This is a genomic window from Kitasatospora sp. NPDC043950 (assembly GCF_056435345.1).
In genome coordinates, this window is sequence record NZ_JBWKER010000020.1 from 1 (window position 1) to 57671 (window position 57671).

45 protein-coding genes and 1 riboswitch (1 of these 46 running past the window's edge) are annotated in these 57671 nt (G+C 74.9%); of the genes, 28 read left to right on the plus strand and 17 right to left on the minus strand.

What is annotated here, in order from left to right; all coding sequences use genetic code 11:
* Positions 1-146: 146 nt before the first annotated feature.
* The 3 genes from AC07BF_RS15525 to AC07BF_RS15535 all read right to left on the minus strand — a co-directional run bounded on the left by AC07BF_RS15525 (position 147) and on the right by AC07BF_RS15535 (position 3135).
* Positions 147-1220 carry a serine hydrolase domain-containing protein gene (locus AC07BF_RS15525; protein ID WP_363579674.1) on the minus strand — a complete coding sequence of 358 codons (1074 nt, stop codon included), beginning with the start codon at positions 1218-1220 and terminating at the stop codon, positions 147-149.
* Between the two features lie 440 nt (positions 1221-1660).
* A complete protein-coding gene (locus tag AC07BF_RS15530) occupies positions 1661-2605 on the minus strand; it encodes a hypothetical protein (protein ID WP_363579600.1) in 945 nt (314 codons plus the stop codon).
* Positions 2602-3135, minus strand: a complete 534-nt coding sequence (locus tag AC07BF_RS15535; protein WP_478333458.1) for a SigE family RNA polymerase sigma factor — start codon at positions 3133-3135, stop codon at positions 2602-2604. The genes AC07BF_RS15530 and AC07BF_RS15535 overlap by 4 nt, the downstream gene beginning before the upstream one ends.
* Positions 3136-3239: 104 nt before the next feature.
* Between AC07BF_RS15535 and AC07BF_RS15540 the strand changes: the two genes are divergently transcribed.
* On the plus strand, positions 3240-4001 hold the full coding sequence (locus tag AC07BF_RS15540) for an alpha/beta fold hydrolase (RefSeq protein WP_363579598.1): 762 nt from the start codon (positions 3240-3242) through the stop codon (positions 3999-4001).
* A gap of 20 nt (positions 4002-4021) precedes the next feature.
* On the opposite strand, the gene AC07BF_RS15545 is transcribed toward AC07BF_RS15540, so the two are convergent.
* Both AC07BF_RS15545 and AC07BF_RS15550 read right to left on the minus strand, forming a co-directional pair.
* Complete coding sequence (locus tag AC07BF_RS15545) at positions 4022-4666, minus strand: MarR family winged helix-turn-helix transcriptional regulator (RefSeq protein ID WP_478333459.1); 645 nt, start codon at positions 4664-4666, stop codon at positions 4022-4024.
* A complete protein-coding gene (locus AC07BF_RS15550) occupies positions 4663-6411 on the minus strand; it encodes an MFS transporter (protein WP_400804652.1) in 1749 nt (582 codons plus the stop codon). Before AC07BF_RS15550 ends, AC07BF_RS15545 begins: the two co-directional genes overlap by 4 nt.
* Before the next feature lie 706 nt (positions 6412-7117).
* On the opposite strand from AC07BF_RS15550, the gene AC07BF_RS15555 reads away from it, so the two are divergent.
* The 10 genes from AC07BF_RS15555 (at position 7118) to AC07BF_RS15600 (ending at position 15881) form a co-directional block, all read left to right on the plus strand.
* Positions 7118-8089: an urea transporter gene (locus AC07BF_RS15555; protein WP_478333460.1), complete on the plus strand. Its 972-nt coding sequence runs from the start codon at positions 7118-7120 to the stop codon at positions 8087-8089.
* 90 nt (positions 8090-8179) lie between these two features.
* Entirely contained in the window at positions 8180-8485 is a 306-nt protein-coding gene (locus AC07BF_RS15560) for an urease subunit gamma (protein WP_063349823.1), read from the plus strand.
* A gap of 3 nt (positions 8486-8488) precedes the next feature.
* Complete coding sequence (locus tag AC07BF_RS15565; RefSeq protein ID WP_478333461.1) at positions 8489-9355, plus strand: sirohydrochlorin chelatase; 867 nt, start codon at positions 8489-8491, stop codon at positions 9353-9355.
* A 24-nt stretch (positions 9356-9379) separates the two neighbouring features.
* Positions 9380-9778, plus strand: a complete 399-nt coding sequence (locus tag AC07BF_RS15570) for an urease subunit beta (protein ID WP_350887002.1) — start codon at positions 9380-9382, stop codon at positions 9776-9778.
* The gene (ureC, locus tag AC07BF_RS15575; protein ID WP_363627609.1) at positions 9778-11502 is read left to right on the plus strand and encodes an urease subunit alpha; all 1725 of its coding nucleotides are present in this window, start codon (positions 9778-9780) and stop codon (positions 11500-11502) included. Before AC07BF_RS15570 ends, ureC begins: the two co-directional genes overlap by 1 nt.
* A complete protein-coding gene (locus AC07BF_RS15580) occupies positions 11499-12269 on the plus strand; it encodes an urease accessory protein UreF (protein WP_478333462.1) in 771 nt (256 codons plus the stop codon). Before ureC ends, AC07BF_RS15580 begins: the two co-directional genes overlap by 4 nt.
* A 97-nt stretch (positions 12270-12366) precedes the next feature.
* Positions 12367-12987: an urease accessory protein UreG gene (ureG, locus tag AC07BF_RS15585; RefSeq protein ID WP_063349828.1), complete on the plus strand. Its 621-nt coding sequence runs from the start codon at positions 12367-12369 to the stop codon at positions 12985-12987.
* Entirely contained in the window at positions 12984-13958 is a 975-nt protein-coding gene (locus AC07BF_RS15590; RefSeq protein WP_363616436.1) for an urease accessory protein UreD, read from the plus strand. Before ureG ends, AC07BF_RS15590 begins: the two co-directional genes overlap by 4 nt.
* A 318-nt stretch (positions 13959-14276) precedes the next feature.
* The gene (locus AC07BF_RS15595; RefSeq protein ID WP_363579592.1) at positions 14277-14813 is read left to right on the plus strand and encodes a DUF3159 domain-containing protein; all 537 of its coding nucleotides are present in this window, start codon (positions 14277-14279) and stop codon (positions 14811-14813) included.
* Between the two features lie 162 nt (positions 14814-14975).
* Positions 14976-15881 (plus strand): class I SAM-dependent methyltransferase, encoded by a 906-nt coding sequence (locus AC07BF_RS15600; protein ID WP_363627608.1) that lies wholly within the window; start codon positions 14976-14978, stop codon positions 15879-15881.
* Between the two features lie 24 nt (positions 15882-15905).
* Here the strand turns inward: AC07BF_RS15600 and AC07BF_RS15605 are convergent, their stop codons facing one another.
* The 5 genes from AC07BF_RS15605 to AC07BF_RS15625 form a co-directional block, all read right to left on the minus strand.
* Positions 15906-17063 carry an NAD(P)-dependent alcohol dehydrogenase gene (locus tag AC07BF_RS15605; RefSeq protein WP_363627607.1) on the minus strand — a complete coding sequence of 386 codons (1158 nt, stop codon included), beginning with the start codon at positions 17061-17063 and terminating at the stop codon, positions 15906-15908.
* Between the two features lie 21 nt (positions 17064-17084).
* A complete protein-coding gene (locus tag AC07BF_RS15610; RefSeq protein WP_478333463.1) occupies positions 17085-18500 on the minus strand; it encodes an aldehyde dehydrogenase family protein in 1416 nt (471 codons plus the stop codon).
* The gene (locus tag AC07BF_RS15615) at positions 18497-19252 is read right to left on the minus strand and encodes a (5-formylfuran-3-yl)methyl phosphate synthase (protein ID WP_478333495.1); all 756 of its coding nucleotides are present in this window, start codon (positions 19250-19252) and stop codon (positions 18497-18499) included. Before AC07BF_RS15615 ends, AC07BF_RS15610 begins: the two co-directional genes overlap by 4 nt.
* Before the next feature lie 248 nt (positions 19253-19500).
* Positions 19501-19965: a protein-tyrosine phosphatase family protein gene (locus AC07BF_RS15620; protein ID WP_363579588.1), complete on the minus strand. Its 465-nt coding sequence runs from the start codon at positions 19963-19965 to the stop codon at positions 19501-19503.
* Between the two features lie 13 nt (positions 19966-19978).
* Complete coding sequence (locus AC07BF_RS15625) at positions 19979-21409, minus strand: helix-turn-helix transcriptional regulator (RefSeq protein WP_363579587.1); 1431 nt, start codon at positions 21407-21409, stop codon at positions 19979-19981.
* Positions 21410-21556: 147 nt separating this feature from the next.
* Here AC07BF_RS15625 and AC07BF_RS15630 point away from each other — a divergent pair, with 147 nt between their 5' ends.
* Positions 21557-22486, plus strand: a complete 930-nt coding sequence (locus AC07BF_RS15630; protein ID WP_400984179.1) for an NADP-dependent oxidoreductase — start codon at positions 21557-21559, stop codon at positions 22484-22486.
* A gap of 104 nt (positions 22487-22590) precedes the next feature.
* Positions 22591-23379, plus strand: coding sequence for an SDR family NAD(P)-dependent oxidoreductase (locus AC07BF_RS15635; protein WP_363579585.1), 789 nt, complete (start codon positions 22591-22593; stop codon positions 23377-23379).
* A 71-nt stretch (positions 23380-23450) separates the two neighbouring features.
* On the opposite strand, the gene AC07BF_RS15640 is transcribed toward AC07BF_RS15635, so the two are convergent.
* The 3 genes from AC07BF_RS15640 to AC07BF_RS15650 all read right to left on the minus strand — a co-directional run bounded on the left by AC07BF_RS15640 (position 23451) and on the right by AC07BF_RS15650 (position 26413).
* Positions 23451-24632 carry a PP2C family protein-serine/threonine phosphatase gene (locus AC07BF_RS15640; RefSeq protein ID WP_478333464.1) on the minus strand — a complete coding sequence of 394 codons (1182 nt, stop codon included), beginning with the start codon at positions 24630-24632 and terminating at the stop codon, positions 23451-23453.
* 94 nt (positions 24633-24726) lie between these two features.
* Positions 24727-25149, minus strand: a complete 423-nt coding sequence (locus tag AC07BF_RS15645) for a MarR family winged helix-turn-helix transcriptional regulator (protein ID WP_063349838.1) — start codon at positions 25147-25149, stop codon at positions 24727-24729.
* A 31-nt stretch (positions 25150-25180) separates the two neighbouring features.
* The gene (locus AC07BF_RS15650; protein ID WP_400804679.1) at positions 25181-26413 is read right to left on the minus strand and encodes a M48 family metalloprotease; all 1233 of its coding nucleotides are present in this window, start codon (positions 26411-26413) and stop codon (positions 25181-25183) included.
* 282 nt (positions 26414-26695) lie between these two features.
* Between AC07BF_RS15650 and AC07BF_RS15655 the strand changes: the two genes are divergently transcribed.
* The 7 genes from AC07BF_RS15655 to AC07BF_RS15685 all read left to right on the plus strand — a co-directional run bounded on the left by AC07BF_RS15655 (position 26696) and on the right by AC07BF_RS15685 (position 33746).
* A complete protein-coding gene (locus AC07BF_RS15655) occupies positions 26696-27898 on the plus strand; it encodes a CapA family protein (RefSeq protein ID WP_478333465.1) in 1203 nt (400 codons plus the stop codon).
* A gap of 286 nt (positions 27899-28184) precedes the next feature.
* A complete protein-coding gene (locus AC07BF_RS15660) occupies positions 28185-28970 on the plus strand; it encodes a 2,3-dihydro-2,3-dihydroxybenzoate dehydrogenase (RefSeq protein ID WP_363579581.1) in 786 nt (261 codons plus the stop codon).
* Between the two features lie 266 nt (positions 28971-29236).
* Entirely contained in the window at positions 29237-30388 is a 1152-nt protein-coding gene (dhbC, locus tag AC07BF_RS15665) for an isochorismate synthase DhbC (protein ID WP_478333496.1), read from the plus strand.
* 5 nt (positions 30389-30393) lie between these two features.
* The gene (locus tag AC07BF_RS15670; RefSeq protein WP_478333466.1) at positions 30394-32100 is read left to right on the plus strand and encodes a (2,3-dihydroxybenzoyl)adenylate synthase; all 1707 of its coding nucleotides are present in this window, start codon (positions 30394-30396) and stop codon (positions 32098-32100) included.
* 13 nt (positions 32101-32113) lie between these two features.
* Positions 32114-32755, plus strand: coding sequence for an isochorismatase family protein (locus tag AC07BF_RS15675; protein ID WP_363616460.1), 642 nt, complete (start codon positions 32114-32116; stop codon positions 32753-32755).
* Positions 32756-32760: 5 nt separating this feature from the next.
* Positions 32761-32985, plus strand: coding sequence for a phosphopantetheine-binding protein (locus AC07BF_RS15680; RefSeq protein WP_063349844.1), 225 nt, complete (start codon positions 32761-32763; stop codon positions 32983-32985).
* Positions 32985-33746, plus strand: coding sequence for an AMP-binding protein (locus tag AC07BF_RS15685; protein ID WP_478333467.1), 762 nt, complete (start codon positions 32985-32987; stop codon positions 33744-33746). The genes AC07BF_RS15680 and AC07BF_RS15685 overlap by 1 nt, the downstream gene beginning before the upstream one ends.
* Before the next feature lie 138 nt (positions 33747-33884).
* Here AC07BF_RS15685 and AC07BF_RS15690 read toward each other — a convergent pair whose 3' ends face one another.
* Complete coding sequence (locus AC07BF_RS15690; RefSeq protein WP_478333468.1) at positions 33885-35009, minus strand: amidohydrolase; 1125 nt, start codon at positions 35007-35009, stop codon at positions 33885-33887.
* A 124-nt stretch (positions 35010-35133) separates the two neighbouring features.
* Here AC07BF_RS15690 and AC07BF_RS15695 point away from each other — a divergent pair, with 124 nt between their 5' ends.
* The 3 genes from AC07BF_RS15695 to AC07BF_RS15705 are packed head-to-tail and all read left to right on the plus strand — an operon-like array spanning position 35134 to position 44046.
* The gene (locus AC07BF_RS15695) at positions 35134-42471 is read left to right on the plus strand and encodes an amino acid adenylation domain-containing protein (protein ID WP_478333469.1); all 7338 of its coding nucleotides are present in this window, start codon (positions 35134-35136) and stop codon (positions 42469-42471) included.
* A complete protein-coding gene (locus AC07BF_RS15700) occupies positions 42464-42649 on the plus strand; it encodes an MbtH family protein (protein WP_063349847.1) in 186 nt (61 codons plus the stop codon). Before AC07BF_RS15695 ends, AC07BF_RS15700 begins: the two co-directional genes overlap by 8 nt.
* Positions 42646-44046, plus strand: coding sequence for a DHA2 family efflux MFS transporter permease subunit (locus tag AC07BF_RS15705; protein ID WP_478333470.1), 1401 nt, complete (start codon positions 42646-42648; stop codon positions 44044-44046). The genes AC07BF_RS15700 and AC07BF_RS15705 overlap by 4 nt, the downstream gene beginning before the upstream one ends.
* A 65-nt stretch (positions 44047-44111) precedes the next feature.
* Here AC07BF_RS15705 and AC07BF_RS15710 read toward each other — a convergent pair whose 3' ends face one another.
* The 3 genes from AC07BF_RS15710 to fhuB form a co-directional block, all read right to left on the minus strand.
* Entirely contained in the window at positions 44112-44966 is an 855-nt protein-coding gene (locus tag AC07BF_RS15710) for an MBL fold metallo-hydrolase (RefSeq protein WP_363579575.1), read from the minus strand.
* A gap of 12 nt (positions 44967-44978) precedes the next feature.
* Positions 44979-45039: riboswitch (guanidine-III (ykkC-III) riboswitch) on the minus strand.
* A 64-nt stretch (positions 45040-45103) separates the two neighbouring features.
* Positions 45104-46219 (minus strand): enterochelin esterase, encoded by a 1116-nt coding sequence (gene fes / locus AC07BF_RS15715; protein ID WP_478333471.1) that lies wholly within the window; start codon positions 46217-46219, stop codon positions 45104-45106.
* 21 nt (positions 46220-46240) lie between these two features.
* Entirely contained in the window at positions 46241-48406 is a 2166-nt protein-coding gene (gene fhuB, locus AC07BF_RS15720; RefSeq protein ID WP_478333472.1) for a Fe(3+)-hydroxamate ABC transporter permease FhuB, read from the minus strand.
* Positions 48407-48511: 105 nt separating this feature from the next.
* Between fhuB and AC07BF_RS15725 the strand changes: the two genes are divergently transcribed.
* From AC07BF_RS15725 to AC07BF_RS15745, 5 genes are all read left to right on the plus strand, one after another.
* Entirely contained in the window at positions 48512-49537 is a 1026-nt protein-coding gene (locus AC07BF_RS15725; RefSeq protein ID WP_363579571.1) for an iron-siderophore ABC transporter substrate-binding protein, read from the plus strand.
* A 188-nt stretch (positions 49538-49725) separates the two neighbouring features.
* The gene (locus AC07BF_RS15730) at positions 49726-50511 is read left to right on the plus strand and encodes an ABC transporter ATP-binding protein (protein ID WP_363579569.1); all 786 of its coding nucleotides are present in this window, start codon (positions 49726-49728) and stop codon (positions 50509-50511) included.
* A 191-nt stretch (positions 50512-50702) separates the two neighbouring features.
* Positions 50703-51560, plus strand: coding sequence for a DUF4132 domain-containing protein (locus tag AC07BF_RS15735; RefSeq protein ID WP_478333473.1), 858 nt, complete (start codon positions 50703-50705; stop codon positions 51558-51560).
* Positions 51557-56755, plus strand: a complete 5199-nt coding sequence (locus tag AC07BF_RS15740) for a hypothetical protein (protein WP_478333474.1) — start codon at positions 51557-51559, stop codon at positions 56753-56755. The genes AC07BF_RS15735 and AC07BF_RS15740 overlap by 4 nt, the downstream gene beginning before the upstream one ends.
* Positions 56752-57671: the 5' portion of an ATP-binding protein gene (locus AC07BF_RS15745; RefSeq protein ID WP_400804710.1), read on the plus strand. Its footprint extends 265 nt past the window's final position; only the first 920 of its 1185 coding nucleotides appear in the window; its start codon is at positions 56752-56754; the stop codon falls past the right edge of the window. Before AC07BF_RS15740 ends, AC07BF_RS15745 begins: the two co-directional genes overlap by 4 nt.

Sequence of the window (57671 nt, forward strand, 5' to 3'; positions counted from 1 at the left end):
CCTCCACCCCCGGCGGGGAGCTCTTAGCCAATGGAGGCCCCACACGTCTTGAGGGCTTTTCCTTTTGAACACGGAACCGGGGGGGGGGGGAAGGGGGGGGGGGGAGGTCGCCCCACCCGCCTCCCCACTCCCTCACCGGACTTCGGTCAGCGGCACAGGGCCGTGTCCACGACGTTCTCGACGTGCTCCGAGCCGGCGGCGTCCGGCGGGACGGTGGTCACCGCGATGTTGACGGCGCGGCCGTCGTCCGTCGCCCCGCCCCGGGTCTCGTAGCCGGGGATGTCGCCGCCGTGGCCCCAGTAGACGCCGCCGCAGGACAGCGGCCGGCTGATGAGCCCCAGGCCGTAGGCGGCGCCGCTGTCGCCGATGGGGACGGTGGTACGCATCTGGGCGAGCTGGGCCGGTTGCAGGAGGCGGCCGCCGAGGAGGGCGGTGAAGAACTGGTTGACGTCGGAGTTGGTGGAGATCATCTGGCCCGCCGCCCCGCCCGCGGAGGGGTCCAGCTCGGTGAAGTCGATCAGGTGCCCGTCGGTCGCGTCCTTGAGGTAGCCCTGGGGGTGGGCCTCGCGGATGGTCCGGTCGCCCTGGGCGGGGTAGTAGGTGTGCCGCAGGCCGAGGGGCTTGATGATGCGCTGGTCGATCTGTTCGGCGATGGGGCGGCCGGTGACCTTCTGGACGACCAGGCCGGCGAGCACGTAGTTGGTGCTGCTGTACTTGAAGCTCGCCCCCGGGGCGAAGTCGGCCTTGTGCTGGAAGGCGATGTCCAGCAGGTCGCGCGGCTCGAAGTACCGGTGCTGGATGGAGGGTTCGTCGATGTAGCCCTCGTAGTCCGGGAGCCCGCTGGTGTGCTGGAGGAGCTGGCGGACCGTGATGTGGCGACCGTCGATGCCGTCGCCGCGGACCAGGCCGGGGAGGTAGGACTCGACGGGCTCGTCGAGCCCGATCTTCCCCTCGCCGACCAGCTGCAGCACGACCACCGCGGTGAACGTCTTGGTGTTGCTGCCGATCCGCACCTGGCCGTCGACCGGCACCTTCGCGCGGGTGGTGACGTCGCCGACCCCCGCGGTGTAGGTGCGGGTGCGGCCGTCACGGCCCTGGACGCCGGCCAGCGCGGCGGGCAGGCCGTCGTCACGGACCAGCGCGTTCAGCCCCTGCTGGACGGCGTCCGGGCGGGGGGCGGCGGCTGCCGTGGACGGTGCCAGGGCGGTGCCCGCGGTCATGACGCCGACGGCCACCGCCGCCGCCGCCACGACGACCCCGCGCCGACCGGCCTGCGGGCGCCGGGAGGAGAGCCGGGACGAACGCCGGGAAGAAGGCCGGGAGGAAAGCGGCTGCCACATCTGCTCACGCACGAGTCAACTCCGGTGCAATCAAGGGGAGGCCGGGAAGTCCTCCCCGGGTGTGATCGCCAGTCTGCTCGGGCGGCTCGTCGATGACCTCCCCCGACCGGGGGAGCACTTTCTCCCACGTTTCCGCGATGCGCACCGACCGCCCCGCACGCCGACCGCCCCGCACGCCGAGCGCTCCGCACGCCGACCGCCCGCACGCCGACGCGGGGCCGGCTCGACGGGGGTGCGGGCCGGCCCCGCGGGCCTGGTCGGGCGGTCGTGGCCGGCCCGGTCGTGATCAGCCGGTCGTGTTCAGCCGGTCGCGCCGACCGCTACTCGGTCAGCATCTTCTCGCCGGCGTCCGGCAGCTTGGCGCCGTTTTTGTCGAAGAACTGCCACGACGTCACCTTCTTGCCCGGCTGCTCGGGGACCACCAGCCGCTGGTACGGCGAGTCCCCGACGGCCTTCAGCCACGGCTCCATGACCGAGCCGTCCGACCAGGTCACCAGGACCTTGCCGACGTCCGGGCCGAGGGCCATCACGGCGAGCTTGATCGGGAGCGGACCGGGCGTGCCGGCCTTGTCCCGGGCGCCCATCAGGCCGCCGCTGAACGTGTCGGCCATCCGCGGGTCGACGTGGCCAGGCGCCGGGTAGCTGCCCGCGTTGTCGTACGGCTGGCGCACGTCGTCCAGGGTGACGTAGTCGTTCACGACGTCCTCGGTGGGCTGCCAGTACTGCTGGATGAACGCCTCCGTCGGCTTGTCGAGTGAGGAGTCGACGGCGTGGCGCTCCTCCCAGACGGCCACCGCCTGCTCGTACGCCCGCTCCTTCGGGGCGACCGGCCAGAGTGCCGTCCAGAGCTTCCACGTCTTGCCGTCGGGGGTGCTGCCCTGGGCCAGCGTCACCCGGACCGGGGTGAACGGATCCCGCTCGGCCGTCGCCGTGCCGGACGGCTGGGCGGCCGGACCGCCCCCGGTGCCGCCGCCGGGACCGCCGTTGGCCGGGACGAGCGACTGGGTGCCGCTGCTCGCGGGGGAACTGTGCAGACCCGCCATCGTCCCGCCGCCCAGCACCACCACGGAGGCCAGCGCGAGCGCGCCGACCACCGACCGGCGACGGCGCCGGATCCGGCGGCCGCCCGCCATGATGTCCGCCATCGGCGCCGGGCCGACCTTGGCCCCGGCCGCCACCTCCGCCAGGCCGAGCCCGACCCACACGTCGCCGTCGTCGCCCGCCGCGCCCATGCCGACCGTCCCGCCGTTGCCACCCGCGCTCATACCGCACCTCCGATGCTCGTCATGCCCTTGATTTCCTTCAGCGCTGCGGCCCCCCGCAGTCTCGCGATCCCCTTGGCCGCGTGGCTGCGCACGGCTCCGGCCGAGCAGCCCATCGCCTCGGCGGCCTGACTGTCGCTCAGGTCCTCCCAGTACCGCAGCACCACAGCCTCGCGCTGGCGGGCCGGCAGGGCGGCCAGCGCCGTCATCAGCGCGCCGCGCTGGTCGGAGCGGGCGTACCAGTCCTCCGCTCCGGCCTCGTCCGGCACCGCGTACACCAGCAGCTCCGGCGCGCGGCGGCGCCAGCGGCGGGCGTGTTCGTTCACCAGGATCCGCCGCACGTAGCTGTGCGGATCGCCGGCCCGTCGCACCTTCGCCCAGGCCGCGCAGGCCTTCTCCGCCGCGGACTGCACCAGGTCCTCGGCCGCGTACTGCTCCCCGGCCAACAGGTACGCCGTCCGCAGCAGCCGTGGCCAGGCCCCGACGATGAACGCCTGGAACTCCTCGTCCCGGTCGGTCTTCGTGCCTCCCATGAGCACCTCCTCACCCACCTAGAGCCCGGAAGCGGCCCAAAGCGCTTACTCCCGCCGATCACCAAACCGGTTGGCGTCCCCCGGGGCGTCGATACGATCCGCGGATGATCCTCTCCCATGACGTATCTCATGACCTGCCGGGCAACCGCCCCACCGTGGTGCTGCTGCACTCGTCCGTGTGCGACCGGAGGATGTGGGACCCGCAGTGGCAGGGGCTGGTCGACGCGGGCTACCGGGTGATCCGGGGCGACTTCCGGGCCTTCGGCGACACGCCGCCGGCCGACGCCCCGTACAGCGACGCGCAGGACGTGCTGGCGCTCCTCGACCACCTGGGCGTCGAGAGCACCGCGCTGATCGGCGCCTCGTACGGGGGGAAGGTCGCCATGGACGTGGCGGCGCTGCGCCCCGGGGCCGTCACCGCGCTGGCCCTGCTCTGCTCCGGGGCGTCCGGGCACGTCGCCGGTGACGCCCTGATGGCCTTCGCCGCGCGGGAGCGGGAACTCCTCGCGACCGGGGACGTGGAGGGCGCCGTCGAGCTCAACGTCGAGAGCTGGCTGGGCCCGGAGGCGGGCGACGAGGCCCGCGAACTCGTCCGCCGGATGCAGCGGCGCGCCTTCGAGGTGCAGGCGGACGCCGAGGTCGGCCCCACCGACGACGAAGCGGACCTCTCCCGGATCACGGCGCCCTGCCTGGTCGTGACCGGCGGCCACGACCTGGACGACTTCCGGCAGATCGCCGACTCCTTGGCGACCCGGATCCCCGGTGCCCGCCGGCTCGAACTGCCCTGGGCCGGCCACTTCCCCGGTCTGGAGCGGCCCGAGGAGACCTTCGAGCTGCTCACCGGATTCCTCCGCGAGACGGCGTAGGCGCCCCGAGCAGCGCTGCCTCAGCCGGCGGAGCCGCGCCGGCCGGGGCGGGGCGGGTCTGGGCAGGCCGGGTCGGGGGAGGACGGATCGGGACAGGCTTGGCTGGGGCAGGCTGCGTCGGGATCGTCCAGCAGCAGCTCCAACAGCGGTACGGCCGCCTCCAGTCGGCGGCACTGCTGCGGGGTGAGCCGCGTGCTGCGGCGGGCCAGCAGAGCGGAGCGCTCCCGGCGGATCCGGGTGATCGCCGCCAGGCCGGCCGGGGTGAGTTCGAGCAACTGGGAGCGGCCGTCCAGCGGATCGGGGGTCTTGGCGATCAGGCCGTCGGCGGTCAGCGGGGCGATCGTACGGAGCACGGACGGCACGGCCACTCCCTCCCGCGCGGCGAGTTCGCCGAGCCGCAGCGGGCCGTGCACCTCCACCCGGGCCAGGGCGGAGAGTTGGGCGACGGTGAGGTCCTGGCCGCCGGAGGCGCGGGCCATCTGCCGGTTGAGCCGGCCGATCGCCAGCCGCAGCCGGACGAGGGCCTCGGCGGAGAGACCGGCCCCGGCTCCGCTGTGGCTCCCGGCCCCGGTGTCGGCATCGGGGTCGGTCACGGTGTCGGCGTCAGTCACGGCGTCGGTGTCAGTCACGGTGTCGGCGTCGGTCGCGGCATCGCGCCCGGTCATGGCCTGCGGGCCTTTCCGTGCGGTGCGGGCCGGTTCGCGCCGGGCCGTCCGGCGGCCTCGCCCGCGCCCGGCCGGGGGCGGCGGGGGCGCCGCGGCCCGGTCCGCTCGCGCACCAGCGAGGCCGCCGCGGCGACCAGCGACATGGCGATCGCCAGCCAGAACACCACGACCAGGCCGTCGTGGAAGGGGCCCGAGATCAGTTGCGGGAAGAACTCCCGGCCGGTCAGCGTCCGGGCGTTGGCCGCCGGGAGCATGCCGAGCACGTGCGGGCCCAGCAGCTGCTGGATCGGGTTGTAGCCGAGGAACGCGGCGAAGAGCGTGCCGACCGGTGGCAGCGAGGCGATGGTGTGCGCGTCGGCGGCGGGCACGCCCTGCGCGGTCAGCCCGGCGGTGAGGGTGTGCGGCAGCGAGCCGGCCAGGCCGGCCACCATCAGGGAGAAGAAGACGCCGATCGAGAGCACCATGCCGGCGTTCTGGAAGGTGGCCCTCATGCCGGAGGCGGCGCCGCGGGCCTCGGCCGGCACGCTCGACATGATCAGCGAGGTGTTGGGGGCCGCGAACAGGCCGCCGCCCAGGCCGTTGAGGAACACCAGGACGGCGAACCACGGGTAGCCGAAGTCGGTGGGCAGGAGCAGCAGTCCGGCGAAGGACAGGGCCATCACCACCAGCCCGCCGGAGGCGAACAGCCGGGCCCCGGCCCGGTCGGAGAGGTAGCCCGAGACCGGCCCGGCGGCCAGGAAGCCGACGGTCAGCGGGACGAGGTAGATGCCCGCCCACAGCGGGGTGTCGGCGTAGTCGTAGCCGTGCAGCGGCAGCCAGATGCCCTGGAGCCAGATGATCAGCATGAACTGGAGGCCGCCGCGGGCGATCGAGCCCAGCAGGGTGGCCGCGTTGCCGCCGGCGAAGACCGGGTCGCGGAACAGCGCCAGCGGGAACATCGGCTCGGCGACCCTGGACTCGACCAGGCAGAAGGCGATCAGCAGCGCCACACCGCCGAACAGCCCGCCCAGCACCCAGGGGCTGGTCCAGCCCATGGTGTGGCCGCCGTAGGGCTGGATGCCGTAGGTGATCGCGGCGAGCAGGGCGGTCAGGCCGACGGCGAAGGTGATGTTGCCCCACCAGTCGATCCGGGCGGGCCGCCGTACGCCGGTCTCGCGCAGCGACCGGTAGGCCCAGACCGTGCCGAGGATGCCGATCGGCACGTTGACCCAGAAGATCGACCGCCAGTTCCACTCGGCCAGCAGCCCGCCCAGCACCAGGCCGATGAAGGAGCCGGCGATGCCCGCGACGATGTTCACCCCTAGCGCCATGCCGCGCCGGTGGGCGGGGAACGCGTCGGTGATGATCGCGGCCGAGTTGGCCATCAGCATCGAGCCGCCGATCGCCTGCACCACCCGCCAGCCGATCAGCCACAGCGCGCCCGGCCCGCCGTGCAGCGGGTCGAGGGAGAGGGCCACCGAGGTGAGGGTGAAGATCAGGAAGCCGGCGTTGTAGATCCGCACCCGGCCGTGGATGTCGCCCAGCCTGCCGAGGGTGACCACCAGGACGGCGGTGACCAGCATGTAGCCCATCAGCATCCACAACAGGTAGCTGACGTTGCCGGGTTGGAGCGGGTCCAGGCCGATGCCGTTGAAGATCGCGGGGAGGGAGATCAGGACGATCGAGGCGTTGATGGTGGCGATCAGGGTGCCGAGCGTGGTGTTGGAGAGTGCGACCCACTTGTAGCGCGGATGGTCCGCCGCCACAGCCCCGCGGACCGTGCGGACGCGCCTGCCTCTGCCGTTGTTCGGGATCTTCGTCGCCACCGCTGCCCCCAGGTGAGTGGCAGGCCGGGGGGCCGCCAGTCGGAGAGTACTTCGATAGCTTTCGCTAACTAACGATAGTCCGACCATCCTGCTGCCGATAGCCCGCAGGCATCCCGGGGCCGCCACCGGCCATCGACCGTCGGCCACCGACCGTCGGTGGCCGGTGGCCGGTGGCCGGCGGCCCGCTCCCGCGCGGCCGGGGCCCGGAGGCCGGCTCGTACGCACAGGCTCACGTCCGGCGGCCCCTGCTTTCCGACGCGGCGCATACACATTTCCGCCACATTCCCGCAGTGCTGCGCCGCCTTTTCGTGGCGCCGGATGTCCGAATTGCCTGACCGGGGCGGCTTCGTGTCGAATTCCTTGACATGACCACCTTCTCATTTTCGTCTGCCGCAAGTAAAACTTCGCAAAGAATGGCTCTCCGCAGGGGGGTCGCTGACCTGCGCAATCAACATATTGTTGCAGCTCAGAGGCCTGATGATCACCCTTCGCCATACGGGTGTAACCGGTCGTGTCCGCGCCGACCGGCATTCCGCAGGAGTACGGTTCCGGAGGAATCGCCGGGCGTGCTCGCGAGTAAAGTCGAGCAGCCTTGCGGGACTATTCGCCATGCCGTGGAAAGACGTACCGGGAATTGGTGCGAAGTATGGGTCAGAAAAAGGGTGAGCCGGGGGCCTCGGAGGCCGCCCGCCCGATATCCCTCAAGTTAGCCGTCGAAGTCCTGCGCGGCGTCGCGCAGGTGGACTTCATGCCGTCCGCCGTCTGCGGCCTGTTCTTCGTGGCCGCACTCTTCGCGGCCGGCTGGCGCTACGGCGTCTACGGCCTGCTCGGCACCGCCGTCGGCACCGCCGTCGCGTACGGCCTGCGGTTGGCGCGCGACGCCGTCGAGGCCGGGCTGCACGGTTACAACGGCTGCCTGGTGGCGCTGGGGTGCGCGGTGTTCCTCGGCCCCGACCACCCCGCCACTGTCGCGGCGGCCGTCCTCGGCGCCGTCGTCGCCGTGGTGGTCACCGCGGGCCTCGGCGCGGTGCTCGACACCTGGAAACTGCCCGCGCTCACCGCGCCGTTCTGCCTGGTCGCCACCGCGACGACGGCCGCGGCGCCCGGCTTCCGCCACCTGTGGCACGGCACCGGCGCCCCGACCGCCCTGGCCGGGCCGGCCGCCGGCCCGACCGGGCTGACCTGGGACCAGATGTGGCACGGGTTCTTCGCCAACATCGGCCAGATCTTCTTCATGCCCCAGTGGTACGTCGGCCTGCTGTTCCTGGCAGGCATCTTCGCGGCCAGCCGCCCGGCCGGCCTGCTGGCCTGCGCGGGCAGTGCGACCGGGCTGCTCACCGCCTGGACGCTCGGCGCGCCCGCCGACGCCGTCGGCCAGGGGCTGCTCGGGTACAGCGGGGTGCTCGTCGCGATGGCGCTGTGCGGCGTGTTCGTCGCCCCCGGCGGGTGGAGCGCGGCCTACGCCGTCCTCGGCGCGGCCGCCGCCACCGTCCTGACCCCGGCGCTGGCCGCCGCCACCGTGCCGTTCGGCGGCCACGCCTTCACCTGGCCGTTCGTCCTGACCACCATGCTGTTCCTGGCGGCGGTGCCGGCCATTCCCCGGCTGCGCAGGGTCTGACCGGGTTTCGGTAGTCCGAATTCCCGCTCGTGACAGGCGTGTTCATTCGGAGTTCCTGCGGAGTTCCCTCGGAAAGGAAGAGTGATTCCCGTGAATCTCGCCCCGCGTGAGATGGACAAGCTGTACATCTACGTTGTGGCCGATCTGGCCCGCAAACGCCGCGACCGCGGTGTGAAACTGAACTACAGCGAGGCCTGCGCGCTGATCAGCGAGGCGATCATGGAGGGCGCCCGGGACGGGCGCACCGTCGCCGAGTGCATGGAGATCGGCAAGCAGGTCGTCAGCGGCGAGGACGTCATGCCCGGCGTCCGCGAGATGCTGCCGCTGCTCCAGGTCGAGGCCGCGTTCCTGGACGGCACCAAGCTGGTCTCCTGCCACGACCCGGTGGGTGCCTGAGCCATGACCGTACGTCAGGCGGAAGCGGCGACCGGTCCGACGCCGGCGCCGACCTCGGCCCCGCCGCCCGCCGCCACGGTGGTGCTGGCCGGCGGGCACGAGAGCGACGGCGGCCGGGACCTGGCCGCCCTGGTGGAGCGCGAGCCCGCCGTCCACGCCGCGGCCGCCGCCGGCCGGGCGCTCGGCGAGGCCGTCCGCTCGGCGCTGGCCGCCACCGACGGCCCGGTGTGCGTCGTCCCGATGACGCTGGGCCGCGACCCGAAGCTGGTGGCCGACACCGCCCGGGCGCTGCGCTGGCTGGCAGCAGGGGAGGGGCGCGGACGACTCGCCCTGACCGGGGCGTTCGGCGGCAAGGACCACCTCGTCGGCTGGCTGCGGGCCGCGGCCTACGCCGCCCCCGGGCCCGACGGCGCCGTGCTGGTCACCGCCCCGGCGGCCGGCCCGTTCGAGGACGCGGACCTGTTCCGGATCGCCCGGCTGGTCCGCCAGTACGGCCACCACCGCTGGGCCGAGGTGGCCTTCGCGGGCGGCGACCCCGACCTCGCCGAGGGCGCCGAACGCTGCCGGCTGCTCGGCGCCCGCGAAGTGACGGCCGTACCGGCCTCGTTCGGACCGGCGCTGCGCACCGAACTGCCCGGGGTGCGGGACGGCGGGCCGCTGCTGCGGTCGTCCGCGATCGCCGGCGTCGTCGCGGCCCGCACCGCGGCGGCCCTGCACCTGCTCGGCCACGGCGAGGACGGCATCCTGGCCGGCCTCGACGCCGAGCACGGGCACGGCTACGCCCACAGCCACGGCCCCGGCGGGGACCACTCGCACGGCCACGGCCCCGGTGCCGCCGACGGACACACCCACGGCCACACACATCACTGAACCGACAGAGAGGAAGGGCCCGCCATGTCTGGTGGCGCCACGTACCTGTACGGCGACGACCCGGTGGAGATCAACGCCGGTCGCGCCCAGGTCACCATCACGGTCAGCAACACCGGCGACCGGGCGATCCAGGTCGGCTCGCACTACCACTTCTTCGAGGTCAACCGCGCCCTCGACTTCGACCGCAACGCCGCCTACGGCAAGCACCTGGACATCCCGGCCGGCACCGCCGTCCGCTTCGAGCCGGGCGACACCAAGGACGTCACGCTCGCCGAGTTCGGCGGCCACGGCCGCCTGATCGGCTTCAGCAACCTCGTCGACGGCGGCATCAGGTCGGCCGACACCCGCGCCCGGGCGATCGACCGGGCGATCGCCCTCGGGTTCAAGGGCACCAACCTCGACCACAAGGAAGGCGACCGCTGATGGCCACGCTGTCCCGCAAGCAGTACACCGATCTCTTCGGGCCCACGGTCGGTGACCGCTTCCACCTCGCCGACACCAACCTCGTCGTCGAGATCGAGAAGGACTTCAACCAGGGCCACTACGGCGACGAGGCCGTCTACGGCGGCGGCAAGGGCATCCGCGACGGCATGGCCCAGGACCCGGCCGCCACCTCCGCCCAGGGCGCGCTGGACCTGGTGATCACCAACGTCGTCGTGATGGACGCCGTCCTCGGCGTGGTCAAGGGCGACATCGGCGTCAAGGACGGCTTCATCACCGCCGTCGGCAAGGCCGGCAACCCGCACACCCAGAGCGGCGTGCACCCCCAGCTGGTCATCGGCCCCGGCACCGAGGTGATCTCCGGCGAGCACCTGATCGCCACCGCCGGCGGCATCGACACCCACATCCACTTCATCGCCCCGCAGCAGGTTCAGGAGGCGCTGAGCAACGGCATCACCACCCTCATCGGCGGCGGCACCGGCCCCTCCGACGGCACCAACGGCACCACCTGCACCCCCGGCCCGTGGAACATCCACCGGATGTACCAGGCGGTCGAGGACCTCCCGGTCAACGTCGGACTCCTCGGCAAGGGCAACGGCTCGCTGCCCGGCGCCCTGCGCGAGCAGGTCGAGGCCGGCGTCTGCGGCCTCAAGGTGCACGAGGACTGGGGCAGCACCCCCGCCGCCATCGACAGCGCGCTCGGCGTCGCCGACGAGTACGACGTCCAGGTGGCCATCCACACGGACACCCTCAACGAGGGCGGCTTCTTCGAGGACACCCTCTCCGCCATCGACGGCCGCACCATCCACACCTTCCACACCGAGGGCGCGGGCGGCGGCCACGCCCCCGACATCATGCGGATCGCCGGCGAGCCCAACGTCCTGCCGTCCTCCACCAACCCCACGCTGCCCTACACCGTCAACTCGGTCGACGAGCTGCTGGACATGGTGATGGTCTGCCACCACCTCAGCCACGACATCCCCGAGGACGTCTCCTTCGCCGACTCCCGGGTCCGCGCCGAGACGATCGCCGCCGAGACCGTCCTGCACGACGAGGGCGTCATCTCGATCTTCTCCTCGGACTCGCAGGCGATGGGTCGGATCGGGGAGTCCTTCACCCGCGCCTTCCAGACCGCCCACCACTGCAAGGACCAGCGCGGCAAGCTCGACGGCGACAGCGAGCGCAACGACAACTTCCGCGTCCTGCGCTACCTCGCCAAGCTCACCATCAACCCGGCCATCGCCTCCGGCACCGCCGACCACATCGGCTCGCTGGAGAGCGGCAAGCTCGCCGACATCGTGCTCTGGCCGATCAACTCCTTCGGCGCCAAGCCCAAGATGGTCATCAAGGGCGGCGTCATCAACTGGGCGCTGATGGGCGACCCGAACGCCTCGCTGCCCACCCCGCAGCCGGTCTACTACCGCCCGATGTACGGCGCGCTCGGCCGGGCCAAGCAGGCCACCCGGGTCTCCTTCATGTCGCAGGCCGCCATCGACCTCGGCGTCCCGGCCCGACTCGGGCTGGACAGCCGGGTCCTGCCCGTGCGGCGCTGCCGCTCGGTCGGCAAGCAGCACATGGTCCGCAACGACGCGCTGCCGAAGATCGCCGTCGACCCGGAGACCTACAAGGTCACCCTGGACGGCGAGCCGGCCACCATCGAGCCCGCCCGCGAACTCCCGCTCAACCACCTGTTCTACCTCGCGTGAGCGGCTCTCCAGGGCTCGGTACTTCGGGGCTCGGTACTTCGGGGCCCGGTTCTTCGGGGCCTGGCTCTCCCGGGCTCGGGGGAGGCCTGGACACCCTGCTGGTCAGCCTCCAGCTGACCGACTCCGCCTTCCCCAGCGGCTTCTACACCCTCTCGCACGGCCTGGAGGGCTACGCGCAGGCCAAGGCCGTCACCCCGGACACCATGCCCGACCTGCTCACCGACCTGCTGCGCCACTCGGTCGGCCCCGGCGACGCCACCGCGCTCGCCCTCGCCCACGGCGCCGCCCGGGCCGGCGACTGGGGCCTGCTGGTCGACGTGGACCAGCGGCTGCACGCCACCAAACTCAACCGCGAGCTGCGCCTGGCATCCACCCGGACCGGGCGCCAACTCCTCGACATCGCCCGGGAGTCGATCGGCGGCGAACCGCTGGACCGGTACGCCGAACTGGTCGCCGCTAAGCAGGCCCCCGGCTCCCAGCCGGTGGCCGCCGGAGTCGCCTACGCCTCTGCCGCCGTGCCCGTCGACCAGGCCGTCGCCAGCGACCTGTTCGCCTTCTGCACCAGCTTCGTCGGCGCCGCCCTGCGGTTGCGGCTGACCGACCACCGCAAGGCGCAGGTGGTGCTGCGGGCCGCGGCGCCGGTGATCGAGGAGACCGTACGGGCCGCCCTCGCCCGGGAGTTGGAAGACCTGGGCGGGTGCGTGCCGGTCGCGGACGCGATGTCCGGGCGGCACGAACGGGCCGAGGCCCGGCTGTTCGCCAGCTGAACCGCGTCCGGGAGGTGCGGGCGGGCGCCGGAGTGTCGCAGCTCCCGTTCCTCCCGGACGCAGAACCAACGTCACACCGCATCAGAAGGAGACAGCAATGACCGAGAACGTGCTCCGCGTGGGCATCGGCGGGCCGGTCGGCTCCGGCAAGACGGCGCTCATCGAGGCCCTCGTCCCGGTGCTGATCGCCAACGGCCACCGCCCGGCGGTCATCACCAACGACATCTACACCCAGGAGGACGCGCAGCACGTGCGTCGCACCCTGGCCGGCGTCCTCGACCCCGAGCGGGTCGTCGGCGTCGAGACCGGCGCCTGCCCGCACACCGCCGTCCGGGACGACCCGACGATGAACCTCGCGGCCGGCGCCGAGATGCTGGAGCGCTTCCCCGACGTCGACACCCTGCTGTTCGAGTCCGGTGGCGACAACCTCACGCTGACCTTCAGCCCCGTCCTGGTCGACCTCTTCCTCTTCGTCCTGGACACCGCCGAGGGCGAGAAGATGCCCCGCAAGCGCGGCCCGGGCATCACCGAGTCCGACCTGCTGGTCATCAACAAGATCGACATCGCCCAGTACGTCCGTGCGGACCTCGGCATCATGGAGTCCGACGCCCACCGCGTCCGCGAGGGCGGGCCGGTCGTGCTCACCAACTGCCTCACCGGGCACGGGCTGGACGAGATCGCCACCTTCCTGGAGACCTTCCGCAAGGTCCCGGCATGACCGTCACGGTGGCCGCGGGGGAAGCGGCTGCGGGGGAGGCCGCCGTGCCCCGGCTCGATCCGCGGCACTACGAGCCGGCCCGCGTCCCGTACGCCGTCCGCCGGTACGCCGGGACGCCCGACACCCTGGGTGTCGGGCGCCCCGGCAAGGTCGGCCTGCTGGAGCTGGCCTTCGAACGGATCGGCGAACGCACCGAACTCACCGGCCACTACCAGAAGTCGCCGCTGCAGATCATGCGCCCGCTCTACTTCGACCCGGCCCGCCCGGACCTCGCCGTCACCTTCCTGATGTCCACCGGCGGCGGCATCCTCCAGGCCGACCGGCTCCGCACCGACCTGCGCTGCGGCGCCGACACCGCGACCCACCTCACCACCCAGGCGGCCACCAAGGTCTACCGGATGGAGTTCGACTACGCGACGCAGCTGGTCAACCTGGACGCCGGCCCCCGCGCCTACGTCGAGTACCTGCCCGAGCCCGTCATCCCCTTCGTCGATTCCCGGCTCTACCAGCGCACCGTCCTCACCGTCGACCCCACCGCCACCGTGCTGGCCGGCGAGACCGTCCTCGCCGGCCGCCTCGCCCGGGGCGAGCGCAACGCCTACCAGGTGTTCGCCTCCGACCTCGAAGTGCGGCGCCCCGACGGCCAGTTGATCGCCCTCGACACCGTCCGGCTGGAGCCCCCGGAGGCCGGCGTGACCGGCCCGGCGGTCCTGGCCGGCCACGACGTCATGGCCAGCCTCTACGTCGTCACGCCGCTCGCCCCCGCCGCGCAGGTCGCCGACACCCTGCACGAGGCCCTGGCCGGCAGCGGCCTGCTCCACGGCGTCAGCGTCCTCCCGCACGACAGCGGCGCCTGGCTCCGCCTGCTCGGCTCCGACACCCGCGCCTGCGCCGCCGCCCAGCGCACCGCCTGGGACGCCGTCCGCCGGCTCCTCATCGGCGCCCCGGCTCCGGCCCTGCGCAAGACCTGACCCCGCTCCGCACCTCCCCGTACCTCCCCGCACCTCCCCGAAGCGCCCCGGCGCCTCGGGGAGGGGGCGCGAGGGGGCGAGGGGGCGAGGGGGCGAGGGCGGCCCCGGATGCAGCCGGACCGGCCTGGTCGCAGCATGGAACCGGAGGCTCTCATGCACCGACCCACGTTCGGACCTTCCCCACCCGACCCCGCATCCGGCGGCCCGGCATCCGGCGCGGCAGTCGATCCCGCCCCCGTCCCCGTCCCCGCCCCCGGTCCGGGGCCGGGACGCCAGAGCCGGGGCGGTCTGCGATCCGGCTCGGTCTTCCTCTCGTTCGTGCCGTGGATCGTGTTCGACGTCATCGCCGGGCCGAGCACCTGGAAACTGGCGGCCCTGACGGCGCTGGTCGCCGCGCTCGTCCTCGCCGTACCGGACGCGCGCCACCATGCGCTCAAGGTGCTCAGCATCGTCGGCGTGGCCTTCTTCGCCGTGCTCTGCGTGCTGGGCCTGGCGCTCGACCGGCACAGCCTGATCTGGCTGGAGACCTACGCGCAGGTGCTGTCCAGCGGCGTGCTCGCGGTGGTGGCCCTGGGGTCGCTGGCGTTCACACCGTTCACCGAGCAGTACGCCCGGGAGTCCACGCCGCCGGAGGTCTGGGGTACGCCGCGGTTCCAGCGCACCAACCGGTTGCTGACCGCGCTCTGGGGCGCGGTCTTCCTGATCACCGCGCTCCTGGGGCTGGCGGCCCTGCACGTCGGCTCGGCGAAGGACTGGCTGACCTGGGTCATCCCGGTGATCCTGCTGGTGCTGGCGTTCCGGATCACCCGTTGGTACCCCGAGCACGTGCGCGAACAGGCCCGGCGCGGTCGGTGAGCAGCACACCCGGGGGGCGTCCGGGCGCCGCGGCGGCGGGATTCACCCGGTCGGGTGGATCCGGTGGGACCGCTCCCGGACGGGCGAGGGCCGGCTGGATAGTGAGGAGGCAGTCGCATTCCTCGCTGTTCGCGTTCTCAACTCGCTTCAAGGGGAGGACACATGGTCGGTACGGCGCACCGGAGCACCGGTGTGGAGGGGGTGGAGGGCGGTGTCGGTCTGACGGCTCTCCTGGTCGCCGCGGCGCGCGCGATCGAGACCCACCGGCACGACACCCTGGCGCAGGACGTCTACGCGGAGCACTTCGTGCTCGCCGCGCCGGCGTCCGCGGGCTGGCCGGTCCGGATGCACCAGGTGCCGGACGGGGACGCGAACCCGCTGTGGGGGCGGTTCGCGCGCTACTTCGGCCTGCGGACGAGGGTCCTCGACGACTTCCTGCTCCGGTCGGTGCACGCGGGCGCCCGCCAAGTGGTCCTGCTCGGCGCCGGGTTGGACACGCGGGCGTTCCGGCTCGACTGGCCTCCCGGCTGCACGGTCTTCGAGGTCGACCGGGAGGGCGTACTGGCCTTCAAGCACGGGGTGCTCGGAGGGCTGTCGGCCTCCCCGAAGGCGGCGCGCGTACCGGTCGTCGCCGACCTGTGCGCCGACTGGGCCGGAGCGCTGACCGAGGCCGGCTTCGACGCGGCCGTACCGAGCGTCTGGCTGGCGGAGGGGTTGCTCTTCTACCTGCCCAACGGTGTCGAGGCGCAACTCATCGACACGGTCGACCGGTTGAGTGCGGGCGGCAGTGCCATGGCGTACGAGGTCAAGCTGGAGAAGAGCCTGTTGGAGTACCGCGAGAGCCCGCTCTACACCTCGACGAAACACCAGATCGGCATCGACCTGCTCGATCTGTTCGACGGAGAGCCGCGGCCCGACTCCGCGGGCGCCCTGGCCGGCAAGGGCTGGATCACCTCGGTCCACACCCCCTTCGACTTCACCCACCAGCACGGTCGCGGTCCCCTGCCCGAGCCGAACGACGCGCTGGAGGGCAACCGCTGGGTGTTCGCGCACAAGCCCCGGGTGTAGGTGCAGGAGGGCGGAGCGCCTCGCTCAGCGGGCGCTCCGCTCCGGGACCAGGACGGGTTTGACCACCCGGCCCGCGTCGCAGTCGCGTTCGGCCTCGTTGATGGCGGCGAGCGGGTACCGGCGGATCAGCTGGTCGAAGGGGAACCGCCCGGCCTGCCACAGCCGGGTCAGCCGGGGGATCAGCAGCGCCGGCACCGCGTCCCCCTCGCAGATGTGCGAGATCCGCCGGCCCCGGTCCAGTGTCCCCGGATCGAGCGACAGCGCGGTGCGGAGCCGGGCCACCAGCCCGAGGTGGCCGGTCGGGCGCAGGGCCCGGAGCGCCTCGTTGATCAGCGGGCCGGAGGCCGTGGTGTCCAGCGCGTACTGGGCGCCACCGTCGGTCAGCCGCTGGATCCGCTCGGCCAGGCCGGGCCGGGGGACAAGGCCGGGCCGGGAGGCCAGGTCGGGCCCGGAGGCGTGGTCGGCCGGTCCGGCGCGCAGCGGGATCGCGCCGAACCGCTCGGCGAGGTTCAGCCGTTCGGTGTAGCGGTCGACGGCCACGGCCACCGCCCCGGCGGCCGTGGCCGCCATCACCGCGGCGAGGCCAACCGCCCCCGCGCCGAGGACCAGGACGGTGTCGCCGGGGCCGGCGCCGAAGGAGTTGAACACCGCCCCGGCACCGGTCAGGAAGCCGCAGCCGAGGGGCCCGAGCAGGTCGACGGGCAGCGAGCGGTCGACCCGGACGGCGTTGCGCGCCGGAACCATCGCGTACTCGCCGAACGAGGACTGGCCGAACCACCGGGGGGCCAGCTCGCCCCCGGCCGCGTCGGTGAACCGCGCCGCCTCCTCCTCGCGCCCGCCGAAGAGGTTGAGCGCGGCGAAGGAGTCGCAGTAGGCGGGGGCCGCACCCAGGCAGTTCCGGCAGTGTCCGCACGAGTCGAAGCTCAGCACGACGTGGTCGCCGACGCTCAGCCCGGTGCCCGGGCCGCCGGTCTCCACCACGACCCCGGCCCCCTCGTGCCCGAGCACCGCAGGCAACGGCGAGCGGCCCGCCGAACGCCGGACCGCGAGATCGGTGCGGCACATCCCGCAACCCGCGATCCGCACCAGCACCTCGCCGTCGGCCGGCCCCCCGTTCAGGACCACCTCCTCGACGACGAACCCGCCCTCGTACGAGCGCAGTACCGCCGCGTCGAACCTCATCGTCACGCCTCCTCCGGATCGTCAAGCCTCCTCAGGCCGGTGCACGACGAACGGCCTGAGGTTCCCGTAGAGCCCCCACGGCCCGCCCGCGACGCCGACACCGCTGTCCTTGATGCCCGCGAAGGGCTGGGCGAGGGACAGCTCGGCGTGGTGGTTGATCCACGCCGTCCCGCACTCCAGCCGGTCGGCCACCACCTCGGCCCGGTCGAGGTCCGTCCCCCACACCGAGCCGCCCAGCCCGAATCCGGTGTCGTTGGCCGCCTCGACGGCCTCGTCGACGCTCCGGTACGGCAGCACCGGCAGGACCGGGCCGAACTGCTCCTCCGTCACCACCAGACTGTCGGAGGGGACGTCGGCCAGCACCGTCGGGGCGAAGAAGTAGCCCGGCCGGTCCAGCCGGTGGCCACCGGCCGCGGCCCGGGCGCCGTCCGCCAGGGCCCGGGCCGTGTAGCGCTCGACCCTGGCCAGCTGGGGGGCGTTGTTGACCGGCCCCAGCTGGGTGCCCGGGTCGAGTCCGGCGCCGACGACGACGCTCTTCGCCCGCTCCGCGAGGGCCTCGACCACGTGGGAGTGGAGCCGGGCCGGGGCGTAGACGCGCTTGACCGCCATGCAGACCTGCCCGCAGTTGCGGAACGCCGCCCAGAACAGCCGGTCCGCGATCCGGTCCACGTCCACGTCGTCCAGCAGGACGGCGGCGTCGTTGCCGCCCAGCTCCAGGGTGACCCGGGCGAGCGAGACGGCCGCGCCCGCCGCGACGGCCCGTCCGGTGGGGACCGAGCCGGTGAAGGTCACGTGGCGGATCCCCGGGTGGGAGGCGAGCCGGGCGCCGAGGGGTTCGCGGCCGGTGACGATCGTCAGGACGCCCTCGGGGAGGGCGGTGGCGAGGACGGACCCCAGCAGCCGGGTGGCGAGGGGGGTGAACGGGGAGGGCTTGAGCACCATCGTGTTGCCCGCGGCGAGCGCGGGCGCGAACTTCGCCGCCGCGAGCTGGAGCGGGAAGTTCCACGGGACGATCGCGGCGACCGGCCCCAGCGGCCGCCAGCGGATCTCGCTGCGCACCGGACGGCCGTCCGCGATCGGCTGGGGCCCGGGGGCCAGGTCGGCGAAGTAGCGCAGGCGGGCCGCCGTCCGGGCGACCTCGGCGGCCGACTCGGCCAGGGGTTTGCCCTGTTCCCGGGTGATCAGCGGGGCGAGGTCGGCTCCGGCCGCCTCCACGGCGTCGGCTGCCGCGCGCAACGCGGCGGCGCGGGCGGCGGGGTCGGCCCGCCAGCTGCGCCAGGCCTCGTGGGCCCGGCCGACGACGGCGTCCAGCGCGTCCGGCTGCTGGTCGGGGGCCTCGGCGAAGGCCTCGCCCGTCGCCGGGTCGACGACGGCGAAGCGACCGCCGTCGGGCCCGGGCGGGCGGCCGGGCCGGCTCGCCGGCCTGCCGGGGGTCAACTCGCGGCGGTGACGACGGCCGCGTGGTCCCGGGCGTGCCGGTCCATCTCCGCCCGGAAGTCGGCCACCAGCTGCGGCCGGATCCTTCCGGCGGTGCGGTCGCCGCCCTCGCAGACGGCCCCGCGCACTCCCACGATGTCCGTGCCGATACGGGTCAGCGTGCCGAGGTCCGCCGCCTTGATGCTGCCCGCGAGCGCGGCGAGCAGATCGGCTTCGTGGGCCAGCCGGACGAACTCCGCGCAGACCTCGGGCGGAACGTGGTCGAACAGCCTGGTCCCGTCCTTGATCGCGGTGTCGAGCATGGCCGCGTCGGAGCCGGAGCGACGGGCGATGTCGGGCAACGCGAGCGGGTTGACGCAGCCGATCCGGTGGGCGTCGGCGTAGCCCGAGGCGACGACGAACGCGTCCGGCCGGTAGTCCTTCACGGCCCGGACGACCCCTCGCATGACGTCGACGGCCTGTTCGGGCGTCGTGCACCCGTAGAGGCCGACCTTGATGTACGTGGCGCCGGAGACGGCCGCACCGAGCGCGGCCTGGGCCACCGTGCCGGGCTTGTACGGGACGTCCCCCACGGTGGCGGACAACGGCTTGTCCGCCGGGACGGCGTCACGGATCTCCCTGATCACCCACGGGAAGTTCGCGCCGAGCGAGCCCTCGTCCGGCTTCTTGACGTCGACGATGTCGAGGTGCTCCGCCGCCTTCGCGCAGTCGAGGGCCTCCTCGACGCCGTCCGGGGAGATGAGCAGCAACAACGTGGGCTCCTTCCACCGCAGGTCCACCGGCCGGGGGCAGGTGTGCGGAGTCGTCTGGATCACGTGCGGTCCGCTCATCATTCCTTCGGCCCGTGGCCCCCGGTAGGGCGCGCGGAACCCGAACGGGTCACTGTCGTGGCGCGATCACCCCCCGACGCGCCGGACACGCCAGTTCGAACCCGTCGCACACGGGCGCGGTCGGGTCGCCGGGGTCGGGATTCCTGCTCCTGGCCGCCCGGGACGGCCGTTCAGGCCCACCGCTCCACGAAGCGGCGCTGCCAGGGCGTCTCCACCGCGTGCCGGTCGTAGTGCTCCCGGACGTACGCGACGGCCTCGGCGGCCGGGACGCCGTCCAGGATCGCGACGCAGGCGAGGGCGGTGCCGGTGCGGCCGTGGCCGCCGGCGCAGGCGAGTTCGACGCGTTCGGTCGCCGACCGCCGCCAGACCTCGCGGAAGGCGTCGGCCGCGTCCGCCCGGTCGGCGGGGAGCCGGAAGTCGGGCCAGTGCACCCAACGGCCCTCCCACGGGAACGGCTTGGGCGGGCGGCCCAGCAGGTAGAGCCCGAAGGAGGGGTGCGGGCCGGGCGGCAGCGGGCGGCTGAGGCCGCGCCCGCGCAGCAGCCGCCCGGAGGGCAGGCGCAGCACGCCGGGGGCGGCCGGGTCCCAGGGCGCGGTCGGCCCGGTCGGCCCGGTGGTCTCGGTGGTCTCGGTCATCTCGCGGTTCTCCTCAGGACGCCACGTGCAGGGCCGGGGTGCCCGGCATCCCGGCCCGGTGGGCCAGGGCCGCCGCCTCGCCGCGCGAGGAGACGCCGAGCTTGGCCAGGATGTTGGCGACGTGGAACTTCACCGTCGACTCGCTGATGTGCAGCGCCGCGGCGATGTCCCGGTTTCGCCGGCCCTGGGCCAGTTGGTCGAGCACTTCCAGCTCGCGCGGCTGGAGGCCGTCCAACGGGTCGGTGGCGCGCGGTTGTTCGGGCAGGCCGAGCGGCAGGTCGACGCTCACCGTGGTGCCCCAGCCGGGGACGGCCTCGATGGCGCAGCGCCCGCCGAGGGCGGCGATCCGGTCGGCGGTGCGGTGGACGGCCAGCGCGTCGGTGGCCAGCAGGCCGGGGCCGTCGTCCCGGACCACCGCCCGCAGCGTGTCACCGGTGAACCGCCAGCTCACGTGCAGCCTGGTCACGGCGTCCTGCTCCAGCATCACGAGGACGGCCGCCCGGACGGCGTCCCGGGCGGCGTGCGCGGTGTCCGCCGGCACGGACCGGCCTGCCTCCGCCGGCGGCGCGACGTCCAGCCGCACCCGGGTGTGCCGCAGCAGCGGGCGCAACTGCTGGTCGAGCCGGGCGAACGCGGCGTCGGCGGGCTCCTCGCTGAGCGCCCGGTCCAGGTCGGCGCCCCGGCGAAGGTCGAGCAGCGCCGTCACGGCCAGTTCGGTGGCGGCGCGGCGCGCGGTGGCGTCGTCCAGCGCGGCGGAGCGCAGCGGCGCGAGGATCGCGGTGAGCGCCGCGCCGTGGGAGCCGGTGAACTCGGCGATCGCCCGGGCGCGGGCGTTGGCGGAGGCCCGGGAGGCCACCGCGTGGGTGGGGCCGGCGTCGGTGGCGCGGTGGTGCGAGTGGGTGGTGACCAAGTCCCACAGCTGCTGGAGGACGGCGAGCGCCCCGGCCGCCACCGGGTCGGCGCCGCCGTCCCGGACCAGCACCAGCACCGCGGTGGTGGCGTCCGACGCCGACGCCGTGACCACCACGACGGACCTCGCCCGCCCGGCCAGCTGCGCCTCGCCCTGCCAGGCCCGGCCGTCGGCCGTCGCCGAGGTGGTCGTCTCGGCCAGCTTGGCGAGCTCCAGGCCGCTGACGGCGGCGGTCAGCTCGGGTGGGCCGAAGGCGAGCGTGGGGGAATAGGTGCAGATGCCGCTGAGCTGGGCGATCGCCACGTGCGGGACGAGGGTGGCGACCACCTCGGAGAGCCGGTCCATCAGGTGCGGCCGGGGGGTGCGCAGCACCTCGACGGCCCGCGCCAGCGCCTCCTCGGGGCGGCCCCAGTGCTGCCGCCACCGCTCGTCCGCGCCGTCCCCATCCCCGTTCCCGTGGTCCAGGTCCCTGCCGTCCACGTCCTCGCCCGTCTCGTTGCGCACGTCCTTGTCAACGCCGATGCCGTCGCCCATGCCGGCCAGCCTAGCCCGGGGGCCGGGGCGGGGGCCTGGCCGTTCGGACAGGTGGAACCATCCGAAAGGCGGGCCTGGCGACCACCCCGGACGATCCAGGATGGAGCCGTCGGAAGAAACAACTCACCGAACCCGCAAGGACATTCCATGACCAAGGCGATCGCCTTCTCCGAGTACGGCGGCGTGGACGTGCTGCGCCCGACCGACGTCGAGCTGCCCGCCCCGGGCCCCGGCCAGGTGCGGGTCGCGGTCCGCACGGTGGGCGTCAACCCGCTGGACCACAAGGTGCGCAGCGGCTCGATGGTGGCGGCCTTCCCGGTCTCCTTCCCGCACGTCGGCGGCTACGAGCTGGCCGGTGCGGTGGAGGCCGTCGGCCCGGACGTGACCGCGTGGGCGCCCGGCGACGAGGTGTTCGGCGCCGTCATGGGCGGCGCGTACGCCGAACAGGCGCTCGTGGACGCCGACCTGCTGGCCCGCAAGCCCGCCGCGCTGAGCTGGGAGGAGGCCGCGGCGATCCCGGTGGCGGCCGAGACCGCCGAGCGGGTGCTCGGCGTCCTGGGCGTGCGGGCCGGCGAGACGCTGCTGGTGCACGGCGCGGCCGGCGGGGTCGGCACCCTGCTGCTGCAACTGGCCCGGGCACGCGGGATCACCGTGGTCGGCACCGCCGGCGAGGCCAACCACGACTACCTGCGCGAGCTGGGCGCGATCCCGGTGGCCTACGGCGACGGCCTGGCGGACCGGGTGCGGGCCGCTGCCCCGGGCGGGGTGGACCGGGCGCTGGACGCGGCGGGCAAGGGCGGGGTGCTGCCGCTCTCCATCGAGCTGACCGGCTCCGCGGACCGGGTGGTGACGATCGTCGACTTCGCCGGCTCCGCCGAGTACGGCGTCCGCTTCAGCGGCGGGGCGGAGGGCGTCGAGTCCTACCACCAGCGCGCCTACGCCGCCGTGCTGGCGCTGCACGAGGCGGGCACCCTGCGGCTGCCGCTGCACCAGGTGCTGCCGTTGGCGGAGGCGGCCGAGGCACACCGTCTCAGCGAGCACGGACACCTGCGCGGCAAGATCGTGCTCACGGTCTGAGCCATGGGTGCCGGGGTCGTCGACGACCGGCAGTCGGCCCGGTGCACTGGTCAACTGGTCGATGCACCGGGCGTTCTGACGCGGAATCGGTAGAGTCCGGTGGCATGGTGACTGAGAACGCATCAGGGGTGTCGGCGGGCCGCCTGGCCGGGCGGTCCTGCGTGGTGACGGGCGCGGCCAACGGCATCGGCCGGGCCGTCGCCGAACGCTTCGTGCGCGAGGGCGCGTCGGTGGTCGGCACCGACATCGACGTCGAGGGCCTGCGCCGGCTGGCCGACCGGTTCCCGCACGCCGTCAGCACGGTGGTCGGCGACGTGGCCAGCGACGAGGACGCCCGCCGGATGGTCGACGCCGCCGTCGAACGGCACGGCCGCCTCGACGTCCTGGTGGCCAACGCCGGGGTGATCCCGCTCATGGAGGTCACCGAGGCCACCGCCGAGGAGTGGGACCAGGTCATGGCCGTCGACGGCCGCGGCATGTTCCTCACCTGCAAGTACGGCATCCAGGCGATGGCCGCCCAGGAACGGCCGGGTGGGGCGATCGTCTGCGTCTCCTCCATCTCCGGCGAGGCCGGCCAGCGCGGCCAGGCGGTCTACGGGCCCGCCAAGTTCGTCGCCTCCGGCCTCACCCGGCACCTCGCCGTCGAATGGGCCGACCGCGGCATCCGGATCAACGCCGTCGCCCCCGGCACCATCGCCACCGACCGCGTCGCCCGCCTGTACGACGAACCCGGCGGGACGGAGTACCTCGCCGCGATCGAGAAGCGCCACCCGATGGGCCGCCTCGGGGCCCCGGCGGAGGTCGCGGCGGCCGTCCTGTTCCTCGCCTCCGACGACGCCTCCTTCATCACCGGCGCGGTGCTGCCCGTCGACGGCGGCTACCTCGCGCAGTAGCCGTCAGCCCCCGGTGTTCGCGACAGGGGAGCCAGGGGAGAGAGCCGGGCGAGCCGGGGGAGCCGGGGGAGCTAGGGAAGCCGGGGGAGCCGCTCGACGATGACCATCGCCGCGTCGTCGTCCAGCCGGCCGCCGACGTGGGCGAGCAGGTCGCGGCGCAGGTGGTGGAGCAGGGCGGTCGGGCGTTCGTCCTGCCAGGCGGTGACGCGGTCGGTGAGCGGGTAGAAGCGCCGGTCGGCGTCTCGGGCCTCGATCACGCCGTCGGTGTAGATCAGCAGCCGGTCGCCGGGGTGGAACGGGAAGGTCTCCACCTCGTACCGGACCGGGGCGAGCTCGCCCAGGCCCAGCGGCGGCGCCGGGTGGCGGGCGGCCAGCGTGGTGATGCCGTCGGGGCGCAGCAGCAGCGGGGGCGGGTGACCGCAGTCGATCAGCCGGACCGCCGTGCCGTCGTCGGGGATGTCGAGCAGGACGGCGGTGATGAAGGATTCGCCGCTGTCCTCCGGCGGGGCCGCCTCGTCCGGGTCCTCGCCGCTCAGGCGGCGCCGGCGGGCCTGTTCGCCGAGCTGGGCGAGGTCCCAGCAGACGCTGCCGTCCAGGTAGGCGGCGAGCCCGGGCAGGTCGGCGTGCAGGTGGGCGGCGGCGCGGAAGGCGCCGAGCAGCAGGGCCGCGTCGCCGAGCGAGGACAGGCCCTTGCCGCGGACGTCGCCGACCAGCAGCCGGGTGCCGGTGGCGGTGCGGGCGGCCGCGTACAGGTCGCCGCCGACCTGTGCCTCGGCCTCGGCGGCGAGGTAGACGGAGGCCAGGTGCAGCGGCCCGATCCGGTCCGGCAGCGGGCGCAGCAGGACCCGCTGGGCGGCCTCGGACACCGAGCGGACCTGGGCCAGCTCGCGCTCGTACCGTTCGCGCAGCGCCCGCAGTCCGATGATCAGGGCGGAGACGACGAGCTGCGCGCCCAGCTGGGTCTCGATGTTGGCGCTGGTGAGGCCGTCCCGGGTGATGCCGATGACGGTGAGCGCGGCGAGGGCCAGCAGGGCGACGCCGGCGGTGGCCCGGGCGCCGGCGTAGGAGGCGGTGAGCGCGGGGGCGACGATCAGCAGCGGGCCGAGGTGGATCTGCGCGGGGGAGAGGATGTCGACGACGGTGATCACGACGATCAGCGCGAGCGACAGCGCCGTCAGCGCGCGGCGGTCGGGCCGCCGGGGGCGGCGGCGGTCGCGGGGCTGCGGGTCACGGGGACGCTGCCGGAGTGGCACCTTTCCTCTGTACACCGTCGGGGCGGTGGGGCGCACCCCGGGCGCTCCTCGGGTACACCCCGGAGGCCCCCGGGCGCACCCCGTACAGGGGGTCTCAGCCCTCTTCGCCGTAGCGGGCCAGGTAGGCGGCGAAGCGGGCGACGTCCTCGTCGGACCAGTCGGTGAAGCGGGCGGTGAAGGCCAGCCGGCGCTGCTCGTTGGCGTCCTGCAGCAGGGCGAGCCCGGCCTCGGTGGCGCGCAGGATCTGGCCGCGCTGGTCGTCCGGGTCGGCCTCGCGCCGCAGCAGGCCGAGCTTCTCCAGGGCGGTGACCTGGCGGCTGACGGTCGACTTGTCGAGCATGAAGTGGGCGGCCACGTCGGCGGCCCGACAGCCGCCGCGCTCGGTGATCAGGTCGAGGATGCTGTAGGTGACCAGGGAGAGGTCGGGGTGCAGCTGGGAGGCCTTGTGCCGGGCGCGCCGGGCGAAGGCGGTCAGCTCGCGCTGGATGGCGTCGATGGACGACTGGCGGCCGGGCACGGGCGTTCCTACCTCCTCGATATTTGTTGCACTATACAACGGATTCCCCCGGGTTCGCGCGCCGCTCCGGGCCTCCCTGTCCCTGAGTGGCCTGCCAGGCGCGGGCGGCGGCAATCCGGCGGGTCGCACTCGGGTGAGTGGCGAACAGTAGCTCAAGCGCCCTCGGCGGGTCGACATCGGAGACGTTCGCCACGGCCAGTCTGCGTTGCATCGCGACGAACTGCTCGGCGTCCGACGTCAGTTCGAGCGCATGCCGGTCCGCCCTGGCCTCGATCCGGCGGCTCACCGCGCACTGGGCCGGCCCCGACAGCGCCCCCAGCAGCGCCGCGCACGCCGCCAGCAGCGGCAGCGCCCGCGGATCGGCCGCATCCGCCGCCCCCGCCGCCGACAGCAGAGGTCGCCAGGAGCCCAGCACCCCCAGCACGGCCACCGCCGCGGCCGCGCCCACCGCGCCCAGCAAGGTGCCGAACGGCACGTCCCGGTGCTTCACGTGGCCCAGCTCGTGCGCCACCACCAGTTCCACCTCGCGCGGCGTGGCCGTCGACAGCAGCGTGTCGTACGCGACGATCCGGCGGGTCGCGCCCAGCCCCGACACGTACGCGTTGAGCGCGGTGGTCCGCCGCGAGGCGTCCGCCACCAGGACGTCCCGCACCCGTACGCCGTCCCGCTCGGCCAGCGCCAGCAGGGCGCTGCGCAGCGGGCCCGGCGGCATCGGGGTGAAGCGGTTGAACACCGGCTCGATCAGCAGCGGGTGCAGGAAGGACAGCGCCGCCGTCAGCACCGCCGCCGCGCCCGCCGCCGGCAGCCACCAGTGCCGCGGCGACCAGGCGGTCAGCGCGAACAGCCCGAGCGCGAGCGGAAGGACCAGCACGAGGGCCAGCCCCAGGCCGCGCAGCGCGTCCACCGTCCAGCCGACCCAGCCCTGCGTCACCAGCCCGTACCGGGCCCGGACCACCCGCAGTCGGGCGCCGAACGGCAGCTGCAACGCCTGGCCGAGCACCACCAGGGCCGCCGCGCCCGCCAGCACCCCGGCCGTCCGGGAGCCGCCGAACCAGCCGCCGACGGCCGAGACCAGTCCGGCCCCGGCCGGGGTCAGGCCGAGCAGCAGGGTGAGCGCCAGGCCCGCCAGCCGACCGCCCAGTGCCCAGGGGAGCTGGGCGCGGCGCAGCGCGCGGCCACGGGCGCGCTCGGCGGGGGTGAAGTCGGCCGGTGGGCGGCCGGTGGGGGCGGGGCCGGCGGAGGCGGTGGTATCGGTGTCGTCCATGGGGTGGGTGCGGCTCCGGGCTCTGGCGGACGGGGGCGGTTCAGCATCTCCTACCGCGCCGGGGCGGCGCTCAGTCCTCGGCGCCCGGTGCTCCAGCCTTTGGTGTCCGGCTGTGGGGGTCCGGCCGTGGGTGTTCGGCGGCTGGTGGCCGGCCGTGGGTGTTCGGGGGTGGGTGTCCGGCCCGCCGGTGTTGTGCTCGGAATGTTGCGGAACCGAGGCGGATGGGTGCGGAACCCGTGCCGTAGGCTGACCGCTTCTGGATCGACCCGGGGGGAAACACTCATGCGCCGTGCCGCGGCCGCCGTCGCGCTGTTCGTCGGCCTGACCGCCGTCGCCGCCTGCGGGCCCGACGACCCCGCCCCGGCGCCGGCCGCCGCGCCCGGCTCGACCGCGGCCTCCTCGGGTGGGGCGGCGGGCGCGTCCACCAGCCCGGGTGCGACGCCGTCCGGAACCGCCGCCGGGAAGAACGCCGCGCCCCGGCCCGACGGCAGCATCACCGTCGCGTTCGCCGGAGACGTCCACTTCGAGGGCCGCACCGAGGCCCGGCTCGCCGTCCAGCCGCCGGAGCAGGCCCTCGGCCCGCTCTCCCGGACGCTCGCCGACGCCGACCTGTCCGTCCTCAACCTGGAGACGGCGATCACCGGGCGCGGCGCCCCCGAGCCGAAGACCTACACCTTTCGCACCTCGCCCGAGGCGCTCTCGGCGCTCAAGGACTCCGGCGTCGACGTCGTCTCCATGGCCAACAACCACGCCGTCGACTTCGGCGCCGACGGTCTCACCGACACCCTCGCCGCCAAGGACTCCTCGCCGATCCCGGTCGTCGGCGTCGGCCGCAACGCCAAGGAGGCGTACGCCCCGTACGTCACCACCGTGCGCGGTGTGAAGGTCGCCGTCGTCGCCGCCAGCCAGGTCGAGGACCTCACCAACCAGAAGTGGCGGGCCGGCGCCAACAAGCCGGGCATCGCCTCCGCGCTGGACGTCCCCGCGCTGGTCAAGGCGGTCGAGGCGGCCAAGCAGCAGGCGCCCGTCGTCCTCGTCTACCTGCACTGGGGCGACGAGGGCAAGGCCTGCCCCACCGGCCCGCAGACCGCCATCGCCAAGAAGCTCGCCACCGCCGGCGCCACCGCCGTGGTCGGCACCCACGCCCACACCATGGTCGGCTCGGGCATGCTCGGCAACACGTACATCGGTTACGGCTTCGGCAACTTCCTCTGGTACGGCACCTCCAACTACGCCTTCTCCAACGAGACCGGCGTCACCACCCTCACCCTCACCCGCGACGGCAAGGTCACCGGCGAGGCCTTCGCCCCGGCGACCATCGACGACAAGGGCGTCCCCGTCCCGGCCACCGGCGCCACCGCCGAGGCGGCCCGCAAGCGCCGCGACGCCCTCCGAGGCTGCACCGGCCTCGCCCCGGCCCCGGCGGCTCCGTCGGCTCCGGCCCCGTCGGCTCCGGCGACGGGCGCGACGGGCGCGACGGGCTGAGTCGCCTCCGGGGGCCCGTGGCCCTCTCGTGAGCGACCGGTAGCCGTCCTCAGCTCCCGGTCGCCGTCGGGCAGTTCACCGCCCTCCAGTCGCCGCGGCACCGCGGCCGTGGGGGGTTCGATCCATGCTCTCGGCGAGACGAAACGTCTCGTACCGGTGTGCCCGGAAATGGCGGAGATCGGACCGGAGTCGAGAGGGTGGCGGTGAGTTGACGACTGCACAGGGCATCGGCGCAGCCGAACATATGTGTTAGGTTAGGCTTACCTAATATTGCTGGTCGGAGGGGATGTCCGTGCAAAAGTCCGAATTCGCCGGTGCCGTCGCGATGGTCACCGGGGCCGGGCAGGGCATCGGTGCGGCCGTGGCCCGGGCGCTCGTCGCCGAGGGTGCCGTCGTCGCCGCGGTGGACCGCAACCCCGGCCCGCTCGCCGCCCTCGCGGCGGAGTCGCCCGCCGTGCACCCGTACGTCCTGGACGTCGCCGACGGCCGGGCGGTGGACGACACGGTCGACCTGATCGAGCGCCAACTCGGGCCGATCGCCACGCTGGTGAACGTCGCCGGGATCCTGCGCACCGCACCCGTCGTCGAACTCACCGACCAGGACTGGGCGGAGACCTTCGCGGTCAACACCACCGGCGTCTTCCACACCGGCCGCGCGGTCGGCCGCCGGATGGCCGACCGCGGCCGCGGCGCCGTGGTCACCGTCGGCTCCAACGCCGCCGGGGTGCCGCGCGCCGGCATGGCCGCGTACGCGGCGTCCAAGGCGGCGGCCACCATGTTCACCCGCTGCCTCGGGCTGGAACTCGCCCGCTCCGGCGTGCGGTGCAACATCGTCTCGCCCGGCTCGACCGACACCGGGATGCAGCGCGCGCTCTGGGGCGAGGACGCCGAGGCCGCCGAACGGCGGGTCATCGACGGCGACTTGGGCGCCTGGCGGGTCGGCATCCCGCTCGGGCGGATCGCCGCACCCGCCGACATCGCCGAGGCGGTGGTCTTCCTGGCCTCCGACCGGGCCCGGCACATCACCATGCACGACCTCTACGTCGACGGCGGCGCGACCCTGCGCGCCTGAGCGCCCTCGCCGTCCCCACGCCTTCCTCGCAGCTTCCCTCCGCGCCCCGGGCAACCCCCGGGCGTCGGCCATGCCCTGACTTCCTTCCCCGACCTTCCACCCCGACGTCCAGACCGTCCAGACCGTCCCAGACTGGAGACTTCACGGTGACCACGGTGCACCACGCCCCCGCCGGGGGTGTCGTCGAGCACGCCGCTCCCGCCCCCGCTGCCCCGGCCCCCGCCGGGCCCGCAGACCCTTCCGCCCCGGCCCCCGACCACGCCGTCATCGGCGCGGCCAGCGGCCTGCTCGGCCAGTACCGGGCCGCGGCCGACGAGGCGTTCTTCGCCTCGCCGACCCGCACCCTGCTCACCGCCGGGGTGCACGCCCGGGTCCCGCAGGACGGGCGCCCGCTGCCCGTCCGGGTCGCCGCGACGCTGGCCGAGGCCCGTCGCGCCGGGGTCGAACGGCCGCTGGTGGTCGGCGCGGTGGCGTTCGACCACGACAGCCGGGTCGAACTCGCCGTCCCCGAGAGAGTCCGCAGAGCCGGGGCGCTGCGCGACGACCCACTGATCGCGCTGCCCGCGCCGCCGGCCGAGGTGGTCGACTGGCAGGTGCGTCCGATCCCCGAGCCGGCCGCGTACGGCGCGGGCGTCGCGGCGGCCGTCGAGCGGCTGCGCGGCGGCGAGTTGAGCAAGGTCGTGCTGGCCCGCACGCTGGAGCTGAGCGCCGACCGCCCGCTGGACCTGCCCGCGATCCTCCAGCGGCTCGGCCGCCGTGACCCGGGCGGCTACACCTTCGCCGTCCCCGCCGGCGGCGGGCGGACGCTGATCGGGGCCAGCCCCGAACTCCTGCTCTCCCGGCGCGGAACGGCCGTCCTGGCCAACCCGCTGGCCGGTTCGGTGCCGCGCAGCGCCGACCTCGGCGAGGACGTCCGGCGCGCCGCCGCGCTGCTGGAATCGCCCAAGGACCTGCACGAGCACGCCGTCGTGGTGGACGCGATCCGCGCCGCGCTGGCGCCGTACTGCCGCACCCTGGACGTGCCGGCGCGGCCGACCCTGGTGCGCACCGCCGCGATGTGGCACCTGGCCACCACCATCACCGGCGAACTGGCCGATCCGGCGGTCTCCGCCCTGGAGTTGGCCACCGTCCTGCACCCGACCCCGGCGGTCTGCGGCACGCCGACGGCCGTCGCCCGGCGGGTGATCGGCGAGGTCGAGCCCTTCGACCGGGGCCTGTACACCGGCATGGTCGGCTGGGGTGACGCGGACGGCGACGGCGAGTGGGTGGTCACCATCCGCTGCGCGGAGGCGGACGAGCGGACCCTGCGGGTGTACGCGGGTGCGGGCGTCGTCGACCGGTCCCGGCCCGAGGACGAACTCGCCGAGACCAGTGCCAAGTTCCGCACCTTCCTGGACGCCGCGGGGGTGTCGCAGTGACGGCGATGGAGAGCTTTCTGACGCAGAACCAGTCCGCCGTTGTGGACCGGACCTCCGCTCAGGAGTCCGCCTTCACCCCGTACCCCGCCGAGTTCGCCGAGCGCTACCGGGCCGCCGGGTACTGGCGCGGCGAGACCTTCGGGCGAATGCTGCGCGAGCGCGCCGCCGCGCACGGCGAGCGGATCGCGATCGTCGACCCGGCGGGGGAGGGGCGGCGCTGGACGTACGCCGAACTCGACCGCCGCGCCGACCGGATGGCCGCCGGGCTGCTCGCCCGGGGGATCGGGCGCGGCGACCGCGTGGTGGTCCAACTGCCCAACGTGGCCGAGTTCTTCGAGGTGGTCTTCGCGCTGTTCCGGATCGGCGCGCTGCCGGTCTTCGCGCTGCCCGCCCACCGCGCCACCGAGATCGGCTACTTCTGCTCCTTCACCGGGGCGGCCGGCTACGTCGTCGCGGCCGTCGACAACGGCTTCGACTACCGCGAACTGGCCTCCCGGGTCAAGGCGGAGAGCCCGGCGCTGCGGCTGGTCCTGGTGGCCGGGGACGACCCGGGCGAGCACCTCCGGCTGGCGGACGTGCCCTGCGACGGGCCCGGGCCGGTCGAGGAGCCGGAGCCCGGGAGCGTCGCCTTCCTCCAGCTCTCCGGCGGCAGCACCGGCGTGCCCAAGCTGATCCCGCGCACCCACGACGACTACATCTACTCGCTGCGCGGCTCGGTCGAGCTGTGCGCGCTCGACGAGGACAGCGTCTACCTGTGCGCGCTGCCCGCCGCCCACAACTTCCCGCTCAGCTCGCCCGGTTCGCTCGGCACGCTGTACGCGGGCGGCCGGGTGGTGCTGTGCCCGCGGCCCAACCCGGAGACGGCCTTCCCGCTGATCGAGCGCGAGGGCGTGACCATCACCGGGCTGGTGCCGCCGCTGGCCCTGCTCTGGCTGGACGCCGCCGAGCGCGACGCGGGCGGCCCCGGCGCGGGGGACCTGGACAGCCTGGAGGTGCTGCTGGTCGGCGGTGCCAAGTTCAGCGCCGAGGCTGCCCGGAGGGTGGGCCCGGTGCTCGGCTGCACGCTTCAGCAGGTGTTCGGGATGGCGGAGGGGCTGGTCAACTACACCCGCCTGGACGACCCGGAGGAGCTGATCACCACCACCCAGGGCCGGCCGATCTCCCCCGACGACGAGGTCCGGGTGGTCGACGACCAGGACCGGGACCTGCCCGACGGCGCCACCGGCCACCTGCTCACCCGCGGCCCGTACACCATCCGCGGCTACTGGAACGCGCCCGAGCACAACGCCAACTCCTTCACGGCCGAGGGCTTCTACCGCACCGGCGACCTCGTCCGCCGCACCCCGACCGGCCACCTGGTGGTCGAGGGCCGGGCCAAGGACCAGATCAACCGGGGCGGCGAGAAGGTCGCCGCCGAGGAGATCGAGAACCACCTGCTCGCCCACCCCGCCGTGCACGACGCGGCGGTGGTGTCGATGCCCGACCCCTACCTCGGCGAACGCACCTGCGCCTACGTCGTCCTGCGTACCGAGCATCGCGAACAGCCGCCGAAGAGCATCGAGTTGAAGCGCTTCGTACGGCAGCGCGGACTGGCCGAGTACAAGGTGCCGGACCGGGTCGAGTTCGTCGACGCCTTCCCCGCCACCGGGATCGGCAAGGTCAGCAAGAAGGACCTGCGCGCCGCCATCGCGGCCGCACTCCCTACTCACTGAAGGAAAGACCACCGTGGGCCTGCCCCGCATTCCCTCCTATCCCCTGCCCGCCGCCACCGAACTGCCCGCCAACCGGGTCGAGTGGACGGTCGACCCGGACCGCGCCGTGCTGCTGGTGCACGACCTGCAGAACCACTTCCTGGACGCCTTCGACGCCGCCGCCGCGCCGGTGCCCGAACTCCTCGGGAACGTCGGCCGGTTGGCCGAGGCGGCGCGCGCCCACGGCATACCGGTGCTCTACTCGGCCCAGCCCGGCGGGCAGAGCCCGGCCGAACGCGGCCTCCAGCAGGACTTCTGGGGCCCGGGCATCCCGGACGACCCTCGCGCGACGGCGATCGCCGACGCCGTCGCCCCCGCACCGGGCGACACGCTGCTCACCAAGTGGAAGTACAGCGCCTTCGTGCGCACCGATCTGGACCGGCTGCTGCGCGAACAGGGCCGGGACCAGCTGGTGATCACCGGCGTGTACGCGCACATCGGGGTGCAGGCCACCGCCTGCGACGCCTGGATGCGCGACCTGCCGGCCTTCGTGGTGGCCGACGCGGTCGCCGACTTCGGCCCGGACGAGCACCGCGCGGCGCTGTCCTGGGTGGCCGGCCGCTGCGGGCAGGTCACCACCACCGACGCCGTCCTGGCGATGCTGGAAGGGAAGTGACGGGCATGGCCTTCACCGTGGAGCGGATCCGGGCCGAGGTCGCCGACCTGCTCGGCGAGGACCCGGCGGACGTCCCGCTGGACGAGAACCTCGCCGACTGGGGCCTGGACTCGGTCCGGCTGATGGCGCTCGCCGAGCGCTGGCGGGCCGAGGGCGCCGAGGTGGCGTTCGTGCAACTGGCCGAGCGCCCGGCCGTCGAGGCCTGGGCCGCACTGCTCGGCGCGGCCTGATGGAGACCGTGCTGCTGGAGGCCGCCGGGCCGCAGGCGCCCCCGCACACGGACCGGGCGGCGAAGTACCCGCCGACCACCGTCGTGGGGCCGGTCGAGGCGCAGGCCGCCCGGACCCCGGACGCCCCCGCCGTGCTGCTCGCGGGCGGCGCGGCCGTCACGTACCGGGACCTGAACGCCGCGGCCAACCGGCTGGCGCGCGCCCTGGCCGCGCGCGGCGCCCGGCCGGGGGCGGTGGTCGGCCTGGCGCCGGCCCGCCACCCGGCGCAGCTGCTGACCGCGCTGCTCGCGGTGGCCAAGTCCGGCGCGGCGTACCTGCCGCTGGACCCGGCGGACGCACCCGGGCGCCGGGAGCGGCTGCTCGCGGAGACCGCGCCGGTCTGCGTGCTGGGGGAGGGGGTGCCGGAGGCGCTGGCCGGGCTGGACGTGGACGGCGAGCTGGCCACCGACCCGCCCCGGGCGCTCACGCCGCAGCACCTGCTCTGCGTCGGGTACGGCCCGGGCGGGCGACCGGACGCCGTCCGGCTCACCCACGCCGAGGCCGACCGCCGGGTGCGCGAGCTCCAGGCGGCCCACCCGCTCGGCCCGGGTGACCGGGTGCTGCAACTGGGCCTGCCGCTCTGGGAGTTCCTCTGGCCGCTGCGGACCGGCGCCGCCGTGGTGCTGGCCGACCCGCAGCGGTCGGGCGAGGTCGGGGAGCTGGTGAGGGAGCTGGGCGTCACGGCGGTGCGGGCGTCGTCGGCGGCGCTGCTGGGCGGCTGACGGGGGCGGGGCGAGGGCGGCGAACAGATGACAACGTTCAGCGAACAACTTTCAGATAACAGATGATGAAAGCTGTTATCTGAAAGTTGTCACCTGTCAGTCGTCGATCGGCGGCCGTCGGTCGCCAGGCGTCGGCTGTCAGGCGTTCGCCGCCAGGTCGGCCGCCGTCCAGGCCATGGCGACCGCGCCGTCCAGCACTGCCCGGTCGGCCTCCGCCCCTACCGCGGCCTCGGCGAACGCGGCCTCGTGCGGGGCGCAGGCACCGCCGGTGATGTCCAGCACCGGGTGGATGGCGGGCACGGCGTGGGAGACGTTCCCCATGTCGGTGCACGCGAACGGCCCGCTCTCGACCGGTTCCGGTCGGCCGAGCGCCGCCGCGTTGGCCCGCCAGAGGGCGAGCAGGGCGGGGTCGGAGCGCATGTCCAGGTAGTCCGGTTCGGGCCGGTCGAGCGTCACCTCGCAGCCGGTGGCGAGCGCCCCGGCCCGGAAGCAGTCCTCGACCCGGGCCCGCAACTGCGCGAGGTCCTCGGCCGCCGAGGCGCGGATCTCGTACTCCGCGCTCGCGCTGTCGGGGATCAGGTTGGGCGCGGTGCCGGCGGCCGTGGTGATGCCGTGCACCCGCCACTGCGGCGGCAGGTGCTGGCGCAGCAGCCCGAGGGCGACCTGGGCGACGGTGAGGGCGTCGGCGGCGTTGCGGCCCTGGTGCGGGTTGAGGCTCGAGTGGGCGGCGCGGCCGGTGTAGCGGACGGAGAGGGTGCCGAGCGCGAAGGAGCGGAAGTCGGCGACCTCGACCGGGCAGGGGTGCACCATCATCGCCGCGTCCACGCCGTCGAAGGCGCCCGCCTCCAGCAGTAGCGCCTTTCCGGCTCCGCGCTCTTCGGCCGGCGCGCCGATCACCCGTACGGTGAGCCCGAGTTGGTCGGCGTACGGGGCGAGGCCGAGTGCCGCGCCGAGGCCGGCGGCGGCGATCAGGTTGTGCCCGCAGGCGTGCCCGAGGCCGGGCAGCGCGTCGTACTCGCAGACGAGTGCGACGGTGACCGGCCCGTTGCCGAGGCTAGCGGTGAACGCGGTGTCCAGTCCGTGCGCGGGCGCGGTGACGGCGTAGCCGTGGGCGCGTAGGAGTTCGGCGCACCAGGCGGCCGCGCGGTGCTCCTCGAACGCGGTCTCGGGGTGGGCGTGGATGCGGTGGCTGAGCGCGAGCAGTTCCGCGCGGTGCGTGTGGACGCGTTCGTGGACGGCCTGTTTGGTCGCGGTCAGGGGCATGGGCGGCGCCTCCGTGATGTCAGGGCCCCCGCGCTGGGGGGCCGTTGACCAGATCATATGAGGTTAGATTAGGCTAACCTAACTAGGCGTTTCGTTCGCCGGACCCCGAGGAGCACCCCGAACCATGCCTGCCGTCGAAACCCAGGCCGTCGATGTCCCGCTGCTCGCCGCCCAGGCCGCCATCTGGTACGCGCAGTCACTCGACCCCGACAGCCCGGTCTACAACACCGGCGACGCCGTCGAGATCACCGGCCCGCTCGACGAGGCCCGGTTCGAGGACGCGCTGCGGCAGGCGGTCGACGAGGCCGAGGCACTGAGCGCCGTCGTCGTCACCGGCCCGGACGGCACGCCCCGCCAGCAGCCGCGCCCCGGCCGCCGCTGGCCGCTGCACCACCTCGACCTGCGCGCCGCGCACGACCCGGCCGCCGAGGCCGAGGCCTGGATGCGCGCCGACCTCGCCCGCCCGGCCGACCTCGCCGAGGGCCCGCTGTTCACCCACGCGCTGATCCGCCTCGCCGAAGACCGGTACCAGTGGTACCGGCGGATCCACCATCTCGCCGTCGACGCCTACGCGTTGAACCTCCTCGGCGAGCGCCTCGCCGAGCTGTACACCGCGCACGCCACCGGCACCGAGCCCGCCGCACGCCCGTTCGCCACCCTCGCCGAGGTCGCCGCCGAGGAGGCCGCCTACCGGGACGGCGAGGAGTACCCGGCCGACCGCGCCTACTGGGCCGACCGCCTGGCCGGAGCCGACACCCCGGCGACCCTGCCGGGCAGCCCGGCGCCCGCACTGTCCGCAACCCCGGCCCAGGCCCCCCTGCGCCTCACCGCCGAGCTGCCCGCCGGCACCCGCGACCGGCTGGAGCGCGCCGCCGCCACCGCCCGCGCCACCTGGGCCGAACTGCTCCTCGCCGCCACCGCCGGCTACCTACACCGCCTGGCCGGCACCGAGGACGTCGTGCTCGGCCTGCCGCTCGCCAACCGCCGCGGACCGGCCGCCCTGCGCACCCCCGTCGCCGCCGCCAACGTCCTCCCGCTGCGCCTGGCCGTCCGTCCCGCCGACAGCGCCGAGGCGCTGCTGCGCCGGGTGGTCCGCGAACTGCGCGCCGTCCGCCGCCACCAGCGCTACCCCCTGGAGGACCTGCGCCGCGACCTCGGGCTGATCGGCGAGCGGCGCGCCCTGTTCGGCCCGATGGTCAACATCAAGGCCTTCGAGGGCGATCTCGACCTGGCCGGCCTGCCCGGCGTCGTCCGCAACCTCGCCGCCGGGCCCGTCGACGACCTCGCCGTCGGCGTCTCGCCCGCCCCCGGCGGCGCGCTGCGCCTCGTCCTGGACGCCGACCCCGCCCGCCACGACACCGCCTCACTCGCGGCCCACCGCGACGGGCTGCTGCGCTACCTCGACGCCCTCGCCGACCTGCTGCTCACCGCCCCGCAGACGCCCATCGCCCGGATCGACCTGCTCGACCCGGACGGCCTGCGGCGCGCCACCGCCGGCCGCACGGAGCCGCCGCTCGACCGGACGCTGCCCGAGCTGTTCGCCGCGCAGGCCGCCCGCACCCCGGCCGCCGTCGCCGTCCGCAGCGGCAAAGTCGCCCTCACCTTCGCCGAGTTGGACGCCGCCGCCAACCGCCTCGGCCACCGCCTGAACGCCCTCGGCGTGCGCGCCGGTGCGCCGGTCGCGCTCGCCCTGCCGCGCGGTGTGGACACCCTGATCGCGATGCTCGGCGTGCTCAAGGCCGGCGGCGCCTGCGTCTCCCTCGACCTCGCGCACCCCCGGCAGCGCCTGGCCGCCGTCCTGGACGACGCCCGCCCGGTCTGCGCGGTCGGCACCGCCGAGGCCCTCGCCCAACTGGACCTGCCGGCCGGCCTGCCCGCCGTTCTTCCCGGGGACGCGGACGCCGAGCCCGCCACCGCACCCCCGGCCCCCCGGCCCCACCACGCCGCCTACGTGCTGCACACCTCCGGCTCCACCGGCCGCCCCAAGGGCGTCGTCGTCACCCACGCCTCGCTGGCCAACCTGTACGCGGGCCACGGCGAGGACCACATCGCCCCGGCCGTGCGCCGCACCGGCCGCGAGCGCCTGCGCGTCGCCCACAGCGCCTCGTTCGCCTTCGACGCCTCCTGGGACCCGGTGCTGTGGATGGTCCACGGCCACGAGCTGCACCTGCTCGACGACGCCACCTACCGCGACCCGGCCGCCCTGGCCGGCCACCTGCACCGGGAACGCGTCGACTACCTCGACGTCACCCCCTCCTACCTCGAAGTCCTGCTCTCCGAAGGCATCCTGGACGAGGAGTGGCACCGCCCGGCGGTCATCGCGGTCGGCGGCGAGGCCACCCCGCCCGCCCTCTGGCAGCGCCTCACCGCCGCACCCGGCCTGCACCCGATCGACCTCTACGGCCCGACCGAGACCACCGTCGACGCCTACGCCTGGACGCCCGGCCCGGACGGCGCCCCGGTCGGCCGGGTGGTGCGCGGCTCCCGCGCCTACGTCCTCGACGGCTCGCTGCGCCCCGCGCCCGACGGCGTCGCCGGCGAACTGTACGTCGCCGGGGCCTGCCTGGCCCGCGGCTACCTCGGCCGCCCCGACCTCACCGCCGAACGCTTCCTCGCCGACCCGTTCGGCCCGCCCGGCGACCGGATGTACCGCACCGGCGACCTCGCCCGCCGCCGACCGGACGGCACCCTGGAATTCCTCGGCCGCGCCGACGACCAGGTGAAGATCCGCGGCTTCCGGATCGAGCCCGGCGAGATCGCCGCCGTCCTCGCCCAACTGCCGGGCGTCGCCCAGGCCGTGGTGATCGCCCGCTCCGGTCCGCAGGGCAAGCGGCTGCTCGGCTACGTCGTGCCCGAGGTGCTCTCCGAGGCGGCTCCCGAGGCAGCCTCCGAGGCGGTTTCCGAGGCGGTCTCCGAGTCCGAGGCCAAGCTGGAGGACACCGCCGAACCCGCCCCCGCCCCCGCCCCCCGCGTCGCCCTCGACCCGGCCGCGCTGCGGGCCGCCCTCGCCGCCCGGCTGCCCGGACACATGGTCCCGGCCGCCGTCCTGGTCCTCGACGAACTGCCGCGCACCGCCCACGACAAGCTCGACCACCGCGCCCTGCCCGAGCCCGCCGCCGCCGAGCCCGGCACGGCCCCGGCCACGCCGCAGGAGGAACTGGTCTGCGGGCTGTTCGCCGACGTCCTCGACCTGCCGCAGGCACCCGGGCGGGACACCTCCTTCTTCGACCTCGGCGGCCACTCGCTGCTGGCCGGCCGCCTCGCGGCCCGGCTGCGCGAGACCTTCGCCGCCGCCGTCGGGTTCGCCGACGTCTTCCGCCACCCGACCCCGGCCGCGCTCGCCGCCCTGCTCGACGCGCACCCCGGCGGCGAGCCCGAGACCCGCCCCGCGCTGGTGCCCGTGCCGCGCACCGACCGGATGCCGCTGTCACCCGCCCAGCGCGGCCTGTGGTTCCTGCACCGGCTCCAGGGCCCCAGCCCCACCTACAACATCCCGCTCGCCCTCACCCTCACCGGCCCGCTCGACCGGACCGCCCTCACCCTCGCCCTCGGCGACCTCGCCGCCCGGCACGAGGTGCTGCGCACGGTCTACGGCGAGGAACCGGACGGCACGCCGTACCAGCGGGTGCTGCCCGCCGAGCCCGTCGCACTGCACGACGGCACCGAGCTCGCCGAAGCCGTCCGGCACGCCTTCGACCTCACCGGCCGGCCGCCGCTGCGCGCCACCCTGTTCACCCACGGCCCGGCCGAACACACCCTGCTCCTGCTGCTCCACCACATCGCGAGCGACGGCGCCTCCACCACCCCGCTGGTCCGCGACCTGTCCGCCGCCTACACCGCCCGGCTGGCCGGCCGCGCACCGGAACTCCCGGCGCCCGCCGTGCAGTTCGCCGACCACGCGGCCTGGCAGCGGCAGCTGCTCGGCACCGCCGAGGCGCCCAGCCCGCTCGCCGCGCGGCAGTCGGAGTACTGGCGCACCGCCCTGGCCGGCCTGCCCGACCAGCTGGAACTGCCCACCGACCGCCCGCGCCCCGCCGTCGCCGGCCACCACGGCGCCACCGTGCCCTTCGCCCTCGACGCCGAGGCCCACGCCGCCCTCGCCGCGCTCGCCCGGGCGGCCGGCGGCACCGTCTTCATGGCCGTCCAGGCCGGACTCGCCGCCCTGCTCACCCGGCACGGCTGCGGCACCGACATCCCCGTCGGCACCCCGGTCGCCGGCCGCGACGACCCCGAGACCGCCGACCTGGTCGGCTACTTCGTCAACTCCGTGGTCCTGCGCACCGACACCTCGGGCGCCCCGACCTTCCGCGAGCTGCTCGGCAAGGTCAGAGGCACCGTCCTCGCCGCCCACGAGTACGCCGACCTGCCCTTCGACCGCCTGGTCGAGGAGCTCAACCCGCCGCGCTCCCTCGCCCGCCACCCGCTGTTCCAGGTGATGCTCGCCTGGCAGAGCCGCCCCGACGAGCCCCACCCGCTGGGCGGCGGCCTCACCGCCCGGATCGCCGCCGTCCCCAGCGGCACCGCCAAGTTCGACCTCACCCTCAACGCGGGCGAGCTCCCCGACGGCGGCATCGGCGGCTTCCTGGAGTACCGCACCGACCTCTTCGACGCCGCCACCGTCGAAGGGCTCGCCACCCGCCTCGCCCGGCTGCTCGCCGCCGCCGCCACCGCCCCCGACACCGCGATCGGCCGGCTCCCGCTGATTGGCGAGGAGGAGCGGCTGCGCGCCCTGGTCGAGTGGAACGGCACCCCGCACACGTCGGCTCCGCACACGTCGGCTCCGCACACTTCGGCCCCGCACACGTCGGCCCCGCACGCCTCGGCCCCGGACGCCACCCTGGCCGAGCTGTTCGAGGCCGCCGCAGCCGCCAACCCGCGGGCCGTCGCCGTCAGTTGCGGTGACGAGCAGCTCGACTACACCGAACTCGCCGCCCGCGCCGACTGCTTGGCCCGGCTGCTGGCCGCCAACGGCATCGGCCCCGGCACCATCGTCGCCCTCGCCCTGCCGCGCTCGCTCGAACTCGTCGTCGCCCTCCTCGCGGTGGCCAAGTCCGGCGCCGCCTACCTGCCGCTCGACCCCGACTACCCGGCCGACCGCCTCGCCTACATGCTGGCCGACGCCGCCCCCGCCGCCCTGCTCACCGACCGCGCCACCGCGCCCCGGCTGCCCGCCCACCAGGTGCCCCAACTGCTCGTCGACGGACGGGAGTCGGCCACCCACCCGGCCACCCCGCTGGCCCAGCACGAGCGCACCCGCCCGCTGCGCGCCGAGGACACCGCCTACGTCATCTACACCTCCGGCTCCACCGGCCGCCCCAAGGGCGTCCCCGTCACCCACCACAACGTGGTCCGGCTGTTCAGCTCCACCGACCGCTGGTTCGGCTTCGGCGCCGACGACGTCTGGACCCTCTTCCACTCCTACGCCTTCGACTTCTCCGTCTGGGAGCTGTGGGGGGCCCTGCTGCACGGAGGCCGCCTGGTCGTCGTCCCGCACCTGGTCAGTCGCGACCCGGCGGCCTTCCTCGACCTGCTCGCCCGCGAACGCGTCACCGTGCTCAACCAGACCCCGTCCGCCTTCTACCAGCTCAGCGCCGCCGACCGGGACCGCCCCGGATCCGAACTCGCCCTGCGCTACGTGGTGTTCGGCGGCGAGGCGCTCGAACTGGCCCGGCTCGACGACTGGTACGCCCGCCACCCGGAGGACGCGCCCACCCTGGTCAACATGTACGGCATCACCGAGACCACCGTGCACGTCTCCTACATCGCCCTCGACCGGGCCACCGCCGCCGCCGGAAGCAGCAGCACCATCGGCGTCAACATCCCCGACCTGCGGGTCTACGTCCTGGACCAGCACCTCCAGCCCGTCCCGCCCGGCGTCACCGGCGAGATGTACGTCGCCGGGGCCGGCCTGGCCCGCGGCTACCTCGGCCGCCCCGACCTCACCGCCGGACGCTTCGTCGCCGACCCGTACGCCGAACTGTTCGGCGAACGCGGCACCCGGATGTACCGCTCCGGCGACCTCGCCCGCCGCCGCGCCGACGGCGTCCTGGAGTACTTCGGCCGCGCCGACCAGCAGGTGAAGCTGCGCGGCTTCCGGATCGAACTCGGCGAGATCGAGGCCGTGCTGGCCGCCCACCCGGGCGTCGCCGACGCCGCCGTGGTCGTCCGCGAGGACGCCCCGGGCGACAAGCGACTGGTCGGCTACGCGGTCACCACGGCGAGCCCCGAGGACCCGAGCGCCGTCGCCGCCCCCACCCCCGAGGACCTGCGCGCCCACGCCGCCGCCGGACTGCCCGCCCACATGGTGCCCTCCGCCGTCGTCCTGCTCGATCGGCTGCCGCTCACCGCCAACGGCAAGCTCGACCGCCGCGCCCTGCCGGCCCCCGACGCGCCCGCCACCGGCGCCGGACGCCCGCCGCGCACCCCGCGCGAACAGCAGCTGTGCGAACTCTTCGCCGAGGTGCTGGGCGTCGCGGCGGTCGGCGTCGACGACGACTTCTTCGCCCTTGGCGGCCACTCGCTGCTGGTCGTCCGCCTCGCCGGGCGGATCCGCGAACTGCTCGGCCTGGACGTCGGCATCGGCACCCTGTTCCAGTCGCCCACCGTCGCCGCCCTCGACACGGCCCTGGCGGCCGGCTCGCAGAGCGCCGACGCGCTGGACGTCCTGCTCCCGCTGCGGCCCGCCGCGCCCGGACGCCGTACCCCGCTGTTCGCCGTCCACCCCGCCGGCGGCCTCAGCTGGTGCTACACCGGCCTGATCCGCCACCTGCCCGCCGACCTGCCGATCTACGGCCTCCAGGCCCAGGGCGTCGGCGCGGCCACGGCGGCCCGGCCCCTGCCGCAGACCCTGGACGAGCTGGCCGCGCACTACGTCGACCGGCTGCGCGAGGTCCAGCCCGAGGGCCCGTACCGGCTGCTCGGCTGGTCCACCGGCGGGATCATCGCGCACGCCGTCGCCGTCCGGCTCCAGGACCTCGGCCACGCCGTCGAGTTGCTCGCGATCCTGGACGCCTACCCCGCCGAGGGCTTCCGCGACCTGCCCGTCCCCGACCAGGCCGAGGCGCTGGAGGCGCTGCTCACCATGGGCGGCTACGGCCCCGAGGACCTCGCCGGGCGGCCGCTCGAACTCGCCGCCGTCACCGAGCTGCTGCGCCGCGAGGGCAGCCCGCTCGCCGGACTCGACGACGCCACCGTGGCCGCCCTCAACCGGATCTACCTCAACACCAACCACCTCGTCCGGGGCCACGACCACCGCCCCTTCGACGGCGACGTGCTGTTCTTCCGCGCCACCGTCGACACCATCGACGAGACCCTGGTGCCCGAACTCTGGACCCCGTACGTGTCCGGCCGCATCGACAACACCGACGTCGCCTGCTCGCACAAGGACATGACCCTGCCCGCCCCGATCGCGCACATCGCCCGTGTGATCACCGACCACCTGGAGAAGTCCTCCGATGAGTGACGCCCCCGCCAACCCCTTCGACGGCGACGGCGAGTTCCTCGCCCTCGTCAACGACCAGGGCCAGCACTCGCTCTGGCCGGCCTTCGCCGCCGTCCCGGCCGGCTGGAACGTCTCCCACGGCCCGTGCGAGCGCGCCGACGCCGTGCAGTGGATCACCGCCCACTGGACCGACCTGTGACCCCTCCGGCCGTCGAGGCCGCCCCGGCGCGCCCCCTGCTCGCGGGGCGCGCCGCGGTGGTCGTGGTCTACACCGCCGCGATGTGCATGAACGGCCTGGATTCGACCATCGTCAACCCCGCGCTGTTCACCATCGCCGAGGACTTCGGGCGGCCCGTCTCGGCCGCCAACGCCGTCGAGACGGCCTTCCTGGTCGGCCTCGCCGTCGGCCTGCCGGTGGCGGGCTGGCTCGGCGACCGGTTCGGCGTGAAACGGGTCTTCCTCGGCTCCCTGGCCGCGTTCACCCTCGCCTCCGCCCTGTGCGCCGCCGCGCCCGGCCTCGGCTCGCTCGCCGCCGCGCGGGCCGTCCAGGGCGTGGCCGGCGGGCTGCTCACCCCCGTCGGGATGACCCTGCTGTTCCGGGCCTTCGCCCCGCACGAGCGGGCCGGCCTGGGCCGGATCCTGATCGTCCCGACCGCCCTGATGCCCGCCCTCGGCCCGCCGCTCGGCGGCCTCCTGACCGAACACCTCTCCTGGCACTGGCTGTTCCTGGTCAACGTGCCGGTCGGGGTCGCGGCCGTCGTGACCGGGCTCATCGGCCTGCGCGCGGCGGACGAGCCCCCGGCCGGCCGCTTCGACACCACCGGCTTCCTGCTCGCCACCCCCGGCCTCGGACTGCTCACCTACGCGCTCGGCTTCGGCCCGGCGCACGGCTGGTCCTCGCCGGGAGTGGCGCTCAGCGGCGTGGCCGGTCTCCTCCTGCTCGTCATCGCCGTGCGCCACCAACTCCGCTCCGCCGAACCACTGGTGGACCTGCGGCAGCTCGCCGACCGCGCCTTCGGCACCGCCACCTGGCTGGCCCTGCTCACCTCGGCCGGCCTGATGGGCGCCCTGTTCGTCCTCCCGCTGCTCTACCAGGCCGCCCTCGGGGCCTCGGCCCTCGACGCCGGGCTGAGCGTCTTCCCCGAGGCGATCGGCCTGATGGCCGCCTCCCAGGTGGTCGACCGCCTGCTGCCCCGGTTCGGTCCCCGCCGCCTCGCGCTGCCCGCGCTGCTGCTCGCCGCCCTCGTCCTGGCCGCCCTCGGCTTCGCCGAGAACCCCTGGGCCGTACGGGCGTTGATGTTCGCGGTCGGGCTCGTCCTGGGCACCGCCGTGCTCACCGTCCAGATCGCCGGCTTCGCCGACGTCCCCGGGCCCGCGATGGGCCGCGCCATGGGCCTGTTCACCATCGTCCGCACCCTCGGCGGCGCCCTCGGCATCGCCGCCACCGCCGCCCTCATCGGCGCCCTGGACACCGACGGCGGCTCACCCGGCCCCTACCGCCTCGCCCTTCTGCTCACCGCCGCCCTGGTCGCCGCCGGCACCCTCCTCACCACCCGCCTCCCCCGGGAGGCGCCGGCACCACCCCCCGCCGACTGAACAGCCACGCCGCACCCCGCGATCGCGGGGTGCGGCGTCAGTTCGTTGGACGCGGCCTTCCGGGCTCAGGCGCTCGGCCAGAGGATCAGGTCGGGCAGGGCGTGCCGGCGCGGTCGGTCGCCGAGGTCGGCGAGTGCGGTGCGGATGGCCCGGAGGTGTCCGACGGTCAGCTGCAGGGGCGGCTCGTCGGGTTGGTGGGTCGTGCGGATGGGGTAGTCGACGCCGGGGGTGCGGGTCATCTCGATGTGGCAGCCGAGCAGGTGCGTCACCGGGCGGCGTTCGGCGAAGTCGATCAGCCGGTCGACGGTGCGGGTGAAGGCCGGCCAGTCGTCGATGTAGAGGCGGCCCGGGTAGACGGTGTCGCCGGTGAGCAGCAGGCCCGTCCACGGGTCGTAGTAGGTGACGGCCGCCGGGTGGTGGCCCGGGGTGGCCAGGCATTCGAGCACCCGGCCGCCGCCCAGGTCCACCCGCGCGACGGCGTCCGGGTCCTGGTCGAAGCCGAAGTACGGCCAGGCCGTGGCCGGGTCGGCGCCGACCAGGGTCGTCGCGGGCCGGTCGGCGAACTGCCCGTCGCCCGCGACGTGGTCGCCGTGCGGGTGGGTGTGCAGGACGAGCAGTCCGTAGCCGTCGCGGGGGTGGTCGGCGAGCCACTGGTCGATGAGTCCGTCGACCACGGTGCGCAGCGGGAAGTACGCGGCGGAGGCGGTGGCCCCGGTGTCGATCAGGACCGCCCGCTCGCCCCCGAACAGCAGGAACAGGAACGGCGCCTCGTAGTCGACCGCCTTGTTCTGCCGCAGGATGACGGTGTGCTCGTCGTACGCGTGGACCTGGATGTCCGGGTCCGTGTTGTGCTTCGCGGACGGGGACCCGTGGATCCACCGCACGTCGAGCGGACGGGCGATCGGGGCACCGGCGGCCATGACGTCTCCCTCGGTGCGTCGTCTTGGCGGGCCGGGTACGGCGCACATCTCGTCCGGGGCGGTCACCGGCGCGCCGCCACCGGGACGCTAGCACGCCCCCGTCGCCGCGCGCCGGTCCGCCGACCCGGTGGGGACCGTCAGGCACCCCCGAGCAGGTGCGCCAGCCCGTCCGCCAGCCCGCCGCGCCAACAGGCGTAGTCGTGGCCGCCGTTGAACTCGCGGTACGCGAGGTCGTAGCCGCGGGCGGTGAGGACGTCGCGCAGGTGGCGGTTCTGCGGGAGCAGCATCCACTCCTGGAGGCCGACCTCGACGTAGAACCGGGCCTCCCGCCTTTGCTCGCGGGCGAATTGGCGGGTCAGCCACTCACTGCCCTCGTCGAACTCGGTCTCGTCCGGCCACCAGAAGGAACCGGACTGGCAGAGCGCGCCGCCGAAGCGGTCGGGGCGCCGGAACGCGGCGAAGGCGGCGGTGAGGCCGCCCGCGCTCTGGCCGGCGATCACGGTGGCGGCCGGGTCGGTGGTGGTGCCGAACTCCGCCGCCGCCCAGGGGAGGAGGCGGTCGGCGAGGAGGTCGACGAAGGCCGGGTTGCAGCTGAGGTCGTCGGGTCGGCAGGGGCCCATGGTGTGGACGAGCAGGGCGACGGTGGGCGGGATGGCGCCGTCCGCCGCCAGGTTGTCGAGGGTGTCGCCGACCGACAGCACCTCGCCCCACATCTCGCCGTCCAGCAGCACGGCCACCGCGAACGGCCCGCCGCCGGCGGAAGGCCCGCCCCCGGCGGGGAGGTGGACGTCCACCCGCCGCCCGGCCACCTCGTGGGCCACCGTCCGCCCGCGCGGCACGCCGTCGCGCCGCCGGACGTACGGCTGGGCGGGGGCGTCGGGCAGGCTGAGCACGGACGACGGGTGGCGCCCGTCGCGGGCGGGCAGCCGGGGGGCGGCGTCGTGCGGGTCGGGGCGGGCGTGGTCGAGGACGCGCAGCCAGTCCGCCCGGGCGGTGCCGGGGGCGTCCCCCCGGAACGGGTACAGCTGGTAGGACGCCCGGTGGTCGGCGCGCAGCCGGTAGGTGATCGACCAGCGGCCGTCGTCGCGGCGGGTCATCAGGTGCGGGGCGAGGTCGCCGGCGTGCCGGTCCTTGTCGGTGACGGTGTGCAGGAGGGCGAGCACGCCGTCGCACGACGCGTCCTCGTGCACGAAGGTGACCAGGCGGTAGGCGGGGTCGGCCGGATCGGGCTCGACGAGGGGAAGGGTTTCCATCTGCGGTACTCCTCGGGAAGGTTAAGCGGGGGTGCCCTTGCGGCCGAGCAGCACCCAGAGCAGGAAGGGGCCGCCGAGGACGGTGGTGACGATGCCGACCGGGATCTCCACCCCGTCGATCAGCACCCGCCCCACGGTGTCGGCGAGCACGACGAGGACGGCGCCGGTCAGTGCCGAGCCGAGGACCGGCACGCGCGCCGGCCCGGCCAGCCGCCCGGCGATCACGGGCGCGGCCAGCGCGACGAAGCCGACCGGCCCGCACACGCCGACGGCCAGCCCGGCCAGCGCGACGGCCAGCAGCAGGCAGCCGAGCCGGACCCGGCCCGGGTCGACGCCCAGCGAGGCGGCCACGCTGTCGTCGAAGCGCAGCACCGCAAGCCGCCGGGCCACCGCCAGCGCGAGCGGCACGAGTACGGCCAGCCCGATCAGGACCGGGGTGGCGACGGCGTAGTCCCGCCCGTTGAGACTGCCGGAGGTCCAGACGTACAGCGAGCCGGCCGAGTTGAGCGAGCGGCGGGCGAGCGCGACCTGGATGACGGCCGAGGCGAGCGCGGACATCGCGAGGCCGACGACCAGCACCCGGTAGCCCTGCGCGCCGAGCCCGCCGGAGACCAGGGTGACGACCAGGACGGCGGCCAGCGCGCCGAGCGGGCCGGCCCACCAGGCGCCGAAGGTGCCGGAGACGGTGGCGGAGATCAGGACGGCGGCGGTGGCACCGTCGTTGACGCCGAGCAGTTCGGGGGTGGCGAGGCGGTTGCGGGCGAGGGTCTGGGTGAGGCAGCCGGCCAGGCCGAGGGCGGCGCCGGCGGCGAGCCCGGCGACGATCCGGCCGAGCCGGAACTTCTGCACCAGCAGCACGTCCAGCCGGTCGCCGTAGCCGAACACGGCCTGGAGGGTGCGGCCGAGGCCGAGTTCGCTCTGCCCGGCGTGGGCGGACACGACGACGACGGCGAGCAGCGCCGCGGCCAGGGCGAGCGAGGCGAGCAGCGCCCGGCGGGGGAGCAGCAGCGACCAGGCGCCGCGCCGCAGCACCAGGTCGGGTTTCGGCGCGGGCGGCTCGGACCGCCGGACGGGGGCGGGCTCGGCCGGGTCGGCCATGCCGAGTGCGGCGGTCCGGCGGGAGCGGACGATCGCGATCAGCGCGGGGGCGCCGACCAGGGAGACGATCACCGACACCGGCGCCTCGAACGGGCGGGCCACCACCCGGGCCAGCACATCGGCCCCGGTGAGCACGGCGGCACCGAACAGACCGGCGAGCACGGTGAGTTGCCCGACCCTGGGGCCGGCGATGGCCCGCGCCAGGAACCCGGCGAGCAGGCCGAGGAAGGAGATCGGGCCGGCCAGCGCGACGGCCGAGGCGGTCAGCAGGGTGACGGCGAAGGCGACCGCGGCCCGGGTGGCGCCGGGCCGGTGGCCGAGGCCGCGGGCGAGGTCGTCGCCGAGCGCGAGCGCGGTGAGCGGCCGGGTGGCGAGCAGGGCGAGCAGGAAGCCCACGCCGAGCACCGGGGCGAGTTGGCGCAGCGTCGTCCAGCCCTCCACCCCGGCCAGCGAGCCCAGCACCCACACGCGGTACCGGTCGTACGCCTCGGGCGAGTTGACGATCAGCACGCCGGTGAGCCCGCCGAAGGTGGCGCCGACCGCCGAGCCGCCGAGCACCAGCCGCATCGGGGACCCGCCCCGGGCACCCGCGATGAGCAGCACCAGCGTGCTGGCGAGCACGGCGCCGCCGAAGGCGAAGGCCAGGTACCCGTACGAGGTCTGGATGCCGAGCACGGCGATGCCGAGCACGACCCCCAGCGAGGCGCCGGCGTTGACGCCGAGCAGTCCGGTCTCGGCGAGCGGGTTGCGGGTGACGGACTGCAACTGCGCCCCGGCGACCCCGAGCGCGGCGCCGACCAGCAGGGCGGTGGCCGTGCGGGGCAGGCGCAGGTCGCCGACGACGAGGGCGAGCCGGCCGTCCGCGCGGGCCCCGTGGCGGTCCAGCAGGTAGTCCAGCACCCGCCCGGGGCCGACCTCCCCGGCGCCGACGGACAGCGAGAGCGCGGCGAGGGCGAGCAGGACCGCGACCGCGCCGAGGGCGATCGGCCAGGCGGCCCGGCGGCCGTCCCCGCGCGGTGGCGTCGGCGGCGGCGGGGCGTCCGGCTCGGTGCGGGACTCCCCGGGGGCGCCCACTTGCGACAATGTCATAAGGTAAGGCTAACCTAATGAGCGCATCGTCCTGTGGGCACCGTCACCGTGCCGGGTCGCCCGGACGCCGCCCAACCCCCGTACCACCGCTGCCCGGAGGCACCCATGCCGTTCGCCCAGAGCCCGCTCCACCCCGTCCGCCGCCGCGCGGCCCGGGCGCTGGCCGTCACCGGGGCGGCCGCCCTCCTGCTCGCCGGGTGCGGCTCCTCCGGGTCCTCCTCCGGATCCTCGGGCTCCGCGGGCGGCTCCTCCGCCGCCGGCAGCCCGGCGGCGGACGCGGCCGGCGGCAAGCGCACCGTCAAGGACGCGACCGGCAAGGCCGTCGAGATCCCCGCCGCGCCCCAGCGGATCGTCACCCTCACCCAGGAGGACCTCGACGCGGTGCTCGCCCTCGGCGTCAAGCCCGTCGGCATCACCAACGGCCAGGGGCTCAACGAGCCGCCCGCCTACCTCAAGGACAAGGTCCAGGGCGTCCCGGTGGTCGGCAACCTGCTGCAGCCCGTGATGGACAAGGTCATCGCCGCCAAGCCCGACCTCATCCTGGCCGGCGACATGCAGGACGAGCAGATGCTCAAGCAGCTGCGCGAGATCACCCCCGCCACCCTCGTCACCATGGCGCCCACCGACGACTGGAAGCTCGCCTTCCGCGGCATCGGAAACGCCGTCAACAAGCTCGACCAGACCAACAAGGTGATCGCCGACTACGAGGCCAAGGCGGCCAAGGCCGGTGGCGACCTCGGCAAGAACAAGGGCGCGGCCGTCTCCATCGTCCGCTGGAACCCGACCGGGCCGAGCTGGATGGAGAAGAAGCAGTTCGCCAGCGGCGTCGCCCTCGACATGGGCCTCACCCGCCCGGCCGCGCAGGACAAGGACGGCAACGCGCACAGCCCGGCGCTCAGCCTGGAGAAGCTCGCCGAGATCGACGGCGACTGGCTGTTCCTGTCCACCCTCACCGACGACGGCAAGACCGCGCTCAAGGACGTCCAGTCCAAGCCCGCCTACCAGGAGCTGGGCGCGGTGAAGAACAAGCACGCCGTCACCGTGGACGGTTCGGTCTGGTCCACCCGCGGCGGGCCGCTCGCGGCCGACGTGGTCATCGGCGACATCGGCAAGGCGCTCGCCGCCTCCTGACCGGTCCGCGTTCGGGCCCGTGCCCGCGTTCGGGCCCTGTTCGGGCTCGTACCCGCGTTCGGGCCCTGTTCGGGCTCGTACCCGCGCTCGGGCCCTGTCCGGGCCCGTGCCCGCGCTCGGGCCCGTACCCGGTCGGCCGGCACCTTGCCCGGTCGGCCCGCAGCCCCCTCCAACCGAAGGAACCCTCGATGGAGTTGACGATCCAGGGCCTCACCGCCGGCTACGGCCCCGGCCGCCCGGTGCTCGCCGGCGTCGACCTCACCGTCCCGGCCGGCCGGGTGGTGGCCGTCGTCGGCCCGAACGGCTGCGGCAAGTCCACCCTGCTGCGGGCCGTCGCCCGGCTGCACCGGCCGGACGGCGGGCGGGTGCTGGTCGGCGGCGAGGACGTCTGGCGGCTGCGGCCGCGCCAGGCCGCGCACCGGGTCGCGCTGCTCCCGCAGAGCCCGCAGGCCCCCGAGGCGGTCACCGTCGCCGGACTCGTCCGCTACGGCCGCCACCCGCACCAGGGGCTCTTCCGCCAGTGGTCGGCCGACGACGAGCGGCTCACCGCCGGGGCGCTGCGCGCCACCGGCGTCGAGGAACTCGCCGACCGCCGGCTGGACCGCCTCTCCGGCGGCCAGCGGCAGCGCTGCTGGCTCGCCATGGTGCTCGCCCAGGACGCGCCCGTCGTGCTGCTCGACGAACCCACCAGCGCGCTCGACCTCGGGCACGCCGTCGAGGTGCTGGAACTGGTCCGCGAGGTCGCCGCCGGCGGGCGGACGGTCGTCATGGTGCTCCACGACCTCGCGGCGGCGGCCCGCTACGCCGACCTGGTCGTCGCCCTGCGCGACGGCTCGGTGGTGGCCTGCGGCCCGCCCCGCGAGGTGGTCGACGCACCGCTCGTGCGCGCGCTGTACGACATCGACAGCGACGTGCTCGCCGCCCCCGGGGACGGCGCGCCGGTGATCGTTCCCCGTGCGGCGCCGGTGCGTTGACGATGCGCCAGGCATGACCTGGCGCGCGACGGGAGGCGGGTGGCGGGGCAGGCGGCGTGCCGTCTGCCCCGTTCACTCGTTCGACGGGTTTGCGCCCAGGAAGCCGCGGAGCGGCCTCTCCGGCTGCCGCTTTGTCAGTGGGCCTCGCTACGTTCCTCGCATCGCTGACCGGCAGGTGGGAGGAGACGTCCGTGGCATGGGTGGAAACAGGCGCGGGAGGGTACCGCGTCGCGCTCGACGGGGAGGGCAAGGTGGTCTGCCGCAACGCGGCGGGCCGCGAGCTGAAGTCCCTGCCGTCGAAGCTCGGTGACGATCCGGTGGTCGTCCAGCTCAGGCAGCTCACCGAGTGGCTGGCCGCGCACGAGCGGCGCTGCCAGGAGGACGTCGAGCGGTGGATGGTGCGCTCGCTGCCGGTGCCCGCCGCCGTGCTGACCGCGGTCTGGGCGGACGAGGCCTGGCAGGCCGTCCTGCGCGACCTGGTGGTCACCGGCTCGGACGGCGCCGTCGCCGGCTTCCTGCGCGGTGCGGACGCCGAGCGCGGGATCGGCCTGGTGGACCTGGACGGCGACACCGTCCGGCTCACCGACGGAGAGATCCTGATACCCCACCCCGTGCTGCTCCCGGACCTCGACGACCTGCGCGAGTTCGCCGTCGAGCTCGGCGTCTCCCAGCGCGTGCCGCAGCTCTACCGGGAGGTCTGGCACCGGCCGGACGAACTGCCGGCCGGCACCGAGGTCACCACCTACGCCGGCGGCCGCTACCGGGAGCTGCGCGAGCTGCTCGGACGTTGCGCCCGGCTCGGCCACCGGGTGCGCGGCGGCTCCGCCGTCCAGCCCGTGGTGGAGGCGGGGCGCACCGTCGAGGCCCGCGTCTGGGGGGGCGACTACTACGAGTACGACGCCTGCGAGACGGGCGCGCTCAGCTGGGCGGGCCCGGACGGCCGGGTGCTGCCGCTCGCCGAGGTCGGCCCGATCGCCTGGTCCGAGGGCATGCGGATGGCCGCCGCACTGTACGCAGGCCGCACCATCGAAGGGGAGGACGCCGCATGACCGCCACCGGACTCGACCAGAGGGCCGTTCAGGACGCCGACCGGGCGGCCGCCCATGACACCGGGCCGCACGAGCGGCTGCTCGACGCGGGGGCCGTGCTCCCGCCCGGCACCCTGCCCGGCGCCGGCCGCCCCGACAGCGCCGCCGACGTGCTCACCGCCCGCGCCTACACCCACCCCGCGCTCGACGGGCGCCGGATCGTCCGGCTGGTCCCCGGTGCGCTCGGACCGGCCGAGGACCTCGCCGTCGACTTCCTCGGGCTGGTCCCCGACGGCGCGCCCGCCGAGGTCGGCCAGGTCCGCCAGGAGGCGCTCGGCTTCCCCGCCTGGGCGCTGGTCCACGACCCGGCCAACGGGCACCACGCGCTCGCCCTGGTCAAGGAGATGGAACGGCTCTCCCGCCAGGCCCGGTCCAAGCCCGGCACCGCCAAGGACGGGTTCGAGGCGCTGGCCGCCCGTCTCGGCCGCGCCGTGCCGCACTTCCTGCCCACCTTCTGCGAGGAGGTCGGCCGGATCTTCCTCGCCCACGGCAACCAGACCTACGCCGCCAGCTACTTCGGCAAGGCCCGCGAGGCCGAGCGCACCTACCGCCTGACGGTCGACGAGGAGCGGCTGCGCGCCGTCTTCCTGGAGTTCGCCCTGGCCGGCGCGCTCACCGTCAAGTCCCTGCGCCAGTACGTCAAGGAGCTCACCGGGCGGCTCGACGCGCTGACCGCCTGGCAGCGCTTCCGCCAGCTGTGCACCGAGCGCTCCGCCGCCGGCATGGCCCCCTACGCCGGGGTCGCCGAGGACGCCCGCGCGCTGATCAAGGCCGCCGGGCTGGACCGCGCCGAGCACGAACAGGCGCTGCTCGCCGAACTGCTGGCCGCCCCGGGCGTCAACCGGGCGCCCGGCGCGTTCTGGAAGTCCTGGCACGGTTCCCTGACCGAACTCGGCCGGCGCGACCCGGCGGTCCGGGCCCGGCTGCTGGAGCTGATGCCCGACCCGGCCGGCACCGACGCCGCCCTGAACGACACCGCCTGGCTCGGCCTGCTCGCCGAGACCGGGGCCGAGCAGTTGCTCACCGGCCCGCGCCCCGAGGGCGCCGAGGACTCCGAGCCTGCCGCCGCGTGGCTCCAGCGCTGGTGCCACCACCTCGGGCGCGGCTGGCGCTCCCGACCCAGTTGCGCCGCCACCGTCGCCCTGGCCGGCCGGATGGCCGAGCGGCTGCGGGCCGACGGAGTCCCGGTGGACCTGTACACCGACGTCCGCCGCAGCCAGACCCAACTCGACCTGCTGGACCAGCTGCTCGCCGACGGCGTGCCCGTCGCCGACCCGTCGGCCACCCACCGGTTCGACCTCAAGGACTGGGTCGACCAGTGCGGCGCCGACAGCACCGGCCTCGCGGCCGTCGCCGCCGACCCGCGCTTCCGGCCCGCCCTGCGCGCCGCGACCGCGCCCGCCTGGGACACCGCCGTCAAGCGGCAGGTGCCCGCCCTGCCGCTGCTGCGCCGCCTGTTCGAGGAGTGGGCCGAACTCCGGGCCGACGAGCTGACCGCCGCCCGCGGCCTGGCCGGCGCCGCCGACCTGGTGCAGTCGCTGAGCCCGTACCGCACCGCCGTGCGGGCCGTCGCCCCGGACGCCGCCGAGCGGATCGCCGCCCTCGACGTCACCGCCCTGCTCGCCGGGGCGCTCGGCGCCGGCATCCTCGACGAACTCGGCTGGCCCGCCCTGGAAGAGGCCCTGGCCACGCTCGCCGACCCGGCCGACCCGACCGACCCGACCGACCCGACCGACCCCGCCAAACCCGTGGACCCTGCGGACCCCGAATCCGCCGGGCCGGACTCGGAGTCGCCCGACACCCCCGGCCTCAACGGCGGGCGCCTCACCGGCCTGATCGTCGAGGACGCCTGGCCGCACCTGATCCTCGCCCGCCACGACCAGGCCGTCGTGGTCGGCCCGCAGGGCGTCCTGCTGGAGCACACCCTGCGCCTGCCCCCGGCGAAGGAACGCTGGAACCAGCCCCGGTTGCGCTTCGTCGACGGCGAACTCCTCGTCGCCTGGTACCAGGACGGAAAGCAGCACGCCTACTGGTCCAGCCGGCCCGGGGAGGTCACCGAACTCACCGGCGAGACCATCGCCGGCTACTACTACGGCGACCGGGATCCCGAGCCCCCCTCCCTCCCGCTGCCCGGCGGCGGCCGCACCACCGGCGAACGCCCGCTGCACCCCGGCGACACCCGGATGCCCGGCGAACACCGGGTCCTCGGCGACGGCACCGGCCACTGGACGCTGCGCTACGGCCAGGACGGCGCCGTCCTGCGCGAACTCGACCCGCACACCGGCGCCCTCGGCCGCGCCGCCGAACCACCGGTGATCGCCGCCACCGCGGCCGCAGGCTGGCTGCCCGCTGCTCGCGCCCGACTGCTGCCGCTCCAGCCCGGCCTGGAGCAGACGCCGCTCGGCACCGACGGCACCGTGCTCGGCAGCTGGGTCCGGATCGACCCCGGCCGCGCCGTCACCACCACGACCGCCGACGGACAGGCCATCGTCCTGCCGATCACCGACGGCCACCCGGACCACGTCCCGGTCGGCCGCCTCACCCTCCCCGGCCAGGCCCGACCGGTCGTCACCGAGGCGCAGCGCGGCGGCCTCGCCCTCACCCTGCCCGACCTGGCCACGGACACCGACCGCACCGCCGACCTGCGCCCCTGCCGCCCGGGGGACTTCGCCGCCGCCGGCACCGGGCTCGTCCCCCCGCTCGACCACTGGCACGCCCTGCGGCCCCGCGACGAGGCAGGCTCCCGCGTCCTGCGTGGCGTCGACACCGAGCAGGCCGCCCGCCTGATCGACGCCGCCTGGCCGACCGACAGCCGGCCCGCGCCCGAGGAGGAGCAGCGCTGGATCACCGTCCAGGGCGTCCGGCGCCCGCTCGCCCGCTCCGGTGGCGCCCGCCGCGCCCTGCCCGTTCAGGCGGTCGGCACCGTCCTGCCCGGCATCAGCCACCCGCTGCTGCTCGCCGGGGTCGCCGGGCTCGCCCGCACCGCCGCCGACCTGCTCGACCGGACCGCCCGGTTCGTCCCGCAGCCGGAGGCCGAGAAGCCGTCCAAGGCCGAGGCCGCCGAGTACCGGCCCGAGCACGGCCGTGACCACGAACTGCGCGAGGCCGTCACCACCCTCCTGCCCGACGTCGCCTGCTTCGGCCCCAACTGGGGCGACGGAGACCGGTGGCGGGTGCTCACCAACCTGCGCGCCGTCACCGCCGTCCTGGCCGACCCGCCGACCGCCACCGGCGAGGGCTGGAGCACCCCGGCCACCGTCACCCTGCAACACGGCGACACCCACCACGGCTGGCTCCACCTGCTCGGCCGTCTCGACACCCTCGCCTACGCGGTGGCCGCCCCGCTCACCGAACCGGCCCACCGCGCCAGCCTCGTGCTGCTCCTCGGCGAACTGACCGAGGGAGTGCTCGCCGACCGCGGCGCCACCCTGCGCGAGATCGTCCTCGGCGAACCCGCCGACCGCGCCGACCGCCGCCGGCCCGCCGTCCCCCGCGAGGGGCAGGTGCTGCGCCACGGCGACCGCACCGTCGTCATCCTCGGCCACCGCCGGCACCACGAGGGCACGGAGCAGTGGTACGCCGTCGACCACGACCCGAGCGGCGCGTTCGGCCCCGTCGCCCACTTCACCACCGTCAAGGAACGCGGCACCGAGGAGCGGGTCGACGCCGCCTGGATCGCCGCGCTCCGGCAGGCGGCCGTGCTGCACGGCGGCGCCCCCTGGCAGCCCGCCCGTGCCATCGCCTTCGGCGGGCTCACCGGGATCGGTGCCGCCCGCGCCGCCCTGCTGCTCAGCCCGCCGCCCGGGCTCTTCCAGTGGCACAGCGCCGTCCTGTCCGCCGACCGCCTCGCCGAGTACGGCCTCAAGTCCACCGAGGCCAAGGCCGCCCGGGACTGGCTGCGCGGTCGTGACCGGACCGCCCTCACCGACGTCTGGGGCGCCCTGCTGCCCGCCGACCCGAAGACCCTCTGGACGGAGGGCCCCGACGTCGACGCCGGCGCCGCCGCCTGGATCCGGCACTTCGGCCGGCTGGTCACCCTCCCCGAGGCCGCCCAGGCCACCGTCACGGGCGCGCGGATCGAACACATCGAGGCGGTGCTCAACCTCGCACAGACCCCCTGGCTGACCGGCACCACGGCCTTCCGGCTCAGCGACGACGGCGGGTCCACCCCCCAGCTGCTCGCCGAGGACCAGAGCGCCGCACCGGCCTCCGGCGACCTCGGGCACGCCGTCGACGCCCTGCGCTGGCTCGCCTACCACCTGCCCGCCGACAGCCCGCTGCGCCCGCTGCTGCCCGCGGCCGCCGCCGCGCTGCGAAGCCGCCTCGCCGACCCCGACCTGCTGCTCGACCTCCACCTCGTCCACACCACCAAGGGCGCCTCGATGTCGGCCGTCCTGCGCACCCACTTCGGCCTGCCGGCCGCGGTCGGAGTCGACCCGAACGGACTGGTCGACTGCGGCCCGGCCCTCGTCCTGACGCCCTACCACGGCGAGTACGAGCGGGTCTGGCTGCGCCCGGCCGGGCTCACCGGCCCCGACGACCCGGTGCTCGAACTGCTCGGCGGGCTGGGCGCCAGCTACTGGCTGGAAACCGAGCGGGGCGCCATCGAGGCCGTCCTGCGCGGCGAAGTGGAGCGTCTGGCGGCCTCCGCCGCCGGCCCCGCCGCCGCCAGCCCCGCCGCCGCGGCCGGTGACGCCGCGGCCTGGCTACAGCACCCGCAGCTCACCGTCCCCGACCTGGTCACCGAGGCGGCCCGGGCCCACGGCCTCGGCGAGGACGCCGCGGTGCTCTACCTCCAACTGCTGGCCCTGCCCGACCCCACCGACCGCAACATCGCCCGCTGGACGGGCTGGAAGCCGGCCAGGCTCAAGCGCGCCCGCGCCGAACTCGCCGCCACCGACCTGGTGCTGGAGGCCAAGCGGGCCCGGGCCGGCCGCACCCTCTTCCTGCCCGGCGGCTGGCAGGAGGCCAAGGCCCCCGCCCTGCCCGCCGAGACCTGGAAGGCCGCGCTCTACGAACTGCCCACCCACCGCGTCTCGCTGCCCTACCTGCCCGTCCCGGAGCTGTTCGCCCGGGCCTGGCAGCGGACCCTCGACGGCGACGCCCCCGGCTACGAAGAGCTCCAGACCAGCAAGCGCAGGAAGGCCCGCCGATGAGCGCCACGCCGACGAACAGCACACCGACGGGCAGCACACCGGTGAGTGCCGGCGCCGCCCCCGCGAGCCGGCAGATCATCCCGCCCGAGGAGAAGCACGCCGCCGAACTGGAGTTCCTGGCCGCGTACGACACCGGCCCGCGCCCGCCCGGCTGGCGGCTCACCCCGCGCGCCGTCGTCACCTTCGTCATGGGCAGCGACGGCGAGAAGCTCAAGGCCGGCCGCCGCGGCCTCGCCATCGAGCAGAAGTTCGTCGGCGAGCGCGCCCTCGTCGAACGCTGCGTCGTCACCCTCGCCGGGGAGCGCGGCCTGCTGCTCGTCGGCGAGCCCGGCACCGCCAAGTCCATGCTCTCCGAACTGCTCGCCGCCGCCGTCTGCGGCACCAGCGCGCTCACCGTCCAGGGCACCGCCGGCACCACCGAGGACCAGCTCAAGTACGGCTGGAACTACGCCCTCCTGCTCGCCAAGGGGCCCAGCCGGGACGCCCTGGTGCCCTCCCCGGTGCTCACCGCGATGACCGGCGGGGCGGTGGCCCGCGTCGAGGAGGTGACCCGCTGCCTGCCCGAGGTGCAGGACGCGCTGGTCTCCCTGCTCTCCGAACGGCGGGTCGCCGTCCCAGAGTTGGCCGGCACCCCGGACGGACAGCTGCACGCCGCCGCCGGTTTCACCCTGATCGCCACCGCCAACCTGAGGGACAAGGGCGTCAGCGAGATGTCCGCGGCGCTCAAGCGGCGGTTCAACTTCGAGACGGTCGGCCCGATCGCCAGCCTCGCCGCCGAGGTCGAACTCGTCCGCCGGCAGTCGACCGTCGCCGTCGCCCGCGCCGGAGCCACCTACGCGGTGGACGACGCCGTCCTGGAGGCCCTCGTCACCGCCTTCCGCGACCTGCGCACCGGCCGCTCCACCGAAGGCTGGGA

What these genes read in the sequence shown, in the direction of transcription:
- AC07BF_RS15525 (WP_363579674.1), bottom strand. Translation starts at nt 1,220, where the DNA reads ATGACCGCGGGCACCGCCCTGGCACCGTCCACGGCAGCCGCCGCCCCC.
- AC07BF_RS15530 (WP_363579600.1), bottom strand. Translation starts at nt 2,605, where the DNA reads ATGAGCGCGGGTGGCAACGGCGGGACGGTCGGCATGGGCGCGGCGGGC.
- AC07BF_RS15535 (WP_478333458.1), bottom strand. Translation starts at nt 3,135, where the DNA reads ATGGGAGGCACGAAGACCGACCGGGACGAGGAGTTCCAGGCGTTCATC.
- AC07BF_RS15540 (WP_363579598.1), top strand. Translation starts at nt 3,240, where the DNA reads ATGATCCTCTCCCATGACGTATCTCATGACCTGCCGGGCAACCGCCCC.
- AC07BF_RS15545 (WP_478333459.1), bottom strand. Translation starts at nt 4,666, where the DNA reads ATGACCGGGCGCGATGCCGCGACCGACGCCGACACCGTGACTGACACC.
- AC07BF_RS15555 (WP_478333460.1), top strand. Translation starts at nt 7,118, where the DNA reads ATGGGTCAGAAAAAGGGTGAGCCGGGGGCCTCGGAGGCCGCCCGCCCG.
- AC07BF_RS15565 (WP_478333461.1), top strand. Translation starts at nt 8,489, where the DNA reads ATGACCGTACGTCAGGCGGAAGCGGCGACCGGTCCGACGCCGGCGCCG.
- AC07BF_RS15570 (WP_350887002.1), top strand. Translation starts at nt 9,380, where the DNA reads ATGTCTGGTGGCGCCACGTACCTGTACGGCGACGACCCGGTGGAGATC.
- ureC (WP_363627609.1), top strand. Translation starts at nt 9,778, where the DNA reads ATGGCCACGCTGTCCCGCAAGCAGTACACCGATCTCTTCGGGCCCACG.
- ureG (WP_063349828.1), top strand. Translation starts at nt 12,367, where the DNA reads ATGACCGAGAACGTGCTCCGCGTGGGCATCGGCGGGCCGGTCGGCTCC.
- AC07BF_RS15590 (WP_363616436.1), top strand. Translation starts at nt 12,984, where the DNA reads ATGACCGTCACGGTGGCCGCGGGGGAAGCGGCTGCGGGGGAGGCCGCC.
- AC07BF_RS15600 (WP_363627608.1), top strand. Translation starts at nt 14,976, where the DNA reads ATGGTCGGTACGGCGCACCGGAGCACCGGTGTGGAGGGGGTGGAGGGC.
- AC07BF_RS15605 (WP_363627607.1), bottom strand. Translation starts at nt 17,063, where the DNA reads ATGAGGTTCGACGCGGCGGTACTGCGCTCGTACGAGGGCGGGTTCGTC.
- AC07BF_RS15620 (WP_363579588.1), bottom strand. Translation starts at nt 19,965, where the DNA reads ATGACCGAGACCACCGAGACCACCGGGCCGACCGGGCCGACCGCGCCC.
- AC07BF_RS15625 (WP_363579587.1), bottom strand. Translation starts at nt 21,409, where the DNA reads ATGGGCGACGGCATCGGCGTTGACAAGGACGTGCGCAACGAGACGGGC.
- AC07BF_RS15630 (WP_400984179.1), top strand. Translation starts at nt 21,557, where the DNA reads ATGACCAAGGCGATCGCCTTCTCCGAGTACGGCGGCGTGGACGTGCTG.
- AC07BF_RS15635 (WP_363579585.1), top strand. Translation starts at nt 22,591, where the DNA reads ATGGTGACTGAGAACGCATCAGGGGTGTCGGCGGGCCGCCTGGCCGGG.
- AC07BF_RS15650 (WP_400804679.1), bottom strand. Translation starts at nt 26,413, where the DNA reads ATGGACGACACCGATACCACCGCCTCCGCCGGCCCCGCCCCCACCGGC.
- AC07BF_RS15655 (WP_478333465.1), top strand. Translation starts at nt 26,696, where the DNA reads ATGCGCCGTGCCGCGGCCGCCGTCGCGCTGTTCGTCGGCCTGACCGCC.
- AC07BF_RS15660 (WP_363579581.1), top strand. Translation starts at nt 28,185, where the DNA reads ATGTCCGTGCAAAAGTCCGAATTCGCCGGTGCCGTCGCGATGGTCACC.
- AC07BF_RS15670 (WP_478333466.1), top strand. Translation starts at nt 30,394, where the DNA reads ATGGAGAGCTTTCTGACGCAGAACCAGTCCGCCGTTGTGGACCGGACC.
- AC07BF_RS15680 (WP_063349844.1), top strand. Translation starts at nt 32,761, where the DNA reads ATGGCCTTCACCGTGGAGCGGATCCGGGCCGAGGTCGCCGACCTGCTC.
- AC07BF_RS15685 (WP_478333467.1), top strand. Translation starts at nt 32,985, where the DNA reads ATGGAGACCGTGCTGCTGGAGGCCGCCGGGCCGCAGGCGCCCCCGCAC.
- AC07BF_RS15690 (WP_478333468.1), bottom strand. Translation starts at nt 35,009, where the DNA reads ATGCCCCTGACCGCGACCAAACAGGCCGTCCACGAACGCGTCCACACG.
- AC07BF_RS15695 (WP_478333469.1), top strand. Translation starts at nt 35,134, where the DNA reads ATGCCTGCCGTCGAAACCCAGGCCGTCGATGTCCCGCTGCTCGCCGCC.
- AC07BF_RS15700 (WP_063349847.1), top strand. Translation starts at nt 42,464, where the DNA reads ATGAGTGACGCCCCCGCCAACCCCTTCGACGGCGACGGCGAGTTCCTC.
- AC07BF_RS15710 (WP_363579575.1), bottom strand. Translation starts at nt 44,966, where the DNA reads ATGGCCGCCGGTGCCCCGATCGCCCGTCCGCTCGACGTGCGGTGGATC.
- fes (WP_478333471.1), bottom strand. Translation starts at nt 46,219, where the DNA reads ATGGAAACCCTTCCCCTCGTCGAGCCCGATCCGGCCGACCCCGCCTAC.
- fhuB (WP_478333472.1), bottom strand. Translation starts at nt 48,406, where the DNA reads ATGACATTGTCGCAAGTGGGCGCCCCCGGGGAGTCCCGCACCGAGCCG.
- AC07BF_RS15725 (WP_363579571.1), top strand. Translation starts at nt 48,512, where the DNA reads ATGCCGTTCGCCCAGAGCCCGCTCCACCCCGTCCGCCGCCGCGCGGCC.
- AC07BF_RS15730 (WP_363579569.1), top strand. Translation starts at nt 49,726, where the DNA reads ATGGAGTTGACGATCCAGGGCCTCACCGCCGGCTACGGCCCCGGCCGC.
- AC07BF_RS15740 (WP_478333474.1), top strand. Translation starts at nt 51,557, where the DNA reads ATGACCGCCACCGGACTCGACCAGAGGGCCGTTCAGGACGCCGACCGG.